Annotated in this window: 51 protein-coding genes (2 of these 51 cut by a window edge); 29 read left to right on the top strand and 22 right to left on the bottom strand. The window is 33.9% G+C overall.

Annotation, left to right across the window (positions count from 1 at the left end; genetic code table 11):
- The 3 genes from ACP15M_RS13385 to ACP15M_RS13395 all read left to right on the top strand — a co-directional run.
- A protein-coding gene (locus tag ACP15M_RS13385) for a dihydrolipoamide acetyltransferase family protein (RefSeq protein WP_425077712.1) crosses the window boundary here: on the top strand, positions 1 to 781 show its 3' portion. The gene continues 542 nt to the left of window position 1, outside the view; the window shows 781 of its 1,323 coding nt (coding positions 543–1,323); the start codon falls outside the window, past its left edge; its stop codon occupies positions 779 to 781.
- A gap of 84 nt (positions 782 to 865) precedes the next feature.
- Positions 866 to 2,935: an alpha-ketoacid dehydrogenase subunit alpha/beta gene (locus tag ACP15M_RS13390; RefSeq protein ID WP_425077713.1), complete on the top strand. Its 2,070-nt coding sequence runs from the start codon at positions 866 to 868 to the stop codon at positions 2,933 to 2,935.
- Positions 2,936 to 3,008: 73 nt separating this feature from the next.
- Positions 3,009 to 3,374 (top strand): hypothetical protein, encoded by a 366-nt coding sequence (locus tag ACP15M_RS13395; RefSeq protein ID WP_425077714.1) that lies wholly within the window; start codon positions 3,009 to 3,011, stop codon positions 3,372 to 3,374.
- A 50-nt stretch (positions 3,375 to 3,424) separates the two neighbouring features.
- On the opposite strand, the gene ACP15M_RS13400 is transcribed toward ACP15M_RS13395, so the two are convergent.
- From ACP15M_RS13400 to ACP15M_RS13415, 4 genes are all read right to left on the bottom strand, one after another.
- Entirely contained in the window at positions 3,425 to 5,101 is a 1,677-nt protein-coding gene (locus ACP15M_RS13400) for a SulP family inorganic anion transporter (protein WP_425077715.1), read from the bottom strand.
- 124 nt (positions 5,102 to 5,225) lie between these two features.
- Positions 5,226 to 5,756, bottom strand: coding sequence for a DUF4136 domain-containing protein (locus tag ACP15M_RS13405; RefSeq protein ID WP_425077716.1), 531 nt, complete (start codon positions 5,754 to 5,756; stop codon positions 5,226 to 5,228).
- A gap of 18 nt (positions 5,757 to 5,774) precedes the next feature.
- A complete protein-coding gene (locus tag ACP15M_RS13410; protein WP_425077782.1) occupies positions 5,775 to 7,760 on the bottom strand; it encodes a urocanate hydratase in 1,986 nt (661 codons plus the stop codon).
- 17 nt (positions 7,761 to 7,777) lie between these two features.
- Positions 7,778 to 7,939, bottom strand: coding sequence for a DUF5522 domain-containing protein (locus ACP15M_RS13415; RefSeq protein WP_425077717.1), 162 nt, complete (start codon positions 7,937 to 7,939; stop codon positions 7,778 to 7,780).
- Positions 7,940 to 7,988: 49 nt separating this feature from the next.
- Between ACP15M_RS13415 and ACP15M_RS13420 the strand changes: the two genes are divergently transcribed.
- Positions 7,989 to 8,312, top strand: a complete 324-nt coding sequence (locus ACP15M_RS13420; protein ID WP_425077718.1) for a hypothetical protein — start codon at positions 7,989 to 7,991, stop codon at positions 8,310 to 8,312.
- Between the two features lie 9 nt (positions 8,313 to 8,321).
- Here ACP15M_RS13420 and ACP15M_RS13425 read toward each other — a convergent pair whose 3' ends face one another.
- Complete coding sequence (locus ACP15M_RS13425; RefSeq protein ID WP_425077719.1) at positions 8,322 to 12,881, bottom strand: T9SS sorting signal type C domain-containing protein; 4,560 nt, start codon at positions 12,879 to 12,881, stop codon at positions 8,322 to 8,324.
- A 267-nt stretch (positions 12,882 to 13,148) separates the two neighbouring features.
- Positions 13,149 to 16,598 (bottom strand): T9SS sorting signal type C domain-containing protein, encoded by a 3,450-nt coding sequence (locus ACP15M_RS13430; RefSeq protein WP_425077720.1) that lies wholly within the window; start codon positions 16,596 to 16,598, stop codon positions 13,149 to 13,151.
- A 172-nt stretch (positions 16,599 to 16,770) separates the two neighbouring features.
- On the opposite strand from ACP15M_RS13430, the gene ACP15M_RS13435 reads away from it, so the two are divergent.
- The 3 genes from ACP15M_RS13435 to hemL are packed head-to-tail and all read left to right on the top strand — an operon-like array spanning position 16,771 to position 19,748.
- Entirely contained in the window at positions 16,771 to 17,649 is an 879-nt protein-coding gene (locus tag ACP15M_RS13435; protein WP_425077721.1) for a 1-aminocyclopropane-1-carboxylate deaminase/D-cysteine desulfhydrase, read from the top strand.
- 5 nt (positions 17,650 to 17,654) lie between these two features.
- Complete coding sequence (locus tag ACP15M_RS13440) at positions 17,655 to 18,452, top strand: glucosaminidase domain-containing protein (RefSeq protein ID WP_425077722.1); 798 nt, start codon at positions 17,655 to 17,657, stop codon at positions 18,450 to 18,452.
- A 6-nt stretch (positions 18,453 to 18,458) separates the two neighbouring features.
- Positions 18,459 to 19,748 carry a glutamate-1-semialdehyde 2,1-aminomutase gene (hemL, locus tag ACP15M_RS13445; protein ID WP_425077723.1) on the top strand — a complete coding sequence of 430 codons (1,290 nt, stop codon included), beginning with the start codon at positions 18,459 to 18,461 and terminating at the stop codon, positions 19,746 to 19,748.
- Positions 19,749 to 19,801: 53 nt separating this feature from the next.
- Here hemL and ACP15M_RS13450 read toward each other — a convergent pair whose 3' ends face one another.
- The 4 genes from ACP15M_RS13450 to trkA form a co-directional block, all read right to left on the bottom strand.
- Positions 19,802 to 20,068, bottom strand: coding sequence for a hypothetical protein (locus tag ACP15M_RS13450; protein WP_425077724.1), 267 nt, complete (start codon positions 20,066 to 20,068; stop codon positions 19,802 to 19,804).
- Between the two features lie 176 nt (positions 20,069 to 20,244).
- Positions 20,245 to 20,496, bottom strand: coding sequence for a hypothetical protein (locus ACP15M_RS13455; protein WP_425077725.1), 252 nt, complete (start codon positions 20,494 to 20,496; stop codon positions 20,245 to 20,247).
- 161 nt (positions 20,497 to 20,657) lie between these two features.
- The gene (locus ACP15M_RS13460; protein WP_425077726.1) at positions 20,658 to 22,151 is read right to left on the bottom strand and encodes a TrkH family potassium uptake protein; all 1,494 of its coding nucleotides are present in this window, start codon (positions 22,149 to 22,151) and stop codon (positions 20,658 to 20,660) included.
- 16 nt (positions 22,152 to 22,167) lie between these two features.
- Positions 22,168 to 23,517: a Trk system potassium transporter TrkA gene (trkA, locus tag ACP15M_RS13465; RefSeq protein WP_425077727.1), complete on the bottom strand. Its 1,350-nt coding sequence runs from the start codon at positions 23,515 to 23,517 to the stop codon at positions 22,168 to 22,170.
- A gap of 138 nt (positions 23,518 to 23,655) precedes the next feature.
- Here trkA and ubiE point away from each other — a divergent pair, with 138 nt between their 5' ends.
- From ubiE to nqrF, 8 genes are all read left to right on the top strand, one after another.
- Positions 23,656 to 24,384 carry a bifunctional demethylmenaquinone methyltransferase/2-methoxy-6-polyprenyl-1,4-benzoquinol methylase UbiE gene (gene ubiE, locus ACP15M_RS13470; protein WP_425077728.1) on the top strand — a complete coding sequence of 243 codons (729 nt, stop codon included), beginning with the start codon at positions 23,656 to 23,658 and terminating at the stop codon, positions 24,382 to 24,384.
- 9 nt (positions 24,385 to 24,393) lie between these two features.
- Positions 24,394 to 25,107: a porin family protein gene (locus tag ACP15M_RS13475; RefSeq protein WP_425077729.1), complete on the top strand. Its 714-nt coding sequence runs from the start codon at positions 24,394 to 24,396 to the stop codon at positions 25,105 to 25,107.
- Positions 25,108 to 25,284: 177 nt separating this feature from the next.
- On the top strand, positions 25,285 to 26,634 hold the full coding sequence (locus ACP15M_RS13480; RefSeq protein ID WP_425077730.1) for a Na(+)-translocating NADH-quinone reductase subunit A: 1,350 nt from the start codon (positions 25,285 to 25,287) through the stop codon (positions 26,632 to 26,634).
- Complete coding sequence (locus ACP15M_RS13485; protein WP_425077731.1) at positions 26,634 to 27,860, top strand: NADH:ubiquinone reductase (Na(+)-transporting) subunit B; 1,227 nt, start codon at positions 26,634 to 26,636, stop codon at positions 27,858 to 27,860. The genes ACP15M_RS13480 and ACP15M_RS13485 overlap by 1 nt, the downstream gene beginning before the upstream one ends.
- A 2-nt stretch (positions 27,861 to 27,862) precedes the next feature.
- On the top strand, positions 27,863 to 28,612 hold the full coding sequence (locus tag ACP15M_RS13490; RefSeq protein ID WP_425077732.1) for a Na(+)-translocating NADH-quinone reductase subunit C: 750 nt from the start codon (positions 27,863 to 27,865) through the stop codon (positions 28,610 to 28,612).
- 4 nt (positions 28,613 to 28,616) lie between these two features.
- A complete protein-coding gene (locus tag ACP15M_RS13495) occupies positions 28,617 to 29,261 on the top strand; it encodes an NADH:ubiquinone reductase (Na(+)-transporting) subunit D (protein ID WP_425077733.1) in 645 nt (214 codons plus the stop codon).
- A 77-nt stretch (positions 29,262 to 29,338) separates the two neighbouring features.
- A complete protein-coding gene (nqrE, locus tag ACP15M_RS13500; protein ID WP_425077734.1) occupies positions 29,339 to 30,052 on the top strand; it encodes an NADH:ubiquinone reductase (Na(+)-transporting) subunit E in 714 nt (237 codons plus the stop codon).
- 1 nt (position 30,053) lies between these two features.
- On the top strand, positions 30,054 to 31,364 hold the full coding sequence (nqrF, locus tag ACP15M_RS13505; RefSeq protein ID WP_425077735.1) for an NADH:ubiquinone reductase (Na(+)-transporting) subunit F: 1,311 nt from the start codon (positions 30,054 to 30,056) through the stop codon (positions 31,362 to 31,364).
- 101 nt (positions 31,365 to 31,465) lie between these two features.
- Here nqrF and ACP15M_RS13510 read toward each other — a convergent pair whose 3' ends face one another.
- Entirely contained in the window at positions 31,466 to 32,452 is a 987-nt protein-coding gene (locus ACP15M_RS13510) for a hypothetical protein (RefSeq protein WP_425077736.1), read from the bottom strand.
- A gap of 2 nt (positions 32,453 to 32,454) precedes the next feature.
- The gene (locus tag ACP15M_RS13515; protein WP_425077737.1) at positions 32,455 to 33,858 is read right to left on the bottom strand and encodes a vWA domain-containing protein; all 1,404 of its coding nucleotides are present in this window, start codon (positions 33,856 to 33,858) and stop codon (positions 32,455 to 32,457) included.
- 981 nt (positions 33,859 to 34,839) lie between these two features.
- Here ACP15M_RS13515 and ACP15M_RS13520 point away from each other — a divergent pair.
- The 7 genes from ACP15M_RS13520 (at position 34,840) to ACP15M_RS13550 (ending at position 44,864) form a co-directional block, all read left to right on the top strand.
- Entirely contained in the window at positions 34,840 to 35,718 is an 879-nt protein-coding gene (locus tag ACP15M_RS13520) for a DUF4846 domain-containing protein (protein ID WP_425077738.1), read from the top strand.
- Positions 35,719 to 35,738: 20 nt separating this feature from the next.
- Positions 35,739 to 36,116, top strand: a complete 378-nt coding sequence (locus tag ACP15M_RS13525; RefSeq protein ID WP_425077739.1) for a Na(+)-translocating NADH-quinone reductase subunit F — start codon at positions 35,739 to 35,741, stop codon at positions 36,114 to 36,116.
- A complete protein-coding gene (locus tag ACP15M_RS13530; protein WP_425077740.1) occupies positions 36,117 to 37,091 on the top strand; it encodes an FAD:protein FMN transferase in 975 nt (324 codons plus the stop codon).
- 108 nt (positions 37,092 to 37,199) lie between these two features.
- Complete coding sequence (locus ACP15M_RS13535) at positions 37,200 to 40,127, top strand: histidine kinase (protein WP_425077741.1); 2,928 nt, start codon at positions 37,200 to 37,202, stop codon at positions 40,125 to 40,127.
- Positions 40,128 to 40,162: 35 nt separating this feature from the next.
- Positions 40,163 to 40,915 carry a LytR/AlgR family response regulator transcription factor gene (locus ACP15M_RS13540; RefSeq protein WP_425077742.1) on the top strand — a complete coding sequence of 251 codons (753 nt, stop codon included), beginning with the start codon at positions 40,163 to 40,165 and terminating at the stop codon, positions 40,913 to 40,915.
- Between the two features lie 101 nt (positions 40,916 to 41,016).
- Positions 41,017 to 43,647 carry a T9SS type A sorting domain-containing protein gene (locus ACP15M_RS13545; protein WP_425077743.1) on the top strand — a complete coding sequence of 877 codons (2,631 nt, stop codon included), beginning with the start codon at positions 41,017 to 41,019 and terminating at the stop codon, positions 43,645 to 43,647.
- A 167-nt stretch (positions 43,648 to 43,814) separates the two neighbouring features.
- Positions 43,815 to 44,864, top strand: coding sequence for a DUF4932 domain-containing protein (locus ACP15M_RS13550; RefSeq protein ID WP_425077744.1), 1,050 nt, complete (start codon positions 43,815 to 43,817; stop codon positions 44,862 to 44,864).
- A 44-nt stretch (positions 44,865 to 44,908) separates the two neighbouring features.
- On the opposite strand, the gene ACP15M_RS13555 is transcribed toward ACP15M_RS13550, so the two are convergent.
- From ACP15M_RS13555 to map, 4 genes are read right to left on the bottom strand one after another with little or no spacing between them, the layout of a single operon-like run.
- Positions 44,909 to 45,286 (bottom strand): DUF423 domain-containing protein, encoded by a 378-nt coding sequence (locus ACP15M_RS13555; RefSeq protein WP_425077745.1) that lies wholly within the window; start codon positions 45,284 to 45,286, stop codon positions 44,909 to 44,911.
- Positions 45,287 to 45,294: 8 nt separating this feature from the next.
- Positions 45,295 to 46,059: a class I SAM-dependent methyltransferase gene (locus ACP15M_RS13560; protein WP_425077746.1), complete on the bottom strand. Its 765-nt coding sequence runs from the start codon at positions 46,057 to 46,059 to the stop codon at positions 45,295 to 45,297.
- 5 nt (positions 46,060 to 46,064) lie between these two features.
- Entirely contained in the window at positions 46,065 to 46,847 is a 783-nt protein-coding gene (locus ACP15M_RS13565) for a DUF3050 domain-containing protein (RefSeq protein WP_425077747.1), read from the bottom strand.
- 9 nt (positions 46,848 to 46,856) lie between these two features.
- On the bottom strand, positions 46,857 to 47,675 hold the full coding sequence (map, locus tag ACP15M_RS13570) for a type I methionyl aminopeptidase (protein ID WP_425077748.1): 819 nt from the start codon (positions 47,673 to 47,675) through the stop codon (positions 46,857 to 46,859).
- Positions 47,676 to 47,802: 127 nt separating this feature from the next.
- On the opposite strand from map, the gene ACP15M_RS13575 reads away from it, so the two are divergent.
- A complete protein-coding gene (locus ACP15M_RS13575) occupies positions 47,803 to 49,068 on the top strand; it encodes an acetyl-CoA hydrolase/transferase family protein (RefSeq protein WP_425077749.1) in 1,266 nt (421 codons plus the stop codon).
- A 2-nt stretch (positions 49,069 to 49,070) separates the two neighbouring features.
- Here the strand turns inward: ACP15M_RS13575 and ACP15M_RS13580 are convergent, their stop codons facing one another.
- Together ACP15M_RS13580 and gpmI are read right to left on the bottom strand one after the other, a co-directional pair.
- Positions 49,071 to 49,484 carry a BT0820 family HAD-type phosphatase gene (locus ACP15M_RS13580; protein ID WP_425077750.1) on the bottom strand — a complete coding sequence of 138 codons (414 nt, stop codon included), beginning with the start codon at positions 49,482 to 49,484 and terminating at the stop codon, positions 49,071 to 49,073.
- A 49-nt stretch (positions 49,485 to 49,533) separates the two neighbouring features.
- Complete coding sequence (gene gpmI / locus ACP15M_RS13585; RefSeq protein WP_425077751.1) at positions 49,534 to 51,057, bottom strand: 2,3-bisphosphoglycerate-independent phosphoglycerate mutase; 1,524 nt, start codon at positions 51,055 to 51,057, stop codon at positions 49,534 to 49,536.
- Between the two features lie 261 nt (positions 51,058 to 51,318).
- On the opposite strand from gpmI, the gene ACP15M_RS13590 reads away from it, so the two are divergent.
- Positions 51,319 to 51,714 carry an ankyrin repeat domain-containing protein gene (locus ACP15M_RS13590; protein ID WP_425077752.1) on the top strand — a complete coding sequence of 132 codons (396 nt, stop codon included), beginning with the start codon at positions 51,319 to 51,321 and terminating at the stop codon, positions 51,712 to 51,714.
- 44 nt (positions 51,715 to 51,758) lie between these two features.
- On the opposite strand, the gene ACP15M_RS13595 is transcribed toward ACP15M_RS13590, so the two are convergent.
- Together ACP15M_RS13595 and ACP15M_RS13600 are read right to left on the bottom strand one after the other, a co-directional pair.
- Positions 51,759 to 52,526 carry a M48 family metalloprotease gene (locus ACP15M_RS13595; protein WP_425077753.1) on the bottom strand — a complete coding sequence of 256 codons (768 nt, stop codon included), beginning with the start codon at positions 52,524 to 52,526 and terminating at the stop codon, positions 51,759 to 51,761.
- 25 nt (positions 52,527 to 52,551) lie between these two features.
- Positions 52,552 to 53,286 (bottom strand): M15 family metallopeptidase, encoded by a 735-nt coding sequence (locus tag ACP15M_RS13600; protein WP_425077754.1) that lies wholly within the window; start codon positions 53,284 to 53,286, stop codon positions 52,552 to 52,554.
- Positions 53,287 to 53,366: 80 nt separating this feature from the next.
- Between ACP15M_RS13600 and ACP15M_RS13605 the strand changes: the two genes are divergently transcribed.
- Positions 53,367 to 53,792 (top strand): GNAT family N-acetyltransferase, encoded by a 426-nt coding sequence (locus ACP15M_RS13605; RefSeq protein WP_425077755.1) that lies wholly within the window; start codon positions 53,367 to 53,369, stop codon positions 53,790 to 53,792.
- Here ACP15M_RS13605 and pepE read toward each other — a convergent pair whose 3' ends face one another.
- Entirely contained in the window at positions 53,793 to 54,500 is a 708-nt protein-coding gene (pepE, locus tag ACP15M_RS13610) for a dipeptidase PepE (protein ID WP_425077756.1), read from the bottom strand.
- A 149-nt stretch (positions 54,501 to 54,649) separates the two neighbouring features.
- Here pepE and ACP15M_RS13615 point away from each other — a divergent pair, with 149 nt between their 5' ends.
- The 4 genes from ACP15M_RS13615 to ACP15M_RS13630 all read left to right on the top strand — a co-directional run bounded on the left by ACP15M_RS13615 (position 54,650) and on the right by ACP15M_RS13630 (position 57,370).
- Positions 54,650 to 55,462, top strand: a complete 813-nt coding sequence (locus ACP15M_RS13615; RefSeq protein ID WP_425077757.1) for a carboxypeptidase-like regulatory domain-containing protein — start codon at positions 54,650 to 54,652, stop codon at positions 55,460 to 55,462.
- Entirely contained in the window at positions 55,449 to 56,219 is a 771-nt protein-coding gene (locus ACP15M_RS13620) for a carboxypeptidase-like regulatory domain-containing protein (protein WP_425077758.1), read from the top strand. The genes ACP15M_RS13615 and ACP15M_RS13620 overlap by 14 nt, the downstream gene beginning before the upstream one ends.
- 34 nt (positions 56,220 to 56,253) lie before the next feature.
- The gene (locus tag ACP15M_RS13625; protein WP_425077759.1) at positions 56,254 to 57,006 is read left to right on the top strand and encodes a carboxypeptidase-like regulatory domain-containing protein; all 753 of its coding nucleotides are present in this window, start codon (positions 56,254 to 56,256) and stop codon (positions 57,004 to 57,006) included.
- A gap of 73 nt (positions 57,007 to 57,079) precedes the next feature.
- Positions 57,080 to 57,370, top strand: coding sequence for a twin-arginine translocase TatA/TatE family subunit (locus ACP15M_RS13630; RefSeq protein ID WP_425077760.1), 291 nt, complete (start codon positions 57,080 to 57,082; stop codon positions 57,368 to 57,370).
- Positions 57,371 to 57,379: 9 nt separating this feature from the next.
- Here the strand turns inward: ACP15M_RS13630 and ACP15M_RS13635 are convergent, their stop codons facing one another.
- Positions 57,380 to 57,671, bottom strand: partial view of an O-methyltransferase gene (locus ACP15M_RS13635; protein WP_425077761.1) — the 3' end only. 350 nt of this gene lie beyond the right edge of the window; only the last 292 of its 642 coding nucleotides appear in the window; its start codon lies beyond the right edge, outside the window; its stop codon occupies positions 57,380 to 57,382.

Genomic DNA, 57,671 nt, shown 5'->3' on the forward strand with positions numbered 1-57,671 from the left:
ATACAAATTTGCGCAACCAATAACGCAAGACCCAACAGCTTATCGCATTCCGCAATTAAGTTTCGATAAAGGCAAAGGCAAAATTGTTGAAATGGATCGTATGCGCCAAATGATTGCCGATCATATGGTGTATTCCAAACATACATCACCACATGTCACTGCTTATGTTGAAGCCGATTTAACCCATATGGTGAATTGGCGAAATGCCAATAAAGAGGCTTTTCAAAAAAAGTATGGAGAGCGATTAACATTTACACCATTATTTGTAGAAGCGGTTGCCAAAGCGGTTAAAGATTTTCCAAATATCAATGCTTCGGTCGATGGAAAAAACATCATCGTTAAAGAGGATATTAATATCGGAATGGCAACGGCATTGCCAAGTGGAAATTTAATTGTTCCAGTTGTGAAAAATGCCGATACAAAGGATTTAAAAAGCTTAGCAGCTAATGTCAATGATTTAGCTTTGAAAGCTAGAGAGAATAATTTAAAAGCAGACGATATTCAAGGAAGTACATTTACGATTTCTAATGTAGGAACGTTTGGAAGTGTTATGGGAACACCAATTATCAATCAACCTGAAGTTGCAATTTTAGCATTAGGGATTATTAAAAAACGACCTGAAGTGATCACAACAGATAAAGGAGATGAGATTGCAATTCGTAGTATGATGTATTTATCATTATCATTTGACCATCGTGTTGTTGATGGCTTTTTAGGAGGAAGTTTTGTAAGAAGAGTTGCCGATTACTTTGAGCAATTTGATATAAATAGAAAAATATAATTGAAATGTCATTCAGAGCGAAGCAAAGAATCTAATAAAAAAGATTGCCACGTTGTTTCTCTTTTCAATGACAAAAAGAAAGAGATGAATAAAGATATATTAAAAAAAGGATTTTCAAATCTATGTACAGCCAAAGCTATGGCAGAATTATATGAAGCTAATTTCAAACAAGTTTCAAAATATGTACACGCTACTTCTAGAGGCCATGAAGCTGTTCAAACGGCATTAGGAATGCAATTATTACCTCAAGATTATGCATTTCCGTATTATAGAGATGATGCGATGTTATTATCATTTGGTTTAAAACCTTATGATTTAATGTTGCAGTTACTGGCAAAAAAAGAAGATCCATTTTCAGGAGGAAGAACTTATTATTCACATCCTAGTTTAAAGGATGCAGATAAACCAAAAATTCCGCATCAGTCTTCTGCAACTGGAATGCAAGCTATTCCTGCAACTGGTGTTGCTATGGGAATGCAATACTTAGAAAAGCAGAATTTGAAAAACCCTGTCACTCTGAGCGCAGACGAAGAGTCTCAAAATCCAATAACAGTTTGTAGCCTTGGCGATGCTTCAGTAACCGAAGGGGAAATCGCTGAAGCCTTTCAAATGGCAGCTTTAAAACAAATGCCAATCTTATATTTAGTTCAAGATAATGGTTGGGACATTTCTGCAAATGAAGCTGAAACTAGAGCTCAAAATGCATTTGAATATGCACAAGGATTTCATGGACTAGATGCAATTTCTATTGATGGCGCAAATTTTATGGAAAGTTACGACGCTATAGAAAAAGTAATTAAAACTATTCGAGAAGAACGACGACCATTTGTGGTTCATGCTAAAGTACCTCTTTTAAATCATCATACGTCTGGTGTACGAATGGAATGGTATCGTGACGATTTAGAGGAAGCGCGTTCTCGTGATCCTTATCCTGTTTTAAGACAACAATTGCTGGATAATGGATATTCAGAAAAAGAAGTCAACCAAATAGAAAATTCTGCAAAAACGAAAGTGCAATCCGATTTTGAAAAAGCATTTCAAGCAGAAGATCCAAAACCAGAGGATTTATTCACAAACGATTTTGCACCAACGCCTATTACTGAAGAAAAGGGAGTGCGTTCACCAGAAGGTGCAGATAAAGTAGTTATGGTAGATTGTGCCTTATTTGCAGTTGAAGAACTCATGAAGAAACACAAAGAATGTTTGCTTTACGGACAAGATGTTGGTGGACGATTAGGAGGTGTTTTTAGAGAAGCTGCTACTCTGGCGCAAAAGTTTGGCGATGATCGTGTATTTAATACACCAATTCAAGAAGCATTTATTGTAGGTTCTACCGTTGGGATGAGTGCAGTTGGTTTAAAACCAATAGTTGAGGTTCAGTTTGCAGATTATATCTGGCCAGGACTCAATCAGTTATTTACAGAAGTGAGTCGCAGTTGCTATTTGTCTAACGGAAAATGGCCTGTAAGCATGATACTTCGTGTGCCTATTGGAGCTTATGGAAGTGGTGGTCCATATCATTCATCTTCTGTCGAAAGTGTAATTACCAATATTCGTGGTATAAAAATAGCTTATCCTAGTAATGGAGCCGATTTAAAAGGCTTGATGAAAGCGGCTTACTACGATCCAAATCCTGTGGTGATTTTAGAGCATAAAGGCTTGTATTGGTCTAAAGTGCCAGGAACTTTAACAGCTACCTCTGTTGAACCTTCTGAAGATTATGTGTTACCATTTGGAAAAGCTTGGGTGTTACAAGAAATTTGGAAACAAGACGAGGTTGAAACACTTACTATTGTAACCTACGGAATGGGAGTGCATTGGGCTTATAATGCTTCAGGAGAATTGAACATGCGAGATCAAATTGAAATTATTGATTTAAGAACTTTATTTCCTTTAGATGAAGATACTATCATGACTTCAGTTAAGAAAACCGGAAAATGTTTAGTGGTTACAGAAGAGCCTTCTAACAATAGTTTTGCAAGAGCATTGGCTGGGAAAATTCAAGAGGAGTGTTTTAAATATTTGGATGCTCCTGTAATGACTATTGGTAGTGAAAACATGCCAGCAATTCCTTTAAATTCTACTTTAGAACAAACGATGATTCCTTCAACAGAAAAAGTGAAGGAAAAAATAGAAACGTTGATAAATTATTAGCGTTTTAAAATTTTTAATGCTTAAATATTTTGAAATTTCGTATATTGAACCTTTAACTATCTAAATTTTTATTATGAAAAAGAACATACTTCTCATAGTTGCTGCTTTATTTTTGTTTTTAGGAAATCAATCTATTAATGCACAGGCAAAAATGGAAAAGGAAGTTAAGACCTATGATTTGAGCTATATTAAAGCAAACGCAAAGAAGAAAACTAAAAGCTTAATCAGTTATTTAGATCTAAATAATAAACAACAAGAGCAAGTTTATAATCTTTTTATAGAAGTTGGACAGAAGATTGGTAAATTACAAGCTAAAGAAGACACAAAGCAAAAAGCTGCTTTTACTGCTAGAATGGAGCGATATGTTTCAGATTCGATGAAAGACATTTTAAATCAAGATCAGTTGAAAAAGTACTTAGCAAAAGCCAAAGACTTATAACTCACTCAATATTAATTTAATTAAAAAGCGACCATTTTAGGTCGCTTTTTTTATATGTTGTATTCAGATAATGGTTTTGTAAATTTCTCAGGATCTGCTGCCAAATGATATCTAGGATCATCAATATCTTCAACAATTACTTCTTTAAATTTTGGACTCCCCTTATAGAGCAAAACTTTACAATCTTCACTAAGATGTCTCAGTTTTATTGATTTCCCTTCTGCTTCATATTTGTTTACTAAATTAAAAATAGCTTCTAGAGCAGAATGATCACTTACTCTAGATTCAATAAAGTCTATTTCAATATGTTGAGGGTCATTTTTTACATCAAATTTAGAATTAAAGTTTTGTATTGATCCAAAAAACAGCGGTCCCCAAATTTCATAGGTTTTAGTCCCATTTGGTTGTATTCTTTTACGTGCTCTAATCATTGTGGCATTCTTCCATGCAAATACCAATGCCGAAATGATAACTCCAGCAATTACAGCAATAGCTAAGTCTTTCCAAACAGTAATTGCAGATACAGCTATTAATACAATTGCATCTGATAACGGAATTTTTCTAATGATTCTAAAACTACTCCAAGCAAAGGTTCCGATTACGACCATAAACATAACACCTACAAGAGCTGCAATTGGAATTTGCTCAATCAAAGGAGCTCCAAAAAGAACAAAGCATAATAACGCTGCTGCAGCAACTGCTCCAGATAGTCTGCCTCGTCCGCCTGAATCTACATTAATAATAGATTGTCCGATCATGGCACAACCACCCATTCCTCCAAATAATCCGTTTAACATATTAGCACTACCTTGAGCTATACATTCTCTGTTTCCATTTCCTCTGGTTTCAGTCATTTCATCAATAAGGTTAAGCGTCATTAAAGATTCAATTAAACCAACAGCAGCTAAGATAAATGCTGTTGAAAAGATTAAATCCCAATGTCCAGATAAGGTGCTAAATAAACCAAAAATTTGATCTTGAAATGTAGGCAATTCACCTTGTAAGCCTTCACCACCACCTTCTCTAATAAACGAGCCTACAGTACTCATTTCAATGCCGCCAAAAATAGTAATACACGCGACAACTATAATAGCAATTAAAGCAGCTGGAATTTTCTTGGTAAGTTTAGGGAGTCCATACATGATTCCCATAGTCAAACCAATAAAACCCATCATTTTCCAAAACGTTGCATTTGAAAACAAAGCAGAAAACCATTCAGAAGTATTAGTCCATATAGAAATGTCTTTAGGAACAGCGTTAGGGAATAAGCCGAGTTGTGAAAGAAAGATAACAATGGCTAAACCATTTACGAATCCCATCATAACTGGATGCGGAATAAGTCTAACAAACTTTCCTAGTTTAAAAACACCTGCTAATATTTGAATGCCACCAACAAACAATAAAGTGATAAAAAGCCATTGTAAGCCAAGGTTTTCTATTGGTGTTTCAAGGTTAATACCGACTTCATTTCCTTTCTGAATTAAATGAACCATAACTACAGCCATGGCTCCAGTTGCTCCAGAAATCATTCCAGGTCTTCCGCCAAATAGAGCGGTAACAATACCCATCATAAAAGCACCATAAAGTCCAACTAATGGATCAACACCAGCAACAAACGCAAATGCAACTGCTTCAGGAACTAGTGCTAATGCAACAGTTAAACCTGAAAGGATATCGTTTTTAGGGTTTTGTGTAAAGTTTTTTCTAGTGGTTTGACCTAATATCATAATGTATGCTCTTAAAAGTCGGCAAATATAAGCTATTTATATAATAAGCTTAAAACTCATGCTATAAAACAAGCAAGCACCAACTTTAAGTTGATGCTTGGTGATATAATAAATTAAGCGTTTGTTATTGTATTTCTGGAGGATATTTCTCCATTATTTTCATTACAAATTCTTTAATTTGAGCCTCTTTTTTCTCCATATTTTGAGAAATATAACCTGTACCCATACCTTGCCATATGAGTTCTTTATTTTTCATATCAATTAAATCGATAAATAAAGTGCCTTCAGATTGGGTAGAAACAACAGGTTGATTGTTCCAGCCCCAACCCCAACCAGGACCAAAACTTCCCCAACCCCAAGCATTGTTGTAAACGTTAACTCGTTGTTGCGATTTAGTAAAGATACTTACTAGCATGTCTGGATTGTCAGACTTTGTAAAACCTTTTGCTAGTAATTCAGCTTCAATGGCTCTTAAAATTCTGCGTTTATCCAAATCACTAATTTCTGCTTTATCGATTCCTGTTTTGAAAAAGGCAAACGTTTTGTAGGATTCAAAATTTGCTTCTTTATCGTAATCTGAAGCAACTCTAACAGAACTACAAGCTGTTGTAAGGGTAATAAGTAGTACAAGACTAATTTTTAATATTTTTTTCATAGCAATAATTTTTTAAAGTTATAACGAGTCTAGTAAATCATCATCAACAGTATTTGGAAGCGTGACTTTAAGATTTGGTTCTTCAGCCATAGCGCGTTTAATTGCAAAAATTGCACCTTCATTTCTAGCCCAATTTCGTCTAGCAATTCCGTTGTTTACATCCCAGAATAGCATAGATTTTAAGCGTCTTTCAGCATCCTTACTACCATCAAGAACCATACCAAATCCACCATTAATAACTTCTCCCCAGCCAACACCTCCACCATTGTGTATGCTTACCCAAGTTGCGCCTCTAAAACTATCGCCAATAACATTATGTATGGCCATATCTGCTGTAAAACGAGATCCATCGTAAATATTACTGGTTTCGCGATATGGAGAATCTGTTCCAGAGACATCATGATGATCTCTCCCAAGTATTACAGAACCTATTTGCCCATCTTTAATAGCATTATTAAAGGCTTCAGCGATTTTCATTCGTCCTTCAGCATCAGCATATAAAATTCTTGCTTGTGAACCTACAACCAGTTTGTTTTCTTGAGCACCTTTTATCCATTGTATGTTGTCAGCCATTTGCTGTTGGATGTCTTGCGGTGAGTTTAGCATTATTTTTTCAAGAACTTTGCAGGCTATTTCATCGGTTTTAACTAAATCTTCAGGCTTCCCTGAAGCACAAACCCATCTAAAGGGTCCAAATCCGTAATCAAAACACATAGGTCCCATAATATCTTGAACATAGCTTGGGTATTTAAAATCAATACCATTATCTGCCATAATATCTGCTCCAGCTCTCGATGCTTCTAAAAGGAAAGCATTTCCGTAGTCAAAAAAATAGGTGCCTTTGGCAGTATGTTTATTTATCGCAATAGCATGACGACGTAAGGTTTCTTGCACCTTTTCTTTAAATAATATCGGATTATTCGCCATCATATCATTGGCATCTTCAAAAGAGATATCTGCAGGATAATAGCCTCCAGCCCAAGGGTTGTGTAAAGACGTTTGATCACTACCTAAATCGATATGAATATTTGCCGTATCAAATTTTTCCCATACATCAACAACATTACCTAAATATGCAATTGAAACCGTCTCTTTTTCAGCTTTGGCTTTGTTAACTCGAGTAACAAGCTCATCTAAGTCTGTAATTTTTTCATCTATCCAACCTTGGTCTAATCTAACTTGCGTAATTTTAGGATTTACTTCGGCACAAACTGTAATGCATCCTGCAATGTTACCAGCTTTTGGTTGTGCTCCAGACATACCTCCAAGTCCAGAAGTTACAAATAGGTGTCCTTTAGGTTCTTTTTTAATTTTTCTAAACCCGTTTAATACTGTAATCGTAGTACCATGAACAATACCTTGCGGACCAATATACATGTAACTACCAGCAGTCATTTGCCCATATTGAGTAACACCTAAAGCATTAAACTTTTCCCAGTCATCAGGTTTTGAGTAATTAGGGATCATCATACCATTTGTAACAACTACTCTTGGTGCATCTTTATGACTAGGGAATAAACCCATAGGATGTCCTGAGTACATCACAAGAGTTTGCTCATCATTCATTTCTGAAAGATATTTCATTGTTAATCTGTATTGTGCCCAATTTGAAAATACACCTCCATTTCCACCATAGGTGATTAATTCGTGAGGATGTTGAGCAACAGCATAGTCTAAATTATTTTGAATCATTAGCATAATCGCTGCAGCTTGTTGAGATTTTGCTGGATATTCTGCGATAGGCCTAGCATACATTTTATAATCAGGACGAAAACGATACATGTAAATCCTTCCATAAGTTTCAAGCTCGTTTTTAAATTCTGAAATTAATTCAGAATGATGAGACTTATCAAAATATCGTAAAGCATTTTTTAGAGCTAGTTTCTTCTCATCGTTTGATAGAATGTCTTTACGTTTAGGTGCATGATTAATTGAATTATCATATGGCTTAGGTTGAGGTAGGTTTTTTGGAATACCTTCTTTTATTTGATCTTGAAAAGATATGTTTTGTGTTGTATGCATCACTTTTTTTTTAATTTGTTTTTGTTAAAACCATAAGGACAATGTCTGCATCCACTTTCACAACAGTAACCTCGTTTTAAATGATACTGTTCTGTAAAGCAGCGATATCCTTCAGGTGTTAAATAGTAATCGCCTTCCTCTAATGGAATAATTTTCTTCATATCTTACAAAGATAATGTAAATTGGACTGATTTTTGTTTGTAATATACTATGATTTTAGTCTCTAGATATTTGGTTCCTAAAGGGTATGTTGGAATTGTAATTTTCCCTTTTATACTTTTAAAATATAAGCATTTAAGTATAAATAATGTGTTGCTAAATCATGAGAAGATTCACTTAAGACAGCAATTAGAACTTTTTTTAATTATATTTTATATATGGTATGGTGTTGAGTTTTTAATTCGACTTTTGATTTACAAAAAATGGCATAAAGCGTATAAGAATATTTCGTTTGAAAAGGAAGCATATGCCAATGAAAACGACCTTAACTATTTAAAGTCAAGGTCGTTTTATAATTTTCTAAATTATATGTAATAAAGCGTCTTATTTTAACACTATTTTTTGAGCTTTTGACTTGCCGTTTACTAATGTAGCTTTAACGATGTATGCTCCACTAGAAAGGTTGTGATTATTTATGATAAACTCAGTTGTATTAATAGTGTTCTTGTTAAATAAAACACGACCTAAAAGATCATAAACTATAACAGATTCTATAGCACTTCTATTAGAATTGATTTTTATATAATTTCCTTTAGGAGCTATGATGCTTAATGCACTTAATTCTAAATCTATGGTGCTAAGAGTTTCATTTGTGTATCTTAAAACAAAACGATTTTCATAATCTATTGCTTCAGTTTCGGTGAACACATAAGGAGAAGCTCTTAAATCATGAACAATACCTTCATAGACGTCTTCTAAATAAATATTTTGATTGACATCTAAAAATAAACCATCAACACTGCTAATGGCAATAGTGTATTCTCCTGCATGAGGAATAACGGTTCCTAAAGGCACTTGGTCATTTACATCAAACGGCAATGCACGTCCTTGAATGACCATACGCTTATTATCTATTTTAGAATACATGCTAAGGTTGTTTACTTCTCTAATATATGCATCATACAGTCTGTCTTTTTCTTGAGTAGCACCTTCAATATAACCGACTAAAATATTTGATGAAGATCCGTTTGAATCAATTAAGTCTAACCATATGCGATGACGCTCAATAGAATCAGAATTTGAAATGTTTTCATTAGGATTAGCCGATCTATAGAATGCAGTATTGCTATGAGATCGATCTCGCATACTATTGTTAAAAGTTACATTCCCAGATTCATTGTCATTTAATGCTAGTACAAAAAAGCCTTGTCCAGAAGCAATCTTTCCATTAAAAATTGGATTAGGATTAGAGACACCAGATAAGTTATAAGTGATGTAATCGTTGTCATCATAGGTGAAGGCAAAATCATCATAGAATGAATCGCCATTATTGCCAATTTGTGTACCATGAGTCCAAATATGAACAGAGCCTTCAATTAAATTATTACTTGGATGTGTTAAAAAGGAATTCGCATCTAAAGCTGAAGGGTAAGGATTTCCTAAAAGGTTCCAATTGTCATCATAAGGGGTAACTGTTAATACATCATTGCCATAAGGATTATAAGTATAATTACTATTTCCAAAAGAATTTGAGCCACTACTTATAGGTTGAGTAATAACGCCATTGTTTGGTACTCCTGTAAACACAGAAGTAGCTATTGATGTTCCTGAAGTGTGGTTTGTAGGACCTCTAACAATATAGCCTTTACCAAGAGCCATTGTCCCAGAGCTTAAAGGATTCCAGTTACCATAGCAAATTGGTATGCCACCAGTTGGAAGTACGCCAGGTGTAAAAGTGCCAGTTGGCACTGTTGGTGTCCATTGGTAAATATAACCTGATGGTGTAAAAGCACCATATACATTGGAGACATCAAAACCTTGAACAGGACTTGACCAATAAACATAATCAGTTTGTCTAATGCTAGTGTTTCGGTAGAGCTCTATATTTCCGGAATTTATTTGTGATGGAGCTACTGAAGTACTGCTATCATATACTTGAATTAAACTAGCGTCATTTTGAACAATTAATTCGCCAGTACCTTGAATCTCAATATAGTCTTGAATGGTTAATGAGGAAGCAAAATTATTATTATTTGTATCAGAAGTTAAAGTTAATGTAGCTCCTGTTTCAATCGTTAAATTTAAACCATCTCCATGATTATTGTCGTAAATAACAGGGTCATTGCCAGTTACAGGTATAACGACGCAGTCAACAGCTGTTGGTATGGCATCGTCTGACCAATTTAATGGATTCATCCAGTTGTCGGTAGCTTCAGACCCATCCCAAATTTTAGTGCTTGATATTTGAACTAAAATTTCTTCAAATCTAGTCATTGTCGTGCCATCACAAAAATTATAAACGATTTCAGCAGTGTAGGTTGTATCAGAAGTAGGAGCAACTGTAATCACATCATTATTACCTAAAGATGTAAGTCCAGTTGTCGAGTTGCCATTTACTGACGCCGAACCTTCATACCAAGTTAAAGTAGAAATTGATCCTAAACCACCACCTATTGGAGTAAATCTCCACGCTTCTTGTGTGGTATTCCAGTTAGCATCTAAACTGTTTCTGTTGGGCGCTGCCAAACCAGTAGTGGCATCATTTTGTATGGCTACGGTTGCATTTCCGTCATTCCAAGGAGAAATATTATTGTTGTCAATGTTTTTCTCTTCAATATAGACATCTATAACATTACTGTGTTCGTATAAAACAATCATACCAGTATAGAGTATAGAGTTGTCTGAAAACATTGGGATATCATGCCAAGACATTATAAAGGCTCTTTCTCCAGTATCAAGTGTGATAGTTTCGTAACCAACTTCACCACCTTGACTTGGGTCAATATCATGGTAAACGCCGTAAATTGAGCGACCAAAAAATCGTCCGCCATTAGAGTTTATAGCATTGGGTACGTTCCAATCATTATAGTAGCCACAACCAGACCCAGGTGCAAAACTTTCAAAAGATATTACGGCATTGGCAGTTGCTTGTAATTGCGACAAAGCATTAGCAGTCACATTATCATAAAAACAAAAATCAAAAGGCATATTGACTACAGGAGACCAGGTGTCATCATTAAACGTTGAGAATTGATTAGATAAACAATCAAATTGATATGGTGGGTTGTAAGCAATTGAAGACACACTATAATTACTTGGGTCACCTAATTGTAGATAAGTTGCCTCAAGATCGACACTTCCTACAACACCACAAGAAGTGACAGCTGGATTATTGCCATTAATATCTGAAGCAGTCAAGTTAGGTAAACCTAGTGATGACACTCCTGTTCCAGAACCTGCGGTACAGTTTGGAGGCGTACAAGTGATTTCAATTGTAAAATCACCAGTTGTAGATCCAAAGTCGCTATAATGTGCTACATACACATAATAATCGGTTAAACTTGTTGTTGTAAAGGTATAAGAATCATTGCCAAAACCATCTTGACAAGTAATATTGGTTAGTGCTCCACAGTTACCTTCTAATACTGCAATTTCAGTATCATAACTACCATTTGGAGTGACCTCAATTGTAGTTGAATCTCCTGTTCCCACAAAGTGAAACCAAACCCCATAATCACTCATGGTGCATACAGTGCCATGAGCAGTGCTTCCAGTAGTTCCATTTGTTGTTGCAAAAATAGATTGCCCACAATTAATACTTGTTGCAGAAGCACAATCTGTGTTTGTTGGTGGAGGTGGTGGTTCAGTAACACAGATGTCAAAAGTTCCATTGTTGTTATTTCCAAATTCCCAAACTCTTATATAAACTGTGCTTCCAGGAGTTAAACCTGTACTTGTAATCGAAGACATAGCACCATTATCACTATCATCATCATCACACTCAATGAGTGAAAGCGAACCACAAGTACCTGAGTAAATAGCCATACCACTATCAGTCATTACACCTGTATCTGTATCAACAATAATGCTTCCGCTTGTAGGTACTGTAACTGTAAACCATACATCGCCACCACTATAACCTGCACAACCAGGAGCAGGTACACCAGTAGAAGCAGTAGCACTTTCATTTGTATAGGTTGAAAATGAACATGGAGAGTTCACACTTAAATTAGTAGCAGTACAAGGATCATCATTAACAGGTGGTCCGGGAGGTTCGGTAACACAAATATCAAAAGTTCCAGGGTTGTCATTATTGTATTCCCAAACGCGAATATAAATCGTTTCACCTGCAGTTAAACCGGTTCTTGTAATTGATGACATTAAAGCGCCACCGTTAATACTGTCATCATCGTCACATTCAATTAAGGTTAATGTTGGTGTAGGGCAAACTCCAGTCACTGAATAAATAGCCATTCCACTGTCAGTTATCACGCCAGTATCTGTATCAATTATAATGGTTCCGCTTGCTGGAACTACTGTTGTAAACCAAACATCACCACCATTATAACTAGCACAGCCTGGAGCAGGAATTCCAGCTGAAGCTGTAGCGTTTTCAGTAGTGAAGGTTGTATAAGAGCAAGGAATGTTTGGACTTAAAGCAATAGCGCCACAAGGATCGTCATTGGCTATAGGAGAAGTGATTTCTAAAGTAAAATTAGCATCTGTTGTGAGAACAGACCATGAATCAATAACTAAATAGTAAGTGCCTGGTGTCAAGGTTACTGGGCCAGATGTGCCAAATGGATCTCCTCCTGTTTCAATACCTCCTTCGCAATTCCCATTTGTGGGTGCGCAACCCGAATGAATAGAGAGTGATTTCCATGTATTACCTGTATTAGCAAAATCGAAGGTGTAGTCACCTCCACTAGTAACATTTATGGAGTATACACCATCTGTTGCATCACCATAAAATACTGTTCCTAAGCAACCAATCACACCATAGTCGTCGCCTAATCCTGCAGTGGTTTGCAAACCTGTTGATATTGTGCCGCCAGGAACAAGAGCTAATGGAGTCGCCGAACCACAATCAACACCTGGAGCTTGTGTTTGAGCTAATTTAGGTATGATTGTTATTAAAATAAGTAAGAGTAGTTTTCTGGCCATAATGCAAAATTTAAAACAAAACCATAGCCTATATAGGCTTTTAAGTGAGGTTAAAAGTTTTAAAAATAGAGGTGAGGCACTATAACAAAAACAATGTAGTAAAAATTACATAATTTTAGATAAAAATTATGAATTTATTTGTTTTTTTGTTAAAGTGTTGTGTTTTTTAGATAAAATCCATTTTTGTAATGTGAATGCTGTGTTTTTGAAAATAAAAAAAGCCCTTAATTAATTAAGGGCTTTTCAATACTATAAAAATAGTATTTGCTAATCTTTTAGTATTATTTTTTGTGTTTTAGTTTGACCACTCTCTAAGGTTACTTTAACTATATAAGCACCACTAGATAAGTTGTGATTGGTGTAAACAAATTCATCGTTACTAATAGAAGTTTTGTTTAACATGACTCTACCTAAAAGGTCATAGATTACAACAGAATCAACTAGATTGTTGTTAGTGTTAACCTTTACATATTTACCCTTTGGAGCTGTAATACTTAAATCACTTAATTCTAAATCATCAACGCTTAAGGCTTCATTGGTATATCTTAACACAAATCTATCTTCATAATCAATAGCTTCAGTTTCAGTAAAAGTATACGGAGTAGCTTTTAAATTATGAATAACATCATTGTAAAGGTCTTCTAAATAAATGTTTTGATCACCATTTGTAAATAAGCCATCTACTTTACTTATTGCAATAGTGTATTCTCCTGCTTGAGGAATAACGATTCCTATAGGAACTTGGTCATTGTTATCAAAAGGTAATGAACGTCCTTGGATTGTAAGACGATCGTCGTTAGCTTTAGAGTAAATATTTAAATTGTTAACCTCTCGAGCATAAGCATCGTATAATCGGTCTTTTTCCTGTGTAGCACCTTCAATATATCCTACTAAAGTGTTTGATGCTTCATCATTTTGATTTAATAAACTTAACCAAATACGATGACGTTCAATATTCTGATAATCACTTGTACTCGAAGTACTTTCGTTAGCTTCAGCTGTTCTATAAAAAGCAGTATTACTATAAGTTCTATCACGCATACTATTGTTAAAGGTGACGCTGCCTGTTTCATTGTCATTTAAAGCTAAAACAAAGAAGCCTTGTCCTGAAGCGATTTGACCTGCAAACGTTTCATTAGGGTAAGTAGAACCAGAAATGTTATACGTCACATAATCATTAACACTATAGGTGTAGGCAAAATCATCATAAAAAGAATCTCCATTACCGCCTATAGGAATATTATGTGTCCAAATATGAACTGCACCTTCAATTAAATTGTTACTAGGATGGGTTAAAAAGGCATTGGCATTTAAAGCGGAAGGATATGGATTACCAATAAGATTCCAATTGTCGTCTAGTTGAGTTACACTTAGGCTGTTTGTGCCATAAGGATTGTACATTAAGCCTCCTCCAGAATAACCACCACTACTTAACGATTGAGTAATAACCCCATTATTGGCTACACCATTAAACGTTGCAGAAGCTATTGAAGCAGCAGTTGTGTGGCCATTAGGTCCTCTAACCGCATAACCTTTTCCAATGTCCATAATACCAGAGCTTAGGTTGTTCCAGTTGCCAGTAATAATGGGCACATTTCCTGGCATACCTAAATAACCTGTTGCTGTAGTTGGAATCCATTCATAGATACGATTAGTAGGTGTGTTTATGTCATATACATCTGAAACATCAAAGTTTTCGACTGGACTAGACCAATATACATAGTCAAGTAGTCTTATATTTGTGTTTCTGTGCAGTTCAATTGCTCCACTATTTGGTCGGGCTGGTGTGTCGTTTACTTGAATTAAACTAGCATCATCTCTTACAATTAAAGATCCAGTGCCTTGGATGTCTATAAAATCTTGAACGGTTAATGTTGATCCAGCATTGTCTGCATTAGTGTTAGCAGCTAAAACAAGCAAGGCGCCATCTTCAACAGTAAGGTTGTAAGCATCTGCATTGCCATTATCACTAATAATTGGAGGAGTTATTCCTGTTGGAATATACACACACTGCGTATCCGTAGGAACTGTATTTCCAGACCAATTTGTTGCTGTATTCCAATTGTTAGATGTAGCACCTGTCCAAATCTTACCAATAACATAATCTACTCGTGTTCTTGCTGTTGGATTACCGGGACAAGCATACCAATACGAATAAATACCTGGTGTGCTAGTATCGGTTAACCCAGAACCAGGATAGTTTACTGGGTTAAAACCTGCACCCGATTTTATAGGAGTACCTCCAGAAACCGCTGTGTACCATTCTATTGGAGCTGATGCTGTTGTCCAATTTATATCAGGTCCTGTTGTAACTTCCCAAGTATAAGGACTATTACCACTGCCTGGTCCTCCCCATTCTGTGGTAATTAAGGTGTAATTAACACCTGCGGTTAAAGTCGCAGTTAATTCAGAACGAAGTCCTACACCAGAGTCATCATCTCTTACCACAAATCCTGCACCACAAACGCCAGGTGTAAACCCAGTTTCAACAATATAGCCCATACCATCAAATCCTGCAGCTGCGGTCATTTCTATTACATAAACACCAGTAGTTGGCACTGTAAAATTGATTTCTTCATAACGTCTTGATAATCCTGTAAATGAGCAAATTGTTGAATTAGCTGCAGATACGGGTTTATTTGCTAATGCACCACCTTGTAGATTCCCAAAAACGGTATCTGATGTATTTATACCAGGCGGACAAGCAAAGTCTGAAGTTAACGACTTACTGCGTTCGTTAGGGCAGTCGGCATAAACGCCATTGTCGCCAGGTAATAAAGGTGTGGTAATACAAATATCAAAAGTACCATTGTTATTATTTCCGTATTCCCATAGTCGTATATATATGATTTCTCCAGGGGTTCTACCTGTAAGTGTGATTGTAGACATAGCTCCAGTTCCAAAATCATCATCACAATCTTCCAGTGTTAAAGAACCACAAGTGCCTGAGTAAACCGCCATACCACTATCGGTCATAACACCAGGCTCAGTAGTGATTGTAAATTCTCCTGAGTCATTAACTACATAGCTAAACCAAACATCGCCACCTAGGTAATTGGCGCAGCCTGGAGCAGGATGACCAGTTGAACCCGTTGCACCTTCATTGGTATAGGTCACTAAGGAACAATCAACATCAGAAAACAACTCTATAGCATCAACACATTCATCATTAGAGATAGGAGCTGTTATTAATAATTCAAAAACTGGACGATTCCATGGTCCTCCTACATAAGGAGCAGGGTGAGTGGTTGAAGGTGGATACCCAGCTGCTGCGGTCCAACCATCAATAACAATATAATATGTGCCTACAGATAAATTAATATCGAGAGGTATTGCAGCATCACGTTGTCCTGCAGTTTCTGCAGCTCCTATGCAATTGCCTGCATTAACTGGAAATGCAGAGTATAGAGATAAGGATTTCCAAGTCGTCCCATTATTTGCAAACTGAAACCTATAATCACCTGCAACAGCAACGTCTATAGAGTACATGCCATCACGACTAGTTCCGTAAAGAGTAAACCCAGTACATATATCGGCTTCAGCAACATTATTTTGATATGGTAATAGCACATATTGAAAACCTGTAGAGGTTGTGGTTCCGTAGTTTAGGGTGATTGGTACAACATTTGCAAGCACATCGCCATTACCTGGAGCTTGAGCAATACCATATAAGGTTGTAAATGTAAATACAACGAAGAAAAGTAACTTTCTAATCATAATTTTTAAATTTAAGGCACAACAAAATGACTCATTTTGCAGTCAATTTTCGTAGGATTTATTAAGATCAGGAAGAACTATATTTGTATAGGCCTCCAAATTTACTCAAAATTATATAATTTTAATAAAAATTTAAAGATTTCTTAACTTATTTGATAAAGTGTTTTATTTTATGGATGAAAACCGTATTGCAATTGATAATCATGTTTTTATAAAGCCAGATTACTTAAATCATAAACATGTTTCTGGTAATAAAAAACGAAAACTAAAATACAATCTACTTGAAGCAAAAATCTTACAAAAAAACACATTGTTAACTTTTGGAGGAGCGTTTTCAAACCATATTGCAGCTGTGGCTTATACAGGATATGAACATGGTTTTAAAACCATTGGAATTATTAGAGGCGAAGAACTGCATCATTCAAAGCAACTCAATGCAACGCTTTCATTTGCTAAGCAATGCGGAATGCAGTTTAAATTTGTTTCTAGAGCATTGTATAAAAACAAAATGACTACTGAATTTGTTAATCAGCTAGAAGACGAATTTGGTGATTTTTATCTCATTCCTGAAGGCGGAACCAATCCTTTAGCGGTTAAAGGTTGCGAAGAAATTTTAGATGATATAGACAAGACCTTTGATTATATTTGCTGTCCTGTGGGTACTGGAGGCACCATTTCTGGTTTAATAAACTCAAGTGCGCAACACCAAAAAATTATTGGCTTTCCAGCATTAAAAGGTGATTTTTTAAGTAAAGAAATCACTAAATTTGCAACCAAAACCAATTGGGAACTTGTTTCTAAGTATCATTTTGGAGGTTACGCTAAGGTTAATAAAGATTTAATCCAATTTATAAATCAATTTAAAGCAACGCATAACGTACCATTAGATCCAATTTATACTGGAAAAATGATGTATGGCATTTACGATTTGATTTCAAAAGGGTATTTTAAAAAGGATTCAAAAATCTTAGCCATACACACAGGAGGATTGCAAGGTATTGAAGGTATGAATGTAAAACTGAAACAACAAAACAAGCCCTTAATCGTTTAGTATTTATGAAAAAATATAGTATTGTCTTTTTAATCTCTTTTGTAATTGTAAGCTGTGGGTCTAAACAAAAAATAGTTACAAAAAAGAAAAGCAGTAAGCCTAAAACCGAACGGGTTTTAAAAACCACTAAACCAGTAACAAAACCAACACCTAAGTCGCCTTCAAAAACGGGAACTCATATGACTGCTGTTGAGGCTTACATCGCTAATTTTAGTGGTATTGCTAAAGAAGAAATGCGCAAATATAAAATTCCTGCAAGTATAACCTTAGCGCAAGGCATTTTAGAGTCTGGTTCTGGACAAGGACGCTTAGCGGTTAAAGCAAACAATCACTTCGGAATTAAATGCCATGGATGGACAGGGCAAAAAATTTATCACGACGATGATGCTTCACAAGAATGTTTTAGAAAGTATAAACATGCGGAGTCTTCATTCGAAGATCATTCTACATTTTTAACGTCAAGAAGTCGTTATTCAAAATTATTTCAGTTAAGAGAAGACGATTACAAAGCTTGGGCAAAAGGGCTTAGAGCTGCAGGATATGCAACCGACAGAAAATACCCTCAAAAATTAATTAGTTTAATTGAGCGTTACCAATTATATCGGTTTGACGATGAGGTTTTAGGCAAGCAGCATTCAGCAAAAGTTGTTAAGGAGTCTAATATAAAAAGCCATACAGTTATTAAAGGAGACACCTTATACTCATTGTCTAAAACGTACAATACAACAGTTAAACAACTCAAAGCAATAAACGGTCTTAAAGACAATGAATTATCAATTGGTCAGGTTTTGATCATTAAATAAATACCCATGTTATACAAAAGAAGTAGTGCGCTTTTTAAAGAAGCCGAATTCGTCATTCCTGGAGGTGTAAATTCTCCTGTAAGAGCTTTTAAAGCTGTTGGAGGAACTCCAATTTTTGCAAAATCTGCAAAAGGCGCTTATGTGTATGATGAAGATGATAATCGTTATATTGATTATATCAATTCTTGGGGACCAATGTTGCTTGGGCATGCATTTGAGCCAGTGGTCAATGCCGTTGTCGAAAAAACAAAACAGGGAACCTCATTCGGAATGCCAACAGAAATTGAAACTAAAATTGCTGAGTTAGCAGTGTCTATGGTTCCTAATATTGATAAAATTCGTTTTGTTAATTCAGGAACTGAAGCTTGTATGAGTGCAGTAAGATTAGCAAGAGGATATACAGGAAAAGATAAAATTATAAAATTTGCAGGCTGTTATCATGGTCATAGCGATGCTTTTTTAATTCAAGCTGGTAGTGGAGCAGTCACTTTCGGAAGTCCAAATAGTCCTGGTGTAACACAAGGTACGGCTAAAGATACCTTGTTGGCAAAATATAACGATATCAACAACGTGCAAGCGCTTGTCGAAGCTAATCGTGACCAAATTGCTTGTATCATTCTTGAACCTGTTGCAGGGAATATGGGTTGTATTCCTCCTAAAGATAGTTTTTTACAAAAATTAAGAGCGCTTTGTGATGCAAATGACATGTTATTAATTTTTGATGAGGTCATGACAGGGTTTAGATTGGCTAAAGGTGGTGCTCAAGAATTATTTAAAGTTGATGCTGATATTGTTTGCTTCGGAAAAGTAATAGGTGGTGGACTGCCAGTTGGTGCGTTTGCAGCACGTAACGAAATAATGAATCACCTCGCACCTTTAGGAAGCGTGTATCAAGCAGGTACTTTAAGCGGAAATCCTTTAGCTATGGCAGCAGGATTTGCCATGTTAAATGCCATACATAATGATGCCGAATTGTTTAAGCGTCTTGACGAAAAGACCGCATATCTGCAAAACGGTTGTGCTCAGGCATTACAAAAACACAAGGTTGTGCATACCATTAACCGAATGGGTTCAATGATTTCGATTCATTTTTCTGAAGATGAAGTCGTAGATTTTGATAGTGCTGCAAAAGGAAATAACGAAACCTTTAAAGCCTTTTTTCACGGGATGCTTAACGAAGGAATTTATATCGCTCCAAGTGCTTTCGAAACCTGGTTCATTACTGATGCACTTAGCTATCAAGATTTAGACGAAACTATTGCAGCAGTTGAAAAAGTCGCCAAAACGCTAGGGTAAAAACTTGATGTTGTAAATACATTAAAAAGCCAGTTTAATGAAACTGGCTTTTTTTATAACTGGGAAATCCAATAGGTGATTAATAAAAGAACAAGAGTTCCTATAATTAACTTCTTAATTAATAGTCTTCGGTTTTCACGTTTAACTTTTAATCTAATTCGTCGCAACACATGAGGTTGTAATCGAGGTAAAACATATGGTTTGTAGCTGCTTGTTTTACTTGAGCCTCCATTCCTTTTTGAGAATGGTTTGCGTTTTCCGTTTTTTAATAATTTTCTATTATTATTTAATGTAACGTTCATAAATGAAATTGAGCCCATAGTATCTTTTTTTTGTTCTGAAATATTTCAGAGAGGTTAATACATTTAAATTGAGGTATATAAATATGTGTTGATTCAGTATAATACTAATCAAAGGAAGCATTTATATAGTATGTAAAAGATAGTTTTGAGATGTGCTCAATCGTACCAGTTAAAGGGTCTAATTGTAAGCAGTGTTAGAATACTACTGCAAGTGTGATTACAAAAACAGACACTTTTAAAAGGGTTTCAATATTTGAAGTAAATTGATATTGTCTGCTTTTTATACGTTGCTTAATACCAAAAATTGAAGTTGAACTGTGGTTGCTTAAATTACATTTAACAACGTTTTTATAGTTCGAATTTAAAAGACCTTCTGGTGTTTCAAATTGGTGTGCTAAGTTACGTATGGGTAACGGTTCTAATTCTTGTGTAATTGCTAATTCCATGATGGTTGATTTTTTATGATTATACTTATATGACGTATAATTACAAAAAATGTTACAAAACATGTTTTTGTAAACGCTTATAAATCAACTGTTAGTCTTTGTGGTGATAGGTGTTTGCTAATACAAATTAAAATTGTTGAAAATAGAAAACGGGAACTTTCTTATCTATTCCTCCAGAAAAAAGGAGTCAATAATATCAATACCGTAAAGAGTTCTAAACGACCTATGAGCATTAAAAAAGCCGACCACCATTTTCCAATAGTTGGTAATTCAGAATAGTTGTGTACTGGTCCAAAATTTCCTAGTGCAGGACCAACATTTCCTAAGCTCGATGCTGAAAGTCCGATAGCAGATTCAAAATCTATTTGTAGCATAGAAAACACTAAGGCTCCAACAATAAATGAAATCATATAAAGAATAAAGAACCCTAAGATATTAAACACAATGTCTCCAGAAACACTTCTTTTATTGTAACGAACAGGTAAAATTGCATTTGGATGAAGTGCGCGTTTAAATTCAAGAAAACCGTTTTTAATCATAATCATATGTCGTACCACTTTAACACCTCCAGAAGTACTTCCAGCAGATCCACCTAAAAACATTAAGCCAAAGAAGAAAACAACTAAAAAAGGAGTCCATAAAGTATAATCTGCAGTGACAAAACCTGTAGTAGTAACAATAGCAATCACTTGAAATAAGGCATGACGAATTGAAGCTTCAGCTTTACCAAATACCATTGGATGATCTATAGATGATATCGAAAAGTCGGCTCTAAAATAAATAATAAGTGCTGCTATAATTGTAAATAAGGCAACAAACTTAAAATAGAGTTTAAATTCTTCATCACGTATAGCTTTCTGTACTTTTCCTTTAAAAGCAAAATAACTTAGTATAAAATTGGTACCTGCTAAAAACATAAACAGGATAATTATATATTGTATAATGGGTTGTCCGTTCCAATAGGCAACACTTGCATTTTTAGTAGAAAAGCCTCCTGTTGAAAGCGTGCATAGTGAATGATTTATGGCATCAAAAAAAGACATGCCAGCTACTTGTAGCAAAATGGTTTCGGCAGCAGTATATCCAAAGTAAATCAGCCATAAACGTTTAGCAGTATCAGTAATTCTTGGGTGTAACTTATCGGCATTTGGACCAGGAGCTTCGGCTGCAAACAATTGCATACCACCAATACCCAATAAAGGTAAAATGGCAATAGCTAAAACAATAATTCCCATACCACCAATCCAGTGTGTTAAACTTCTCCAAAACAAAATACCTTCAGGCAAAGCTTCAATGTCATTAAGTATTGAAGCACCTGTTGTGGTATAGCCAGACATGGTTTCAAAAAAGGCATTTGTAAAACTCGGAATTGAGCCTGTTAATAAGTAAGGCAAAGTGCCTGTTAGTGCCATAACAATCCAACCAAATGCGACAACAAGGTATCCTTCACGTTTATTGAGTTCTTTTTTATGATTCTTAGTAAGAAACATCAAAATACCACCAATAATTACAATCACTAAGCCAGATAGTAAAAGCTCGATAGTTGCCCCATCGTTATAGATAAAACTCATTAAGGCAGCAAGTAGCATAAATCCACCATTGAATAGGAATAACAATCCGAAAAAATGGAAAATGATTTTAAAATTGAGTTTCATTACTGTGCTTTATGTTCTAGAAGAAAAAAGATTCAACTTTAGTGATCGATCTAGGCAAACAACATACAACAACTTTGTCGCCTTCCTGTATTTGAAAATCGCCTAACGGAATAATGCCTGTTTCATTTCTTATAATTCCTCCAATAATTGCAGATCGCGGAAAATCTAAGTCTTTAATAGCCTTTTTAGTGATTTTAGAATTAGGAGAGTTAACCTCAAACTCTAACAACTCGGCATTCATGTTAGAAAGTTTGGTCATGGCTAAAACATCACCTTTTCTAATATATCTAAAAATATTATTTGCTGCAAGAAGCTTTTTGTTGATTAATGTATCAATACCAATAGATTGTGATAGTTGGTAGTAATCCATATTTTCAACAAGTGCAATGGTTTTTCTAACACCTTTTGATTTTGCTACTAGGCAAGACATGATATTGGTTTCAGAATTTCCAGTAACCGAAATAAAAGCGTCCATATCGCTTATGTTTTCTTCTTCTAAAAGTTCAACATTTCTTCCGTCACCATTAATAACCAAAGCCTTTGATAATTCATCGGCAAGTTCAAAAGCAGCATGTTTATCTTTTTCAATAATTTTAACGTTGAATTTACTCTTGCAAAGATCTCTTGTGGTTTTGTAACCTATTTTACTTCCTCCAAGAATCATCACGTTTTTTATTTCGGCTTTAACACGACCTGACAACTCAAAAAGCTCATCATCACCACCTTTTGAAGTCATAAATACAACTTTATCGCCTTCTTTAAATTGTGTGTCACCTCTAGGAATGATGGTATATTGTGTTCCAAATCGTTGAATAGCAATAGGAATAAAGTGAAGTTCTGGAAATACTTGCGCAGCTTCTTTTACTGTTTTACCAATAAACGATGCTGTTCTAGACAAACGTAAACTAAGCATGGTTAATGCACCATCTTCAAATTCGTAAGTGTCATTAAATCCATATTGATTTAATAATAATTCAATTTCACAAGCAGCAAGAGCTTCAGGAGAAATAAGCTCATCAATACCAAACTTGGTAAACCCAACATCTTTATTGTCAATAAATTCAGAATTTGAAATTCTGGCAATGGTACGTTTGGCACCTAATTCTTTAGCTAAAACACAAGCGGTAATATTTGTAGTTTCAGAAGAGGTTACAGCTATAAAAAGTTCTGAGGTGTTTATTCTGGCTTCCTTTAAAATAGCAATTGAAGTCACATCGCCTTTTATAACTCTAATATCTAAATGGTCATTAGCATAAGTTAAATTCTCCTTATTAATATCAATAAGAGTAATTTCTTGGGATTCGTAAGACAATAGTTTTGCCAAATGAAATCCAACTTCTCCTGCACCAGCAATTATTATTTTCATTAAATAAAATGTATTGAAAAAACATGCAAATATACTATAATATTATCTCATTTGATGCAAATAGCGTTTGATTATAATTCATAACAGAAATTCTTAAATACTATAAGATAGTTAGTTATATTTGCCAAAAAATTTGAAGTGTCAAAAGTAAAACCATATAAAGATAGTGATCTAAATAAAAAGCAGCAGGTAACCCAAATGTTTGATAACATATCAAAGGATTACGATGGGTTAAATCGTGTGATTTCATTTGGTATAGATATCAAATGGCGAAATAAAGTGGTTGATATTGTGGCTAAAACAAAGCCTAAAACTATTTTAGATATCGCTACAGGTACAGGTGATTTAGCTATTAATTTAACGAGAACTCAAGCTGATAAGATTGTAGGTCTTGATATTAGTGATGGGATGCTAGAAGTTGGTCGAAAAAAAATAAGTGCTAAAAATTTAGATGATAAAATCAGTATGGTTATTGGAGATTCTGAAAATTTGCCTTTTGAAGATAACGCGTTCGATGCGATTACTGTGGCATTTGGTGTAAGAAATTTTGAAACTCTAGAAAAAGGCTTAGCAGAAATTTATCGCGTCTTAAAACCTCATGGTGTTTTTGTGATTCTCGAAACTTCTGTGCCAACCAAAACACCATTTAAACAAGGGTATAACTTTTATACTAAATATATTTTGCCTACTATTGGTAAAGTGTTTTCTAAGGATAAATCGGCTTATGCTTATTTGAGTGAATCGGCATCTGTTTTTCCATTTGGTGAAGCCTTAAACAATATTTTACGTAAAACTGGGTTTATTAACGTTGTAGATCAGCCACAGACCTTTGGTGTTGCAACTATTTACAGTGCATCCAAAGCATAATGTAAATTTATGAAGAGAATATTTATCATCTTAGCTTTATTAATTGTATCGCAAACAGCGACTGCACAATTGTTTAGTAGAGAAAAAATAAAAAATAACGAGAATTTTGATAAAGCACGATTGTCTTGGGGATTTTATCTAGGGCTTAATAGTTATGATTACCAGTTCAATTATGAGGAAGATTTAAAAGATATACTTGTTGAAACAAATGTTGGTTTTAGTGTTGGTTTGATTTCTAATTTACGAATCAATGATTATTTCGATTTAAGGTTTGAGCCAGGACTTTTTATCTCTCAAAGAAATATAATGTATGATCCAAGTTATTTTGAAGGCGTAGAGTATAACGACTCCGATTTGCTACGCGAAGTAAAGTCTACATATGTGCATTTTCCATTGTTATTAAAAATTTCTACAAAGCGACTTAATAATTTTAAGCCTTTTATAATTGGAGGTGTTTCTGCAGCCATCAACTTGTCAAGTAATGAGGAAAATCCCGACGATAATAGTGTGGGGCAATTTAGAACGACCAAAAACGTAACATTTTATGAAATAGGCTTTGGGATTGATTTTTATAATCAGTGGTTTAAGTTTTCTCCATCTATTAGAGGTGTATTTGCCATGACTGATGAAATTGTAAAGGATGTAGATCCTAATAGTCCTTGGACGAGCAATATTTCATCCATGAAAACGCGTGGTATTTTTATAAACTTTACATTTCAATAATATTACATTTCTACAAAACACTTGTCGTTGCTTTGATATTGCATAGATATTGACCTAATAAAACTCCTTATTTAGAATCAATAAAAATAATAAGTCTTCGTTGATATGTCGCTTTTTTACTCGTAATAATTTGTATTTTTGCACGGATTTTTAGACAATAATTTCAATAAAAAGCGTATGTCAAAAGACATTAAGATTAAAAAAGGTCTAGATATAAAACTTATAGGCGAAGCTGAAAAATCAGTAGAACAAGCCATTATAAGTAATTTCTGTACGATTAGACCTGAAGATTTTCACAGCGTTATTCCAAAACTTATTGCAAAAGAAGGAGCTACCTTAAAAGCAGGAGATGTTATCTTTTATGATAAATCGAATGAAGAGGTTAAGTTCGTTTCTCCAGTTTCTGGAACTGTGATTGAAGTATTAAGAGGTCCTAAAAGACGTATTGATGCGATTAAGATTCAAGCAGATAAGGAACAGTCATTTAAAGACTTCGGTAAGTTTAATATGAGCTCAGATGCTAACGCAACTAAGGCTCATTTATTGGCTTCAGGATGTTGGCCTTTTATTAAACAAAGACCTTACGATGTGATTGCTAATCCTGAAAAATCGCCAAAATCGATTTTTATTTCAGGGTATGCTTCTGCACCTTTAGCTGCCGATTTAGACTTTACATTACAAGGTAAAGAGGCAGAGCTACAAGCTGCTGTTTCTGCTTTGGCTAAATTAACCGAAGGTCAGGTTCACATTGCTGTTGGTTCTAACAATTCGCCTTTGGCGACTATGAAGGATGCTACAATTCATATGGTGTCTGGTCCTCATCCAATAGGAAATGTTGGTACGCAAATCAATAAAGTTGATCCAATTAATAAAGGTGAAGTGGTTTGGACCGTTAATGCTCAAGACTTAGTTATTATTGGAGAATTATTATTAACAGGCAAATTTAATGCCGAGCGTATCGTCGCTTTAGCGGGTTCTTCAGTAAAAAAACCAAGATATTTTAAAACCAAAATAGGTAGCGAAGTAGCAACAATGGTGTACGATAATGGCGTTGAAAAAGATGGAAATGATCGTATCATTTCTGGAAACGTATTATCAGGTAAGCAACTAAAACCAGACGGAAGTTTAGGGTTTTACGACAACGTAATTACGGTAATTCCTGAAGGAGACGATTATGAATTTTTTGGTTGGAATAAACCAATCTTCAATAAAATTTCAACTTCAAGAGCCTTAACATTTTCGTGGTTGAATCCTAAAAAGAAGTATGATTTAAATACCAATACTAATGGTGAACATCGTGCTTTTGTTGTCACAGGATCGTATGAGAAAGTATTTCCTTTAGATATGTATCCTTTACAAATGCTAAAAGCTTGTATGTATGAAGATTTAGACGAAATGGAAGCTTTAGGAATGTACGAAGTTGCACCTGAAGATTTTGCATTGACAGAATTTATATGTGTATCTAAACAACCACATCAAGATATTATTAGAAAAGGTTTAGACTTAATGCTTAAAGAGATAGGATAATGGGTTTAAAAAGTAATTTACATAACTTCAGACAAAAGAATAAAGACAAAAAATGGTTGCCAGCATTTTCGGCAATACATACCTTTTTATTCTTGCCTAATGAGACCACTCATAATGGAACTCATATAAAAGCAGCCGACGATTTAAAACGTACCATGAATACCGTAATTATGGCAATGGTACCTTGTTTAATCTTCGGAATGTTTAACGCTGGATACCAACATCACCTTGCTTTTGGAGAAATTCAACAAGCCACTGGAGGCTTTTTTAGTTCTGCATTTTGGACGATGGATAACTTTATGGTTGGCTTCTGGAAAGTCCTTCCATTAGTTATTGTGTCTTATGGTGTAGGTTTAGCAATCGAAATTTTATTTGCTATTAAAAATAGCCATGAAGTTGAAGAAGGATACCTAGTAACAGGAATGTTAGTGCCTTTAATCGTACCAATCGATACACCGCTTTGGATGCTTGCTGTAGCAGTAGCTTTTGGAGTTGTAATTGGTAAAGAGGTATTTGGTGGTACAGGAATGAATATTTTAAATCCAGCATTAACAATTAGAGCCTTCTTATTCTTTGCATATCCAACTTGGATGTCTGGAGACAAAGTGTGGGTTCAAGGTGCTGTTGAACGTGACCAAATGATTGCTGCAGGAGAAAACCTTGATGCTATTTCTGGAGAAACTATTTTAGGAAGCCTAGCTCAAAATAAAGGTGCTGGTTATGAGGTTATGGACATGTTCTACGGTTTAATTCCTGGTTCAGTTGGAGAAACCTCTACAGTGTTGATTTTATTAGCTGGATTGTTTTTAATCTTTACCAAAATAGGAAGCTGGAGAATTATGTTGTCTTCTGTTATTGGAGCTTTAGTGATGGGATTAATCTTTAATGGTGTTGTGAGTTCAGGATGGATTTCTGAAACAAGCAAATTTTACGGCTTAATGAGTACTGAATTCTGGCATCACTTATTAATTGGTGGTTTTGCCTTTGGTACTGTCTTTATGGCAACCGATCCTGTAACAGCATCGCAAACCAACAAAGGAAAATGGATTTACGGATTCTTAATCGGATTTATATCAATCATGATTCGTGTATTCAACCCAGCGTATCCAGAAGGTGTAATGCTTGCTATATTACTAATGAACGTTTTTGCTCCAACTATCGATCATTATGTGGTTCAAGGAAATGTAAAACGTCGTATGAAACGTCTAAAAGTTAAAACAGCTTAACGATGGAAAAGAGAACAGATAAAAATTCGTACACTATAATATTTGCCATCGTAATGGTATTAATTGTTGGTTCGTTGTTGGCATATTTGGCAGCATCATTAAAACCTACAATTTCTGAAAATCAACGTCTAGAGAAACAACAAAATATTCTCTATGCAATGGGTATTAATAATAATGAAGGAAGTTCAGCAAATTTTGTATCAACTGAAGAAGCTCCAAAATTATTTGAAAAGTACATCAAACAACAGTTAGTTGTTAGTTCAGATGGTTCATCTACTGAAAATAATGAGGCTTACTTAATTGATGTAAAAAAGGAACAAGCAAAAGCAAAAGCTGGTGAAGAAAGACAACTACCTTTATTTGTTGGCGAAGATGAAAAAGGTAAAAAGTACTATATCGCTCCAATACGAGGTAAAGGGCTTTGGGATGCCATTTGGGCTTATGTCGCAATGGACGAAAATATGGTAGTTCAAGGGGCTTACTTTGATCACAAAGGTGAAACGCCTGGTTTAGGTGCCAACATTAAGCAACGTTTCTTTATGGATGATTTCATTGGAGAACACCTAATGTCTAACGGAAGTTTTAAAGGCATTAGTGTTGCTAAAGGTAATGCCGATCCTAAAAACAATGATAAAACAGATAATGAGGTCGATGCAATCGCAGGTGCAACCATTACAGGTGATGGTGTGTCTGCAATGATTAAAAGCGATTTAAAGCTTTATGTGCCTTTTTTCAAAAACTTAAAAAATTAATACTATGGGCTTACTTTCAAAAAAAGATGCAGCTTTAATAAAAGATCCTTTAGCAGATAACAATCCAATTACCATTCAAGTATTAGGTATTTGTTCAGCTTTAGCGATTACTGCAGAGTTAGAAGCGTCAATTGTAATGTCAATATCTGTATTGTTTGTATTAGGTGTTGGTAACGTCGTGATTTCTTTAATGAGAAATATTATTCCTTCAAAAATTAGAATTATCGTACAACTTATTGTTGTTGCGACCTTAGTAATTATTGTAGATTTAGTGCTGAAGGCTTTTGCTTACGAATTGAGTAAAACACTATCTGTTTTTGTTGGATTAATCATTACCAACTGTATCATTATGGGACGTTTTGAAGCCTTTGCATTGGGTAATGGGCCTTGGAGATCGTTTTTAGATGGTATTGGTAACGCATTGGGTTATGCTGTAATCTTAGTTATTGTAGGATTTTTTAGAGAATTATTAGGCTCTGGAACCTTATTAGGAATTCCAGTTTTAGGAGATCCAATTGAGAAAACAGGATTATATGCTCTAGGTTATGAAAATAACGGATTTATGTTATTATCTCCAATGGCATTAATCGTTGTTGGAATCATTATTTGGGTACAACGTACAAGAAACAAAGCATTAGTAGAAGATTAAAAAATTAGTAAGCAGTTGGCAGTTGTAGTAAGCCTTTACTGAACACTGAACACTGAATACTGAATACTAAAAAGAATATGGAACATTTAGAATTATTTTTCAAATCAATATTTATAGATAACATGGTGTTTGCTACATTCCTAGGAATGTGTTCTTACCTTGCTGTATCTAAAAAAGTATCAACAGCTGTTGGTCTTGGTGCTGCTGTAATTTTTGTTTTAGCAATTACAGTGCCTTTAAACTGGTTATTAGATCAATATATATTACAACCAGGAGCCTTGACTTGGTTAGGAGCTGAGTATGCAGATTACGACTTAAGTTTCTTATCATTTATCATGTTCATTGCAACCATTGCAACCATGGTACAATTGGTAGAGATTGTAGTTGAAAAATTCTCACCATCATTATACAACTCCTTAGGTATCTTTTTACCTCTTATTGCAGTAAATTGTGCTATTTTAGGTGGCTCTTTATTTATGCAGTCTAGAGAAATAGCAACTTTAGGATTGGCAACAACTTATGGTATTGGTTCAGGAATCGGATGGTTTTTAGCTATTTTAGCAATTGCTGCTATTCGCGAAAAAATTAGATATTCTAACGTTCCACCAGCACTTAGAGGTTTAGGAATTACATTTATTATTACTGGATTAATGGCTATTGGCTTTATGAGTTTTGGTGGTATGTTAACTGGAGGTGATGACGAAGCCGCAAAAGAAGAGACAACAGTTCAATTGTCTACTAATAATACAGAAAATACAGAATTAGCTAATAACACTAAAATAGAAGAGTAGTATGATTTTAGCAGCAGGTACATTAGGAACCGTTTTAGCAACAGTTGCAGCATTTTTACTAGTAACATTAATACTAGTGTCATTATTGCTGTTTGTAAAACAAAAATTATCACCATCTGGTCCCGTAAAAATTAAAATTAATGGTGAAAAAGAAATTGAAGTCGCTTCTGGTGGAACATTATTATCTACCTTAGGTGCTGAAAAAATATTCTTACCATCAGCTTGTGGTGGTGGTGGAACCTGTATTCAATGTGAGTGTCATGTGCTTTCAGGTGGAGGCGAAGCATTGCCTACCGAAACACCTCACTTTAGTAGAAAAGAATTACAACATGGAGCACGTTTGTCTTGTCAGGTAAAAGTAAAACAAGACATGGAGATTACCATTCCTGAAGAGGTCTTCGGAATTAAAAAATGGGAAGCTGTTGTTGTTCGAAATTACAATGTAGCATCATTTATTAAGGAGTTTGTTGTTGAGATTCCTGAAGATATGAACTACAAAGCTGGTGGATATATCCAAATTGAAATTCCACCTTGTGAAATTAAATATTCTGATATTGATATTACAGCGCATCCTGAAGAGCATGAAACTCCAGATAAGTTTCAAGCAGAATGGGATAAATTCGGACTTTGGCCTTTAGTGATGAAAAATGACGAGAACGTTGAAAGAGCTTACTCTATGGCTTCTTATCCTGCTGAAGGTCGTGAAATCATGCTTAATGTACGTATTGCAACGCCACCATGGGATCGTAATAAAAATGCTTGGATGGATGTAAATCCTGGTGTGGCATCATCGTATATTTTTGCTCAAAAGCCTGGAGATAAAGTTGTGATTTCTGGTCCTTATGGTGAATTCTTCATCAATGAGTCTGAAAGCGAAATGCTGTACGTAGGTGGAGGAGCTGGAATGGCACCAATGCGTTCACACTTATATCACTTGTTCAGAACCATTAAAACTGGTCGTAAAGTGACTTATTGGTATGGTGGTCGTTCAAAACGTGAGTTGTTTTACATTGAACACTTTAGAAAATTAGAAAGAGACTTCCCTAACTTTAAATTCTATATGGCACTTTCTGAGCCTATGGAAGAAGATAACTGGAAAGTTAAAAAAGATATTAATGATGAAGCAGGTGATGGCTTTGTAGGATTTATACATAATTGTGTAATTGACAATTATTTAAATCATCATGATGCTCCTGAAGATATTGAATTGTACTTCTGTGGTCCTCCATTAATGAATCAAGCGGTTCAGAAAATGGGAGAAGATTTTGGAATTCCTGATGAACACATTAGATTCGATGATTTTGGAGGCTAATATTCAAAATTCATAGTTATTCTGAATTTGGTTCAGAAGCTCATCAAAAACAAAAACCAACTCATTTTGAGTTGGTTTTTGTTTTTCAGTACATATTAAAATTAACTCAATAACGAATAGCGAACTAGGAGTTTTTTTTCATCTCTCCATTGTATCCACCCTTTTCCAATCGTCTCAAAGCTACTATTAAGTAATGCTACATGCATCCAGTTGCTTTGTATTTTAATAGGTTTCATAAAACGAAATGAAGTATTTATTAGGCTCGAATTTTTAAACGATCGCACATGTACTTGTTGACTTGTTGGGTCTAAAAATTCAACACTGTGAACTCCTAATAAATATTCTGGCCAATATTGAAGCGTTCCTGAATGTCGATCTACAAAAGCGGTTTGATTAGTAATTGTATTTACCACAATCTCGATACAATCATGACTAATAGATTTTGCTTTAAATTGTAGCAAGTCATAGTCTAATTTTAAATGCTCAGGAGCCAACCAAGCTGGTGCTGTTACAATGTCAAAACCACCATATTCAGTTCGTTTAAAAGTAATACTATCGTATGGTATATGTTCTTGAACCGATTTTCCAGAGCTTAAGTTTCGGTAGAAATAGAGTTTTTTATGTTCATAAAAATTTGGCGTAAACATGCCTAAGCCTATAATAGACTCAGTTGGTTTACCTGTATCAGAACTCAAAAGCATTGCAATGGGTTCGCTCATTGTAAAAGAAGCGACTGATTTAGGTGTTGATGGTTGTTCAATTTTTATAGGTTCATTTTCTAACTTCTTTTGTTGGCGTTTTTGATATCTAATTCTGAAAAATATAATTGAAGCCACAATAAGGACTGCCAATAGTATATTAAGCTTAATAATAATTGAACGTTTGCTCTTAAAAGCTACAATTAAAGATAAAACAAGGCCTATTAAAGCTCCCAAAACGGCATAACCTAATACAATGGCTCCTCCAGCAAGCATTTGTCCTTTTCCTGCCTCAGTTATGTTAGCATACACCAATCCTAAAAAGAAAGCGGCAACAAGTGCTAACAAATACAAGAGTAAACTATAGGGTTTTATTGCGCGATGTGCCATAATTAGAAGGTAATAATTTTGGTAATGGTTTCACCTTTTTTTACTTCAACTGTAAAGGTTTTTGAATTGCCTTTATGCACACCCAAGGTTCTAAGTTTTATAGTATAAGTGCCAGGATTGAGTAAAAATTGTCGAGGATTGTTATTTGCTGAAGTATAAGTCCTTGCAGCTGTAATATTTTTTCCTGTACTAATGTCATGAAAATTTACCGTAGCATCAATGAGTTCTCCACTTGCTGTTTGTACGCCAATCATTGCAATACCTGACTCAAAATCATGATTTAAAGAGGTGGTGTTATTACTAATTACTTCTACAGATTCGTATTCATACGACACATTTAAACCTTTGAGAACTAAAGCCTGATAAGCGACACGATATTGGCCTGCAGGAACTTCTAGAATTTTAGATTTTCCATATGTTCTTGTGGTAGAAACAACTTTTCCCGTTGAAATATCATACAGCTTAACTGTAGCATCCCAACCCTCACTATTATTGGTTGCAGATACTTCTAGTTTGCCACCATCAAAGCTAATGTTTTCGTGTTTAATGTCGCCTTCTTTCATTTCAACTGTAATTGATCTCGATGGAATATCTGAACCTTCTAACGGTTTTATTTCAATAGTATATTTTCCTGGTGGTAAATACACCCAACCTGTATCACGATAGGTTCTAGCACCATCTATATCACGTTTTTCGCCAATTCTTTTGGCGCGAATCCAAGCGTCTACAGCTTCGTTATTTTTACTAGCATAAATCGAAAAATTTCCATCTGGTTCATCAACGGTTTGAGATGTAGCTTCGGTAAGACCTTCATTCAAACCGCTCGCATTTGATGCGTCATAGTAATTACCGTCACCAGCTTGAGCAGCACACTTTAACTGTTCTGTATCGCCATCTTTTAAACCAAAACCAACAATATGCAATTTAAAGTCGATACCATCAGATTTTGCTTCAGATACAATAGCACAGATATTGCCATCACAAGATTCAATACCATCAGTAATTAAAATGATGGTGGCTTTGGTTTTGCTTTCTTTTAATGAGTTTATAGCTAGTGCAGCCGAACGCGCCAAAGGTGTTTTTCCTAAGGCATTCATGTTTTTTACAGTATTAACAACATTCTTTTTTGTAGAATTTTTTAGGTCGATTAAAAATTCAATATCATCACAGTCTCCCTTTTTACGATGACCATAAGCTATTAAACCTATGTTTTGGTTACTAGGAAGATTGTTTACAGTTGTAGATAATACCTTTGAAGCAATATCTTTTTTGGTCTGGCCATCCATTTGCGCCCACATTGAGCCACTGGCATCGTAGATAAATAAAATAGGAGATGGAGCATCCTGTTGTGTGTAAGAATGTAAACTAAAACCTAACACACAACATAGTGTGATTAATAGCTTCATAATGTTAGGTTTATGTTGTGAATGATAAAGGTAATGAAATTTATGGTTAAATGGTGTAAATATCTTTATTTGAGCGTGTTAAGTGATGTTTGTTAGAAGGTTAATCCATAATGTAACCTTAGCAAAAACAGTTCCAAAATACCGACTCCAAGTGAAAAAGACTTACTTGATTTTATTTATCGAAAACGAATATCAATCAACACTTAATCGAAAATAATATTTGAATTCTTACACCCATCATCACAAAAAAAAGCCTAGTGTTTCTCACGATTTTTTTTCGAGTTTATGTGATATATACCAAAACAATTATCTTAAAACAATTCATCTTGTTTACAGAATTATGTGCTCAAATAGATAAGTTGATGACTCAAAATTGGTAATTAACTCAAAATAAACTAAATTTAATCAAACAATTAGCAACTGTTAATCAAATGGTTGCATCTACATCAATTTAGCCTTAAGGTTCACCCGAAGTTCACCCAATGTTCACCCAATGTTCATCCGATGTTCACCCGTGTTTAGTTCAGGTGTTATCCAGATGTGGTTCGGGTGTTATTCAGGTGTAAGCTACATTAAGTTCGGGTAAAAGGAGTCATAAATTAGAATAATAACTTAAATCAGATATATTAAAAGCATTTTAAATACTGCTTGTAGTTAAAAAAAACGTACTGGTGTTCAATAAGTAAATAATCATACGTAGATATCGTAAACTTGAAAAAATTGAACTTAAAAACGGAATAATATAGATTGTAGCATTTAGTTAAAGCCGCAAAACGCTTTACTTTTTTGTGTTACTGAAATTACTAACAATCGGTGTAATTCATTGTTTGGTTCATGTATACTCGTAAAATTTCGCAGAAATTTTCTTTTGGTCTGTTTTCTTTTTGCTAGTTTAAACCTAGCCAACATAACAAAATCATAATTAAACGTTAATTGTTGATATCGAAATACGAAACGTTTTATTGATTGCGTTTCATTTTCATGAAGCACCTACTTATATACCTTGCTACAATTATTATTCTTCTCTTTTTAAGTGCAGGAGCTTTGCAATTTAAACCAGTAAAGACTGTTACAAATTCAATAATATCTGCCGTAGAAACACCTAGTTTGGTAAACAAGAAAAGCCAAACTATTTATAATAGAGTTAAGGCGCCTAAAGGTTATACACGTGTTGAATATGCTAAAGGTAGCTTTCAAGATTATTTAAGAAATTATGAGTTAAAACCCTTTGGAAGTAAGATTATCAATTATGATGATTCTAATTATTTCTGGCAAGGCGGTCACATAGGAATTTTAGATATTCCTGTTCCTAAAAACGGATTGCAACAATGTGCAGATGCATTAATAAGAATTAGAAGCGAATATCTTTGGGATAATAACCGAAAAGATGAAATTGGTTTTAATTTTACTTCTGGAGATTATTGTTCATGGGTTAGATATGCTGAAGGCTATAGACCAAAAATAAATGCTAATAAAGTAAGTTTTCATAAAACTGCTAAAGCAGATGTGTCTAAAGCTAACTTTTATAGATATTTAAATTTAATCTACACCTACTCTGGAACATTGTCATTGTTTAACGAATTACCTTCAATAGAAGATGCTTCAAAGCTTCAAATTGGAGATATGCTCATTAAAGGAGGTACACCAGGACATATTGTAATGATTTGTGATGAGATTGTTAACGATAAAGGAGAGAAACTATACTTATTATTTCAAGGAAATACACCAGCACAAAGTGTTCATTTAGTTAAAAACCTTCAAAATTCTGAAATCTCACCTTGGTATAAGCTTGAAAAAGACGAAGAGATTTCAGTATCAAACTATACGTTTTCAAGCTCAAAATTTGTGAGGTTTAAATAGTAAGTTTGTATCTTTGTAAGATGAGCAAAGCCCTTACAAAACAAGAACTTCATAATTTGGCAATGAACCATGTTGGTAAAGATTTAGAACAGCGTGGTTTTGAATTTGTAGCCATTAATAGTCAGCTAAAAAAGCATCCGCAATTTGTTTGTATAGATAAAAACAGTCAATATTTTTTCGTTATTGTAAAAGCTGTAATGCTACCTGAAAATCCAAATAATTACGATGTAGTTTGGATGGAAACCTTTAAAAAACATGCTTACGAAAAGAATGCTAAGGTTTTGTTTGCAGGTGTAGGTTTAGGAAACCCAAATGGTGAACATTTACCAGTATATTTTAATGAAGATTACTTAATTGAGTATAATGGCATTCAAGTTGTTGAAACAAATCTAAATTAAATGAAAAAAGTTTTAGTTTTTTTACTGATTGCATCAGTTTTTTTTACATGTAAAAAAGGACCTTCAAACACTAAAATATCAGGTGATGTATTTGGTACAAGTTACTCAATTATTTATGATAAAGACATTGACTACACCAAGTCATTTGATAGTCTTTTTACGCTAATTAATACCTCGTTATCTACCTATATTCCTGATTCAGATATTTCTAAAATAAACCGAAACGAGAGCAATTCTATTGACGACCATTTTAAAACCGTTTTCGATACATCTAAAGTTATTTATAACAATACTCAAGGCGCTTTTGACCCAACTATAGGTGTGGTTGTAAATGCATGGGATTTTGGTCCGCAAGGAAAAATTGTTGCGCTAGATAGCTTAAAAATTGATAGTCTTATGCAATATGTTGGTTTTGATAAAGTGAATAGAGTTGAAAATAAGGTTTTGAAACTTAAAGGTGCATTTATAGATTTTAATGCTATAGCAAAAGGTTATGGAGTAGATGTTATTGCTAATTTTTTAGAACAGAAAAAAGTAGATAATTATCTAGTTGAAATAGGAGGAGAGATTAGAAGTAAAGGTGTTAATAATGAGAAGGATAGTAATTGGAAAGTTGGATTAGATCAACCTCGTTTTGATGGTGAACAATCGGTTTTAAAAGCCATTTCTTTACAAGATGTTGGTATGGCAACCTCTGGAACGTATAGAAAGTTTAAAACAGATGAAAATGGAAATCGTTATGCACATATCATCAATACAAAAACAGGCTATCCATCAAAAACCAATATACTAAGTGTATCTGTTATTGCAAAAGATTGTATGACAGCAGATGCTTATGCAACGGCTTTTCAAGCTATGGGAATTGAGGCTGTAAAAGACTTTCTTCAATCACATCCAGAATTAAAAGCATTTCTTGTTTTTGAAAATGAAAATAAAGAATTAGAAACTTTAAATCTAAATGGTTTTCCGGAGTAATTAACAGTTTAGGAATTTTTAAAAATTGAAAAGATACATTCAGCAGTTACTAATTGTATTGTAAAACAAAATCTGTAGTTTTAATGCTTCAATAGCATTGAATTTATTTTGATTAAACCTATTTTAGTTGTTCTCGCTTGTGTGCTGTCCTTTTTTTTACATGCACAAGAACCTGTTTTAATTCACCTTACAGATGGACAAGGCCTCCCAGACGTGGAGTTTTATGATGTGTTAGAAGACCGCAAAGGTTATATTTGGTTGGCTGCAGATAGCGGTTTATATAGATATGATGGTAAGTCATATAAGCATTATACCAATCCTTCAAAACGAGGTCTATCCGTTTTTAATCTTTTCGAAGATCCATTAGGTCGTATTTGGTGTACAAATATTTCAGGTCAATTTTTTTATACCGATAATGATAAGCTAGTTACATTTATTGATTTACAAAACGAACTTAGAGGACGTCTCTCTAGTATAGCTGTGTCTGAAACGTATCTTATTGTCACCAGTTTAAAGAATTTATACACTATAGATTTGCAATCTAAAAAAATTATCAATCAACAAATCGTCAGTAACTCTTCGTTAAGTAACGCATTGGCATTTAATGATGATTATTTACTTATCAGTTCGGATAGTCTATGGGATTTAAAAAGAGAATTTACAGAGAAAAGATCTTATAAACTAAAGCATTTAAATACTCGAGACACAAGGCCTCAATTACGACCATATCTCTTTAAGTTTAAAGATGATATTTTTTATCATCAAAAATATAATAATAAGAATTTTATATACAATGTTAATGATACATTTAACTCTAAGATTACAGCGCTAACTGTATTAAAAGGAATTGATGAAGCACGCATTAATAATATTATTCAAATTGATGCTTCACTTTGGGTTTTAACCAATCAAGGAGCTTTTGTTTATGATGTGGAAAACGGAAAGTTTGTGCTAAAAAATCATTTCTTAAAAAATGAAAACATAACCAAAGGCATAAAGGATAAAGATTCTAATTATTGGCTAACCACTTTAAACAATGGTTTGTTTTTAATGCCAAATATAGAAATGCGACAATACCATTTACCCAAGGTGTTTAAAAAAATTACAGCTTTAGATAAACCCCAGAAAGGAGTCTTGGTATTAGGAACATCAAACGGTTATGTGGGGCAGTTTGGTTTAGAAACAAAAACAGTAGAATCTTATATTAAACTACAATCAAGAGTTGCTTCTATTTTGAGTGTTAATAACCAAGCCGAGCATTATGTATCTACTGATAATAATTCGTTTATTATTAATGCGAACAATATCAATACTTTAGAAAAAGGGTTTTTTAACGCCGCAAAAGATATTGCTATTATAAACAAAGACACGACGCTATACTGCAAGTACGATAATGCGTATTTTCATATTAAAAGTAAAAATGAAATAATCCCTGTTAGCGACAATAAGCGCGCTTATACGGTTCATTACAACAAGGAAGACCAAACAATCTATATCGGTTATGTAGATGGATTAATCGCTTTTAATCGCCATTTACAAGGTTTTGATATTAAATATAAAAACAAGCCTATTTTAGCTAATGCTATTGAGCAGACCACGGATGGTACAATATGGATAGCCACTTTTAAAAATGGCATTTTTGCCATAAAAGGAAGAAAGGTAATAGCTCATTACAATGTTAGTAATGGCTTGTTGTCTAATCAAATAGAATGCCTACAAACTGATGACGAAAATCTATGGGTGGCAAGTTCTAATGGTTTGCAGTACTTTAAATCAGCATCAAAAACGTTTCAAAATTTAGTAGCTACAGACGGTATTTTATCGTATAAAATATCTGGTATTGAAGTTGTGGGAAATGAGGTGTTTATAGCCTCTAATGCTGGACTTTTTAGTTTTGATAAGGCTAAAGTAACTAAACCTTCCTCAGCGTCTCAAGTATATTTTGATAAAATTGAAGTAAACGACAAGCGCATTACCGATACAAATAATGTTCAGTTAGACTATAACCAAAACGCAATTAAAATAGGGTTTAATGTAAACGGATATCAGTTTAATAAAAAAGGAACATATAAGTACCGTTTGCTAGGTTATGACAGTAAGTGGGTGTGTGCAGACGCAGGAGAGACCAGTGTAAAGTACAGTAGTTTATCGGCCGGAAATTATACTTTTCAGGTAAAAGCTATTTCTAATACTCAAAACGATACAGGAAATATAGAAGCATTTAAGTTTACAATAAACAAACCGTTATGGCAAAAAATGTGGTTCATAACGCTGTGTGTGTTTGCCTTATTTAGTCTTATCTTCCTCTATTTTAGGCATGCGCTAAAAAAGAAAGAGTTGGCACGCCAAAAGCAGATACAAGAACTCTCTATAGACAATGAACTAACAACCTTAAAGCTAGAGAATTTGAGATCGCAGATGAATCCACATTTTATTTTCAACGCACTCAATTCTATACAAGAATACATTATTCTGAATAAAAAAAACCTCGCGAGCGATTATCTAGGGAAATTTTCAGATTTAATTAGAATTTATTTAAATCATAGTGCCAAAGGAGAGATTACTTTACAAGAAGAAATTGACTGTTTAGAAAAGTATTTAGAACTCGAGAAATTACGATTTGAAGATACTCTAGATTACAACATAGCTGTAAGACCTTCAAAAATGCATCCCGAGGAATTATTAATACCTACTATGCTTGTACAACCTTATGTTGAAAATGCTATTAAACATGGTTTACTCCACAGAAAGACCAACCGAAAGTTAGCCATTACTTTTTCTATAGAAGCATCCAGAAATGTGATTGTTTGTGTAATTGAGGACAATGGAATTGGAAGAGGTTTAGCAAAAGCTATCAAAGCAAAAAATGAAAATAATTATTACAAACCCTTTGCCACTAAAGCAACTCAAGACAGGTTAAATTTATTAAATAGAGGAAAAGAAAAACAAGTGGGTGTTGAGATCACCGATTTATTTAAAAACGAAAAACCAACAGGGACAAGAGTAAGCTTAAGTATTCCTTATACGATGCAATAAGGGTGTAATTATTTTAATACCATAATACAAGAACCATGAATATTGTAATTATCGACGACGAACCTAAAGCCAGAAATTTATTAGAAATATTGGTAAAGGAAAACTGTCCACAAATATCCCAAATATTTAAAGCCGAAGATTTACTCTCAGGTGTTACGCTTATTAAGAAACACTCGCCTGTTGTTGTGTTTTTAGATATAGAAATGCCAAGATATTCTGGTTTAGAGATTTTTAATTTTATTGATTCTTCCAATTATAATTTCGAAATAATTTTTACCACAGCCTATAATGAATATGCGATAAAAGCATTTGAACTCTCTGCTATAGATTATCTGCTAAAACCATTACGTGCCGATAAAATAAAAGAGGCCATAGCCAAGGCACTTAATAGTATTGGAAAAGCATACATTAATAAAAAACTCGATGAGCTACAGAAAAGCTTAAAATCTGCAAATTTTAAAAAAATAGGTTTGCCAGTAGCAGACGGTATTAAGTTTGTAAATTTTGAAGACATTATTCTTCTAAAAGCTGATGGGATGTACACGAGAGTAAGTATTCTTAATTCAGCAGAAATTATAATTAGTAAACCTCTGAAGCACTTTGTAGAACTGTTAGAGCCTATTTCAACATTTTATAGACCACATAGATCTTATTTAATTAACCTGATTTACATTAAAGAATACTCTAAAAAAGATGGCGGATATATTGTTATGGACACTAATGAAACAGTTTCTATCTCAAAGGATAAAAAAGAAGAGTTTTTAACTATTGTACAGAATATTGGTTAAATATACTTTTAGAAACTCAAACTCAATTTTCAGAAGTTACCTTCATTTACAGCGTTGTATAGTTGCTAATTTCGTTTTCATAAATAAAAAAATATCTACTTATGAAAACAAGATTGCTTTATCTATTACTATTGATGAGCGGGTTTACTTTTGCGCAAACCCAAATTGTGAGCAACTTGGGTGGTCCAAGAGGAGTTCAAGTTGTTGATAATTATGTTTATACTGCAAACGGAGATAAGCTATACCGAGCCCTAAAAAATGAAACCACATCTACTCCAGAGCTCGTTGCTACAGGATTCCATAGCTTAACTAATGGTTATAACCTCACAGAATATAATGGAATTATGTACATTCCTGGAGGCGGAGCAAGCGGTATTTATGGCACTTACGTTTTAAGTGCAGTACCAACAGGGGCAGGTTACAACCACAACACCTCTGGCTCGGTGTCTTGTGCCTATGTGTATAATGGGGAACTCTATTATACAGGCACCAACCCCAACAATAATACACAGCATGAGTTGAGAAAAGTAACCGGATTAAACTCTAGCGTGTTGGTAGCCGCCTTGCCTGTGGGGCATCAAGGAATAGGGGATATTACAAACGATGGTAGTACACTTTATATTACTGCAATAGGAACCGTTAATGGCCAATCGGGCGCCATTTATAGTATAGATTTGTCTGCTACAACACCAACATTTCAACTTGTTAAAGGCAGTTTACCTACCCCTTGGGGTATTCATTTTGTAGATGATTACTTGTATTTTATATCTGGGCTTAATACGGGCTATATCCGTAAAGTACACAAGTCAGGAGTAGGGTTAGTGGATGTTGTTGGTCAAACTTCTATGCCTAACCCCAGAGGTTTAGATATTGATGGGCAAGATATTTATGTGGCTTGTGTGGGAACAAATCCTGGTATTTATAAATATACCGACACCAATTTGCCAGCAGGTTGTGTTTCACCTACAAATATTACGGTTAGCGTAAATGCTAACAACACTGCTACGGTAACTTGGGATGCGGAGGCCAATGCACTTTCTTATGATGTTACTTATGTAGCTGCAGGTGGTAATATAAATTCTGGAACTACCATTTCAGGGGTTTCAGGATTAAGCACTACCATTTCTGGTTTAACCTATGGCGATCAATACGATGTGTATGTGAGAACAAATTGTACAAGCTCAACTAATCCGCAACAATCAAATTACTCTAATTATGTACGCTTTAGAAACGGAAGAATTTACGTAGATATAAATGCAACCGGAAATAATGATGGCTCTAGTTGGGCAAATGCTTATACCGATTTGCAAACGGCTTTAAATGCGGTGTCATCTTCTAACGATATTATTTGGATAGCCAAAGGAACCTACAAGCCAAGTACAACAGGCAATAGAAATGAAAGTTTTATTGTTTACGCCAATATATATGGTGGTTTTGCAGGTACTGAAACTACTCTGTCTGATAGAGATATTGCGGAGATACATACCACCAACGAAACCATTTTAAGCGGTGATTTATCAGGCGATGATGATGCTACGGTAGATTTTAATGATACCTCACGAGATGACAACAGTTATCATGTTGTTGAAGTTCAGGCAAATCATATAGAAATAAACGGGCTTACCGTACAAGGTGGCTACGCCGATGCAACTACAGGAAACGATAGATTTGGCGGAGGGATTTTTAAATCATTGGGAGTGAATTTTTTTAGTGTTAAAAACTGTGTCATAAAAAACAATGTGGCACTTTCTGGTGCTGCCTTATCGCTAACAAGCAATGATGATTCTAATATCACTATAGATGCCTGTATTATAGAACACAATTTGGCCAATGTAGGAGCTGGAATTGATTATCATTTATCGGGATCTAACAAAACTTTTGGAATAACTATTACAAATTCCTTATTCAATGCTAATAAAACTGCCGATAATGCTACTTTAAGTAGAGTAGGTAATGGTGGAGCAGCAGCACGATTGCGCGCATACTTTAGTAACGTTATTCTCAATACGACTATAGTAAATAATACTTTTGTGAATAATCAAAGTTTGGGCACAAACAATTCTAGTTCGGGTAACTTCCCTGTAATCACATTATCAAGAAATAACGGGAAATTTGGTGATGTTACCATAGCGAATAATATATTTTGGGGCAATACAGAAAATGGCGGACAAGTAGCAAAATCAATAGGGAAATCTTCTAATAGTACAGACCAATTTGACAATACCAGTTCTGTAGGAGCCATTGGTACGCTAGTAGTAGCCAACAATACCGATGAAGATGGCTTTTCAACTTTTCCAAGTGCGCCAACGGGTACTTATGTAACCAACCCTAATTTAAATCCAGCATTTCAGTTAAGCACTGGGTCTTATGCAATAGATACAGGAGATAATAGCTTGGTAACCACTACTAATGATTTATTGGGAAACCAACGTATTTTTAATAATACGGTAGATCGAGGGGCTTTTGAGTTTAGTTCTACCTTGCATCTGAATGATAATGCCTTCAATTTAAAGCACATCAGTGTTTTTCCTAATCCAGCAACATCAGTTTTAAATATCAAAATGAAACAAGGGAGTTTTAAACACGGAGTTATTTATTCCATCATTGGACAATACATTTTAAAAACTGAATCAAAAACTATTGACGTATCTCATTTAAAATCAGGATTGTATTTAATAAAAATTAAAACAGAAGAAGGTCATACAGTAACCAAGCGCTTTATAAAGCGCTAATAATGTGTTTCAAAAAAAATCATGATACGGAACCTTCTCTAAAATTAAGGTTTCCGTATGGTTGATTTAAAAGCTTCAAATAAAAGATAGAATTGATATTTCTAGTTGCATTATTTTAACTGTAACAAAACAAGCAAAGAAGTATCTTTAACTGAAAAGCAGACCAAATGAATAAAACCATATTTCAAATAGTACTTTTATTAGTGTCCTTAAATGGTTTAGGACAGGACTCAAAATTTAATATTACAATTGATGAGCGTATTGAAACATTATATGCTGTAGCCTATTTTAATGATTATTTTTTGGTCAATAATCACGAGAATTTGTACAAAAAGACATTGCGGAAGAATTTTCAGAAATTAAAAACACACAAAGCTGTTGAGCTTTTTGATAGTTTATCTACAAAACATAATTTTTCATATAACAGAACTGTAGAATGGATACTTCAATATTCAAATTTTCCAGAGTTTAAAAAAATCAAAGAAAAAGCTGATGATTACGTAATAGTTCCTGAAGCCAAAAAGCATCTAATTGAGGAATTTAGATTAGAACTGATTAAATTCAATCAAGATACACTTTTTCAAAAATACTTAAGAGTTGTTGAGCCTTTAAATGAAAAAGTTATTTCTCAAGTAAAAAGTTCTGAGACCATCTACAAATTACCTTTGTTTTTAGAAGAATACTATGGAGAAAAATTAAACTCATATCATCTTATTCTTTCACCCTTAATCCATGCTGGAGGGTTTAATTCGGAAATAATAAATGAAAAGGGAGAAAGCGAAGTCTATGCGCTTTTAGGTCCGAATGGAGAAATTGATTTTGTTCCTTATTTCGATAAAGACTTTATAGAGACAGACTTAATTCTTCATGAGTTTGGCCATTCGTTTGTTAATCCATTAATTGAGAAATACAGCAAAGAAATAGAAGGGTTAAATTCTAAATATTATAATATTAAGCTAAAAGAAAATGCAAAAAAACAAGGATATAACGCGTGGAAATATGTTTTTAATGAGCTTCTCTTAAGGGCAATAACAATTCATATAGCCGAACAGAAGTTTGGAAAAGAAAAAGCTGAAAAATTACTAGATTTTGAAAAATCTATTGGATTTGGGCTCGTTGAGAAAATTCTAGGAATTCTGAAAGGTTATGAGTTAAATAGAAATACGTACAGAACTTTTAATGAATTCTACCCTGAATTAATAAAACAAATGAAGTGAAACTAGAGAGTAAAAAACTTGTTGTGTATATATTAAAAAGCTATTTATAATGATTGAATAGTGTGTAAAATAATTTGCAACCAACCAGCAACAAAAAGTAAACCACCAATAGGCGTAATTGGTCCTAAAAAACGTAATTTCTTTCCTTTGGCATCACTTAAAATTAAGCCATAGATACTAAAAGAAAATAAAACAATTCCAATAATAAAACACCAATACATTGCTGATGTAGAGAACTCTTGATTAAAGCCAAGTATTAACAAAACGATAGCGTGATACATTTGATATTTCACACCAGTTTCAAAACTTTTAAGTTGGTCTTCTGATAGTGTTTTCTTTAATGCATGAGCACCAAACGCACCAAATATTATAGCTAACATTCCGAATAAAGCGCCTGTAATTATAAATGCTTGTTGTGTCATATTAAGAGTTATTTATAAACAACCGGAATAATTTCACCTTTTGCTAAACAGTATTTATGTATGTCAGCATCAGATAACGATGCGGTGTAATCTACTTCTTCAACCTTAAAACCAATACGTCTTAATTTGTCAAAATAATCACGACCATAAATACGCACATGATCATATTGACCAAAAATTTTATCACGTTCTTTTTTATCAGTTATACTATCGTCTTCAAACGTAGTTTCACGGTTTAAATCTTGCGGAATTTGAAAAACACCAAAACCACCAGGCTTCATAACGCGATACAATTCCTGCATGGCTTTAGTATCATCAGGAATATGCTCTAAAACATGATTGCAAAAAATAACATCATAGCTATTATCTGCAAATGGAAGGTTACAAATATCAGCTTTTACATCAGCAATAGGTGATAGTAAATCTGTGGTTGTATAATCTATATTTTTTAGTGCTTTAAAACGTTTTAAAAAACACTGTTCTGGAGCAAAATGGAGCACTTTGTTTTTTGCTGAAAAGAAATCAGTTTCATTTTTTAAATACAACCACAACAACCTATGACGTTCTAAACTTAAGGTTGAAGGCGACAAAACATTGTTGCGTTGTGTGCTATAACCATAAGGTAAAAAGGTTTTAAAGCTTTTACTATCAATAGGATCTGTGTGGTTTTCTCCTTTTAAAAATGTCGCTATAACTGGACGGACTAAATAACTAAACCTGATTAATAACGGTCTAGGTATGAGGTTTAGTAGTATTTTAAAAAGCTTTTTCAAACAGTTTAAGCTAATATGGTTTTGTTAGAAAGTATATTTTCATAAATGCCATCCCAAAGCGCAATACGTTGTTTTAATGCATCTTTAGCCACTTGTAATACATCTTGCCATTTTTGGTCGTCATTACCGCAAAGTTCTTCAATCATTTTTAAGGATAAAGGTCCATGCTCGTCTCCATCAAGTTCTATATGTCTGTTAAGATAATAGGTTAACTTGCTGTAAGAATTATCATTGGTTTGTGACTGATTGATAATTTGAAAAAACATATCAGGAATCACATCTTCACGACCAAATGTAAATGCCGAAGCTATTTTGTGAGGTTCATTTGTGCTAATAATTTCAAACGTATAGTTGATAAATTTTTCAGTAGCAGTTTCTAATTTACAATTTTTTATCGCATCCTCAAGCGAATCGCCATTATTTAAAAGCTCTATTAATTGTTGGATTTGAAATGTGCTAGCTCCAATTTGATTCATGGCATCTAGATACATTTCATAATGACTTTTAGGAGCTCCTAGTTCGTTAACATCACTTTCTTCACCTAAAACAATTTCATTGATAAAACGAGCAGTTGCAGGATTTTTTGCAGGTAACCAAGGTAACGATGTTGTTGTTAACTGGTTTTGCAACGCTTTTAAAAGTGACATGAAATCCCAAACAGCAAATACGTGCTGTTCCATGAAGATTTTAATATCATCAGGTGTTGAAAGTGCTTTGTATAGGTCGTGATTATTTAAGGAGTCTCTTAATGATTTAAGTTCCTTTTCAATAAACTCAATAGTATTCATAATGAGAAATTAAAGAATTAAAGCCTGCTGTCTAAACTCATTTTCTTCGTCAGATGTAATGCCTAAAGCTTCATGAACATAAGCAAAGGTTGATAAGATTTCAGGCTTTCCATCTAATATAGCAATGTCATGTTCAAAATGCACACTTGGTTTTCCATCTTGAGTTACAATAGTCCAACCGTCTTTTAATTGCTTTACACGATGCGTTCCACCATTTATCATAGGTTCAATGGCAACAACCATACCTTCAATGAATTTTTTTCCACGACCTCTACGACCATAGTTTGGCATTTCTGGATCTTCATGCATTTTTCTTCCAATACCATGACCAACCAATTCTCTAACAACTCCATAACCATGAGCCTCACAATGCTTCTGTATGGCATAACCAACATCTCCTACACGATTACCAACTCTTAACTCATTAATGCCAACATACAAAGATTCTTTAGTCACTTGAATGAGCTTTTTTGTTTCAGGAGCTACTTCACCAATTTCAAAAGTGTAAGCATGATCACCATAAAAGCCATTCAATATAGCTCCGCAATCTATCGAAACAATATCGCCATCTTCTAAAGGTCTGTCGGTAGGCAAACCATGAACAACAGCATCATTGACACTGCATAGTAAAGTTGAAGGGCAATCATATAGGCCTAAAAAACCTGGAACAGCACCTTGTTCTCTAATAAACTCTTCAGCAAGTTTATCTAATGTATTTGTGGTAACACCTGCTTTAACTTCTTTAGCAAGCATTCCTAGAGTTTTTGAAACAACTAATGCACTTTGACGCATTAACTCAATTTCATCTTTGGTCTTAACTATAATCATCTTTTAAAAAAATATGTGCAAAGATACTTAAAATTAAAATGTAAAACTTTTAACCTAAACATGATATATGACAGTTTTTAAAATTGAATTCTACATTACCTTTGTAATCTCATTAAATCTGAAAAATATGTTTAAGACTGTTAGCGCTGAAGAAGCACTTAAAATCGTAAAATCAAACGACAAAATTTATATTCAAGCAGCAGCAGCTGTGCCAACCGTTTTAATTAAGGCACTAGCTAATAGACATGAAGAATTACGAAATGTAACCATATGTCAATTGCATACTGAAGGAGATGCACCTTATGCAAATCCAAAATATGCTGAAAGTTTTCATGTGAATTCTTTCTTTATAGGAAAAAATGTGCGACATACTTTAAAAGCTGGTAATGGTTCGTATACACCAGTGTTTTTAAGCGAAGTTCCACGTTTATTCAAGCAAAATATAATTGATCTTGACGTTGTTTTAATACACGTCTCAGTTCCTGATCGACATGGTTATTGCTCATTAGGTGTCTCTGTTGAAGCTACGTTAGCAGCCATCGATAATGCCACAACGGTTATAGCTCAGGTTAATCCGCAAATGCCTAGAACTCATGGTGCAGGAATTATTCATCATACTGAAATAGATTATTTTGTAGCGTGTGATGAAGCGCTCCCAACTCACGACATGGCAGAGCCGAGTGCTATTGAAAATAAAATAGGAGATTATGTAGCCAATTTAATTGAAGATCGAAGTACACTTCAAATGGGAATCGGTTCTATACCTAATGCTGTATTATCGCGATTAACTAATCACAAAGATTTAGGTTTGCATACCGAAATGTTTTCAGATGGCGTGATTGATTTAATTTTGAATGATGTCATAAATGGTAATTACAAAAAAATTAATAGAGGAAGAGCATTAACGACCTTTTTAATGGGATCGAAGCGTTTGTATGATTATGTTGATGATAACCCTTTTGTAGAAATGCGAGCATCTAATTATACTAATAATACAGCATACATTAAGCAAAATCCAAAAATGGTAGCTATCAATTCTGCTATTGAAGTTGACCTTACAGGACAAGTTTGTGCTGATTCAATTGGAGCTAGTATGTACTCTGGAGTTGGTGGTCAAATGGATTTTATTAGAGGCGCATCTTTAAGTGATGGAGGAAAAGCAATTATTGCATTACCGTCGATTACAAAACATGGCATTAGTAGAATTGTACCAACATTAAAAATGGGAGCAGGAGTAGTAACAACCAGAGCACATACTCACTATGTTGTTACAGAATATGGAGTTGCCAATTTGTATGGAAAAACGATTAAAGAACGTGTGAAATCTTTAGTAGAAATTGCACATCCAAATCATAGAGAGTCGTTGGATAAGGCTTATTTTGAAATGATGTAAACTTATTTATTAAATAAACCTAAAAACCCTTTTTTACGTTTAGGAGCCTTGATACCTGGTGTGTCGTTGGTAATAATTTGAAATACTTCTCCCCAACCTAAAACACCACCAATATTTCTGTCGTCTATATAGATGTCTGCATAAATTTTACGACTAACACTATTGTCGTATTGTTCTTCAGGAAAACTTTGGTTTACAGCATAAAATGTAATGCCATTATCTTTACAAAATTGTACAGCATCATCAAGTTTAGAACCACTTCTGTACGTCCATAAAATTAAACGATGACCATCTTTTTGAAGTCGCTTCATAGTTTCAAAAGCAAAGATACGAGGCTTTCCTATTTTTGGATAGGCATCTTCAACTATGGTTCCATCAAAATCAATGGCAATAACAAGTTTGTCTAAAAAATTCATAGGCTAGTTCCTTATAGTTTTCAAAAGTACAATAATTATCTTTTTTGAATTATAGAGTAACTAATGATTTTTGTGTCATAGCTTCAGGTTTTTCAATATCCATTAGTTTCAGTATGGTAGGAGCAATATCGCCTAATATTCCATCTTTGATAGTGGTTTTATCATTGTTAATTAAAATAATAGGAACTGGATTTGTAGTATGAGCAGTATGTGGAGTTCCATCAGGATTAATCATGGTTTCACAATTGCCATGATCTGCAATAAGAATCGTAGTATAATCTTTTTCAAGAGCAGTTTCAACAACATCTTTAACACATTCGTCTACGGCTTCGCAAGCCTTAATAGCAGCTTCCATAACTCCAGTATGACCAACCATATCTCCATTTGCAAAATTTAAACACACAAAATCTACGTCTCCTTTTTGTAGTTCTGGCACTAAGGCATCACGAAGTTCATAGGCACTCATTTCGGGTTTTAAATCGTAAGTAGCAACTTTTGGAGAGTTTCTTAAGATACGAGTTTCTCCCTTAAAAGGTTCTTCTTGACCACCAGAAAAGAAAAACGTAACATGAGGATATTTTTCAGTTTCAGCAATTCTAATTTGAGTTTTTTGATGTTTTGCTAAAACCTCGCCTAGAGTTTCTGAGAGATTATCTTTATTATAAATCACCTTAATATCTTTATAAGATTCATCGTAATTTGTCATGGTCACATAATGCAAATCTAGTTTGTGCATGTTTTGCTCATGAAAATCTTGCTGAGTAAGTGCTTCAGTTAGTTCTCTTCCTCTATCTGTTCTAAAATTGAAGAAAATTACCACATCACCTGATTTCATTTTGGCTACAGGATTGTTAGTGTCATCTAACATTACAATAGGTTTGATAAATTCATCTGTTATGTTTTCATCATAACTATTTTGAATCGAATCTGTCGCATTTTTTGAATACTTTCCAATTCCGTTTACAATTGCATCATAAGCTAGTTTAATACGTTCCCAGCGTTTGTCTCTGTCCATAGCGTAGTAACGACCAGTTACAGAGGCAAGCTTTGTGTTAGTGTTTTTAATATGAGATTCTAAAGAGGTTATAAAACCGAATCCAGATTTTGGGTCAACATCTCTACCATCTGTAAAGGCATGTATGTAAGATTGTTTAACACCACAACTATTGGCAGCATCTACCAAACCAAACAAATGATTAATATGCGAATGTACACCTCCATCACTAACTAAACCTAAAAAATGTACAGGTTTGTTATTAGTGTTTGCATATTTAAAAGCTTCAACCAATTCATGTTCATCTTTTAAGGTTTTGTTTTCAACTGCCAAGTTAATTTTAACTAAATCTTGATAAACAATTCGTCCAGCTCCAAGGTTCATGTGTCCAACTTCACTATTTCCCATTTGTCCTTCAGGTAAGCCAACATGAAGTCCATCGGTTCTAAGAGATGCATTAGAGTATTTCTTATATAAAGAGTCTATATAAGGAGTGTAAGCATTATCAATGGCAGAAACTTTTGGGTCTGGTGATTTTCCCCAACCGTCAAGAATCATCAAAATGACTTTTTTATTCATAACATTACATTTGATTTCAAAGATAAAAGTTTATCATTCGAAATGATAAAAATAAAAGAGCAAAATATAACATTTAAAGAAGATATTATATGATGATTCAGAATATGTTAAACCTACTTTTTGACGGGTGAAGCCTTTAACGTGTTTGTTTGCAAATAGTTAAAAAAATGTTATTTGTGCTTTTTTAGTGTAACACTTTCAGAAATATATCGTCTATTTAGTATAATCAAAAAACAATCAATTAATTTAAAATCTTTCATCATGAAAAAATCAGTAGTTATCGTTGCAATCGCAATGGCATTTTCAGTAAGTACATTGAATGCAAAAAATGTTATCACAAATACTTCAACTAAAGAGGTAGTTGCCAAAAAATCAAAAATTAGTCCTTTATGCGAAGCTGCAGCTAAAGGTAATGTAGAAGAAGTTAAAAAGTTAATAAATAATGGAGTAGATGTCAATGCCAAGTCAAATGGTATGATGCCAATTCATTATGCAGCAAAATACAATCGCGTTGAAATTATTAAAATTTTAATTACAGCAGGTTCTAAAATACATAGATCTTGTGACCAAGGCTATTCTGCATTAAGACTTGCACAAAAATCTAAAGCAAAAGATGCTGAACAATTTTTAAAACGTTTTAAAGATAAAACAGCCTAGAAACAGGACATTATTTGAGTTAGTTAGCCAAAAAGACGCTTTTATTAAAGCGTCTTTTTGTATTTTTCAATTGATGCTTTTATATGATCTATTCTGTTTTCAGGGTCTGGATGTGTGCTTTGAAATTCTGGAATTCGATTAGGACCAGCAGCCGCTTTTAAAATTTCCATAACGTCAATCATTTCTTCAGGCTGATATCCTGCTTGCATCATAAATCTTACACCTAGATCATCGCTTTCCAATTCATCACCTCGTCCATTTTTAAGTAATTCTCCATTTCCATATTGTTGAGCAACACCTCCTAAATCTACAGAAGATGCTCCCATGGCAATAATTTTCCAAAAGTTTGCATTCGTGATTCTTTCGTTAGAGTGCTTTCCTAAAACATGTCCAATTTCATGACCTAAAACACCAGCTAGTTGATCTTCATTCTCTAATTTAGAAAATAGTGCAAAGGTTATAAATATTTGTCCACCTGGTAATGCAAAGGCATTGATGGTATTAGGATCTGCTAACAAATGAAACTCGTATTCATAAGGCGTTGCTTTGGCAACACTATTACTTATAAGTTTTTGTCCTACATTATCTACCAGAGCTTGGTATTGTGTGTTAGGATGCAATCCACCATGTTGTTGAACCATTCCAGGAGCACTTTGAAGTCCGATAGCAATCTCTTGTTCTGGAGATAAGGAAATGGCTTGAGTTCTTCCAGTATATGGATTAACCTCTTCTTGGCTGCATTTTCTTAAATAAGCAAAAGCAACCACAGCTAAAGCTATGAATATTCTGATTTTTAAATTTTTTCCTCTCATGGTTTTAGTGGTTTCTGTTCTAAATTTACAAAAGTTCTGGATTTATATCTAAAATATTGTTTTTTAAATAGTTGTGTGTGAATTCATCTGAAAAATAATTATTTCCCAGTAGATTTTCATTTGTGATAATGTCTTTAATACTTAAGTTTTTATATTGTGATAAATACATGCTTGAAATTGGCTTGTAGCTGTAATGCCAAGGTTCATATTTAAACCCTTTACGATTAAGAGCATTTGTATACACTAAATAAAATCCAAAATGACTAGCGTATTTATCCATCCATAATTTTAAATTTCTATAACAGCCTTTGTCTTCAAAATGTTTTGGTTGTAAAACAGATGAAGGTTGTACAGCATTAGCATCAATAATATCAATATCTGTAGCCCAATGATGTCTTGAAGTTCCTGGTATGGTAGAATATTCTATAATCTTCTTTATGCTTTCTTGAGGTGTTAAACCTTTGCTAATGTTTCTATTATATTTACGTTCCCAAATTCTATTTTGATGGTTGTAACTTCTATAACTAGACACAATTTGAATGTGAATGTCACTTTTAAGAGCTTCAGCTTTCATCTGCATAAAGGCATTATAGACTTCTTTTTGCAATTGAAATCCTTCACCATAAAGTTTAGGCTTGCCTTTTCCAATCAATTCTTCATAGCTAATTTGACTTGTGTGAGTTTGAAATGCTAATTGTGGAAGTACAGATACAGCAATACCTGAAGCGAAAGCTGATTTTATAAAGTGTCTACGTTTCAATTTGTTTTTTTGTTAAAGCTAGAGTGAAGTTGCTAATTCAATTTAGTTAAAAATATCTATCTTCACTTTAAATTAAGGCCATGTCTTTTCAGTTTCAAATTTTAGAGTCTTCCAAAATAAATGATATCATACCATTGATACAACAATTAACGAGCCATAAATGCTCTGATGCCATTTTAAAAGAACGTTTTTCAGAAATGGTAACTCAAAATTATGAATGTGCTGTCATTTATGATGGTAAGACATTAATAGGTGTTTGCGGACTTTGGTATTGCACGAGACATTACGCAGGAAAAAGTGTAGAACTAGATCATGTGTTTGTTGATGAAGCTTACCGAAATAAAGGTTTAGGGAAACAGTTTTTAGAGTGGATTTACAGTTATGTAAAAACCAAAGGCGTGACTACTGCAGAATTAAATACGTATGTTCAAAACTATCCTTCGCATAAATTTTATTACAATGAAGGTTTTGAAATTTTAGGCTATCACTTTTTAAGAGCTTTATAATTATTTTAAATGACTTAAATCGGTTTCAGGTTCAACTTCGTAAGGTGATTTGTTGTGTTCAAAAATTCGAGCACTTAAAGGGCCTTTTAAAGTGATTTTATGCCCATTAACAGCTAACCAACTGCCTTCTCTAATTCCAACTACAGGTTGCGTATTAAACGCGTGAAATTCTTTAATACGCGTTTCTCTAGTTTCTCCTTTGTGAGTACTTGTTGGATCTGGATCTAGGTAATGAGGATTAATGTTAAAAGGGACCAAACCAAAGGTTTTAAAACTTGGAGGATATACAATTGGCATATCATTGGTTGTATTTACTGTGAGTCCGCAGATATTGCTTCCAGCACTAGTTCCTAGATAAGGAGTGCCAGAGTTAACAGCTTGTTTTATAGGTTCTAACAAATCATTTTTATAAAGTTGATTGACCAATACAAAAGTGTTTCCTCCACCAGTAAAAATAGCTTTAGCATTTGCAACAGCTAATTTCGGATTTTCAAATTCGTGAATACCTTTAGCTACTTTTCCTATTTGTGTAAACGCTTTATTTACATTGGCTGTGTATTCATCATGTGTAATTCCACCAGGTCTTGCATAAGGGATAAAAAGTATTTCGGAAATATCTTTAAAAAAAACAGAAAGTTCGTCTAATAAATATTCTAAAGGACCACTACCATGAATGGTTGATGTACTGGCTATTATGATTTGTTTCATTAATAATTTTTTAAAACTGTTAAAGGTCTATTCAAAATTTTAGTTTATTTATCGTAAATTTAAGTAAACCTTTAATTTAACAAAAGTTTACAAGGCTTTATGTTGAAATTAAATCTATAGAAATTATTTTTATAATGAATTATCAACCTATGAAAAAATTAGTATCAATAGTAGTGTTTTGCATTAGTTTTTATGCAATATCTCAAGATGTTAGACGTGTAAACGTTGAAGGAAAAATTATTGTTGAAGGCGATGATATTGAAGGTATAACAGTTTACAATACATCATCTAATAAAGGTGCAGTAACTAATGAAAATGGTGAATTTACAATTGCTGTAGCCTTAAACGATTTTATTGAAGTAAGAGCCTTACAATATCAGAATTTCGATTTTAAGGTTAGTGAAGCCATCTTAAAATCAAAACGCATTCGTGTGATTTTAATTGAGGAAATTAATAAGCTAGATGAGGTGTTAGTTATGACTAAAGGGCTTTCAGGTGATTTAGATACAGATATTAATAGTGTAAAAACCTTTAATCCAAAATTAGATGCGCTTTACTTCGGAATTAAAAAAAGCGACGAGTATGAATTTACTGATGATAACAGATCTGAAATAAACAATATCGCAATGCATTCTCAATCGCAAACCATGGTTAACGGTTTAAATGTAATTAATGTTGTAGATCAGTTATTGCTGCCTTTATTTAGATCTAAAGTAAAAGATAAAGAAGCTGTTGGGATTTCTGATGTACCTGTGAGTGCAGTTAAACACTATTTTGGTTCAGCATTTTTAGTCGATAATTTTGAAATTCCAGAACATCGTGTTGAAGAATTTATCAGGTATGTTGAGGACGATGAGAGTTTCGATTTTACTTTACTTAACTATGGTAGAGAGCTAGAGTTTCTTGAAGTGCTCAACCAAAAAAGCAAAGCCTTTTTAAATAAAGATAATGATAAAGGTTAAAGCAATTGTTTATTTAATCTTATGTGTATTTCAGATTGGTTTAATACATTCTCAAGCTACTGAAATTCGTGGTAAAGTTACTGCGAGTTCAGACATTGATCGCATTCATGTAATTAATAAAACAGCTAATAAATTTACCATTACAAACGATAATGGTGAATTCTTAATCACAGCATCAGTAAACGATACAATTTTAATTTCTGCCATTCAGTATAAACCGATGGAAGTTTTAGTGACATCACAAATGATTCAGTCTAAATTTGTTTCGGTGAAACTCAACGATAAAATTACAGAGTTAGATGAGGTTGTTGTTGGTAAAGTGCTTACAGGCGATTTAAGGTCTGATATTGAAAATAGTGATGCTAAAGCGAACTTAAATTTTTATGATTTAGGAATTCCTGGTTATACAGGAAAACCAAAAACACAATCTGAAAGACGACTTCATGAAGCGACAACAGGAGGAGGTATAGTGCCTTTAAACCCAATATTGAATTGGATCTCTGGTCGAACAAAAAAATTAAAGGCACAACTAGCTAGAGAAAACATTGACAACGCGATGAAAAAAACAATGTCAAGTTTATCTGAAATGCTTTTCAATATTGATAATTTGGAGCCTTCAAAACGCGTTGAGTTTTTCTATTTTGTAACAGATGATGCTAATTTCTTACCTTTGAGTAAAACAAACAACGACTTAAAAATGCTAGAGTTTTTACAACAAAAATTGCAAGCATTTAAATCTCAAATTGAAGATAATTAAGCACATATTACTTTTATGCATACTTTGTGCGAATATGTTTTTAGGCATATCTCAAACGATTAATTTAAAAGGACAAATTGAAGCTAATGCAGAGTTAGAAGGCATTCATATATTAAACATTTCTGCCGAAGAATATACAGTTACAAATAATAAAGGTGCTTTTACAATTACTACAAAAAGTAATGATACCATTTTAGTATCTAGTGTTCAGTACATCCCAAAAACCATAATTGTATCTCAAGATTTAATTGCATCAGGGTTTGTAACAATTAAGCTAGAAGATAGAGTAAATGAACTCGATGAAGTTGTCGTTGGAAAAGTGCTTACAGGCGATTTGAGATCTGATATTGAAAACAGTGATGCCAAACCAAACATCAACTTTTATGATGTTGGCATTCCTGGCTATACAGGAACACCAAAAACCCAAAAAGAACGACGCTTACATGATGCAGATGCTGGTAAGTTTGTGTATTACTATGGGTTGATTGCGTCGATTAATATTCATAAAATTTTGAATAGAATCTCTGGACGAACCAAGAAATTAAAACACATAGTAAGATTAGAAGAACAAGATACTTGCATGAAAATAGCTATGGCTGAATTGTCTGATGAGCTTTTTGGACATATAGAGTTAAAAGAAGAACTTAAAGCAGAGTTCTTTTATTATGCTTCAGAAGATCCAAAATTTTTAGAGCTATGCAAATTAGAAAGTGATATCAAGATTTTTGAATTTTTAATTGATAAACTATTGGCATTTAATACTCAAGTTGAAAGTGATGATGATTAGAATGTGAAACATTTTGAAAAATAATTTAACTATCAATTTCACACCAATCGAAACATCTTAGTATATTTGCAATGTGAATCTATTAGCAACATTTTTATTTATCGGAACTCCAGAGGTCATGTTCATACTCGTGATCGCTGTAATGGTCTTTGGTGCAGATAAAATTCCTGAAGTAGCTAAAGGCTTAGGAAAAGGAATGCGAAGCTTAAGAGATGCTTCAAACGAAGTTAAATCTGAAATAAAGAAATCATCTATCGAAAGTCAAAAGCTTGAAACTAATGTCACTCAAGACATTAAAGAAGAAATTACTAAGGTAAGAGACGAAATTGAAGATTTTTCAGGTTCTATAAAAAGAGAACGATAATATTTCTGCTTATTTTTTTCTGCTCACTGTTAAGCCATCTCTAATGGGTAATAATACAGTTTCAATACGATGATCTTCTTTTAAAAGTGTGTTAAACTCTAATACAGCTTTTGTTGAATGGTCTTTATCGTTAAGTGGTTCCACAACTTTTCCATGCCAAAGTACATTGTCTGATAAGATAATGCCACCAGAATTTACTTTGTCTATCACTAAATTAAAATAGTTAGAATAGTTAGGTTTGTCAGCATCAATAAATACCAAATCATAAGTGTTTTTTAAGGTTGGAATAATATCTAAAGCA

The organism is Psychroserpens sp. S379A, from assembly GCF_049800755.1.
Lineage (GTDB): Bacteria > Bacteroidota > Bacteroidia > Flavobacteriales > Flavobacteriaceae > Psychroserpens.

Bases quoted from the DNA above. Each gene is read 5' to 3' on its own strand.
- ACP15M_RS13390 (WP_425077713.1), top strand. From the start codon at position 866: ATGAATAAAGATATATTAAAAAAAGGATTTTCAAATCTATGTACAGCC.
- ACP15M_RS13395 (WP_425077714.1), top strand. From the start codon at position 3,009: ATGAAAAAGAACATACTTCTCATAGTTGCTGCTTTATTTTTGTTTTTA.
- ACP15M_RS13400 (WP_425077715.1), bottom strand. From the start codon at position 5,101: ATGATATTAGGTCAAACCACTAGAAAAAACTTTACACAAAACCCTAAA.
- ACP15M_RS13405 (WP_425077716.1), bottom strand. From the start codon at position 5,756: ATGAAAAAAATATTAAAAATTAGTCTTGTACTACTTATTACCCTTACA.
- ACP15M_RS13415 (WP_425077717.1), bottom strand. From the start codon at position 7,939: ATGAAGAAAATTATTCCATTAGAGGAAGGCGATTACTATTTAACACCT.
- ACP15M_RS13420 (WP_425077718.1), top strand. From the start codon at position 7,989: ATGATTTTAGTCTCTAGATATTTGGTTCCTAAAGGGTATGTTGGAATT.
- ACP15M_RS13425 (WP_425077719.1), bottom strand. From the start codon at position 12,881: ATGGCCAGAAAACTACTCTTACTTATTTTAATAACAATCATACCTAAA.
- ACP15M_RS13430 (WP_425077720.1), bottom strand. From the start codon at position 16,598: ATGATTAGAAAGTTACTTTTCTTCGTTGTATTTACATTTACAACCTTA.
- ACP15M_RS13435 (WP_425077721.1), top strand. From the start codon at position 16,771: ATGGATGAAAACCGTATTGCAATTGATAATCATGTTTTTATAAAGCCA.
- ACP15M_RS13440 (WP_425077722.1), top strand. From the start codon at position 17,655: ATGAAAAAATATAGTATTGTCTTTTTAATCTCTTTTGTAATTGTAAGC.
- hemL (WP_425077723.1), top strand. From the start codon at position 18,459: ATGTTATACAAAAGAAGTAGTGCGCTTTTTAAAGAAGCCGAATTCGTC.
- ACP15M_RS13450 (WP_425077724.1), bottom strand. From the start codon at position 20,068: ATGGGCTCAATTTCATTTATGAACGTTACATTAAATAATAATAGAAAA.
- ACP15M_RS13455 (WP_425077725.1), bottom strand. From the start codon at position 20,496: ATGGAATTAGCAATTACACAAGAATTAGAACCGTTACCCATACGTAAC.
- ACP15M_RS13460 (WP_425077726.1), bottom strand. From the start codon at position 22,151: ATGAAACTCAATTTTAAAATCATTTTCCATTTTTTCGGATTGTTATTC.
- trkA (WP_425077727.1), bottom strand. From the start codon at position 23,517: ATGAAAATAATAATTGCTGGTGCAGGAGAAGTTGGATTTCATTTGGCA.
- ACP15M_RS13475 (WP_425077729.1), top strand. From the start codon at position 24,394: ATGAAGAGAATATTTATCATCTTAGCTTTATTAATTGTATCGCAAACA.
- ACP15M_RS13480 (WP_425077730.1), top strand. From the start codon at position 25,285: ATGTCAAAAGACATTAAGATTAAAAAAGGTCTAGATATAAAACTTATA.
- ACP15M_RS13485 (WP_425077731.1), top strand. From the start codon at position 26,634: ATGGGTTTAAAAAGTAATTTACATAACTTCAGACAAAAGAATAAAGAC.
- ACP15M_RS13490 (WP_425077732.1), top strand. From the start codon at position 27,863: ATGGAAAAGAGAACAGATAAAAATTCGTACACTATAATATTTGCCATC.
- ACP15M_RS13495 (WP_425077733.1), top strand. From the start codon at position 28,617: ATGGGCTTACTTTCAAAAAAAGATGCAGCTTTAATAAAAGATCCTTTA.
- nqrE (WP_425077734.1), top strand. From the start codon at position 29,339: ATGGAACATTTAGAATTATTTTTCAAATCAATATTTATAGATAACATG.
- nqrF (WP_425077735.1), top strand. From the start codon at position 30,054: ATGATTTTAGCAGCAGGTACATTAGGAACCGTTTTAGCAACAGTTGCA.
- ACP15M_RS13510 (WP_425077736.1), bottom strand. From the start codon at position 32,452: ATGGCACATCGCGCAATAAAACCCTATAGTTTACTCTTGTATTTGTTA.
- ACP15M_RS13515 (WP_425077737.1), bottom strand. From the start codon at position 33,858: ATGAAGCTATTAATCACACTATGTTGTGTGTTAGGTTTTAGTTTACAT.
- ACP15M_RS13520 (WP_425077738.1), top strand. From the start codon at position 34,840: ATGAAGCACCTACTTATATACCTTGCTACAATTATTATTCTTCTCTTT.
- ACP15M_RS13525 (WP_425077739.1), top strand. From the start codon at position 35,739: ATGAGCAAAGCCCTTACAAAACAAGAACTTCATAATTTGGCAATGAAC.
- ACP15M_RS13530 (WP_425077740.1), top strand. From the start codon at position 36,117: ATGAAAAAAGTTTTAGTTTTTTTACTGATTGCATCAGTTTTTTTTACA.
- ACP15M_RS13540 (WP_425077742.1), top strand. From the start codon at position 40,163: ATGAATATTGTAATTATCGACGACGAACCTAAAGCCAGAAATTTATTA.
- ACP15M_RS13545 (WP_425077743.1), top strand. From the start codon at position 41,017: ATGAAAACAAGATTGCTTTATCTATTACTATTGATGAGCGGGTTTACT.
- ACP15M_RS13550 (WP_425077744.1), top strand. From the start codon at position 43,815: ATGAATAAAACCATATTTCAAATAGTACTTTTATTAGTGTCCTTAAAT.
- ACP15M_RS13555 (WP_425077745.1), bottom strand. From the start codon at position 45,286: ATGACACAACAAGCATTTATAATTACAGGCGCTTTATTCGGAATGTTA.
- ACP15M_RS13565 (WP_425077747.1), bottom strand. From the start codon at position 46,847: ATGAATACTATTGAGTTTATTGAAAAGGAACTTAAATCATTAAGAGAC.
- map (WP_425077748.1), bottom strand. From the start codon at position 47,675: ATGATTATAGTTAAGACCAAAGATGAAATTGAGTTAATGCGTCAAAGT.
- ACP15M_RS13575 (WP_425077749.1), top strand. From the start codon at position 47,803: ATGTTTAAGACTGTTAGCGCTGAAGAAGCACTTAAAATCGTAAAATCA.
- ACP15M_RS13580 (WP_425077750.1), bottom strand. From the start codon at position 49,484: ATGAATTTTTTAGACAAACTTGTTATTGCCATTGATTTTGATGGAACC.
- gpmI (WP_425077751.1), bottom strand. From the start codon at position 51,057: ATGAATAAAAAAGTCATTTTGATGATTCTTGACGGTTGGGGAAAATCA.
- ACP15M_RS13590 (WP_425077752.1), top strand. From the start codon at position 51,319: ATGAAAAAATCAGTAGTTATCGTTGCAATCGCAATGGCATTTTCAGTA.
- ACP15M_RS13595 (WP_425077753.1), bottom strand. From the start codon at position 52,526: ATGAGAGGAAAAAATTTAAAAATCAGAATATTCATAGCTTTAGCTGTG.
- ACP15M_RS13605 (WP_425077755.1), top strand. From the start codon at position 53,367: ATGTCTTTTCAGTTTCAAATTTTAGAGTCTTCCAAAATAAATGATATC.
- pepE (WP_425077756.1), bottom strand. From the start codon at position 54,500: ATGAAACAAATCATAATAGCCAGTACATCAACCATTCATGGTAGTGGT.
- ACP15M_RS13615 (WP_425077757.1), top strand. From the start codon at position 54,650: ATGAAAAAATTAGTATCAATAGTAGTGTTTTGCATTAGTTTTTATGCA.
- ACP15M_RS13620 (WP_425077758.1), top strand. From the start codon at position 55,449: ATGATAAAGGTTAAAGCAATTGTTTATTTAATCTTATGTGTATTTCAG.
- ACP15M_RS13625 (WP_425077759.1), top strand. From the start codon at position 56,254: ATGTTTTTAGGCATATCTCAAACGATTAATTTAAAAGGACAAATTGAA.